This window comes from Dactylosporangium sp. NPDC051087 (assembly GCF_055586325.1).
This window is the reverse complement of the sequence record NZ_JBVJIJ010000010.1, coordinates 33159-89796: the sequence shown is the minus strand read 5'-3', so window position 1 is coordinate 89796 and position 56638 is coordinate 33159. Positions and strand designations below refer to the sequence as shown.

At 72.1% G+C, this 56638-nt stretch carries 53 protein-coding genes and 2 pseudogenes (1 of these 55 running past the window's edge); 26 read left to right on the top strand and 29 right to left on the bottom strand.

All coding sequences use genetic code 11. The features are described from left to right. Positions 1–3039, bottom strand: partial view of an Hsp70 family protein gene (locus tag ACZ6TV_RS20325; RefSeq protein ID WP_465298754.1) — the 5' portion only. Its footprint begins 126 nt before the window's first position; the window shows 3039 of its 3165 coding nt (coding positions 1–3039); its start codon is at positions 3037–3039; its stop codon lies beyond the left edge, outside the window. Positions 3040–3142: 103 nt separating this feature from the next. Between ACZ6TV_RS20325 and ACZ6TV_RS20320 the strand changes: the two genes are divergently transcribed. Next, on the top strand, positions 3143–4096 hold the full coding sequence (locus ACZ6TV_RS20320; protein WP_465298753.1) for a quinone oxidoreductase family protein: 954 nt from the start codon (positions 3143–3145) through the stop codon (positions 4094–4096). A 198-nt stretch (positions 4097–4294) separates the two neighbouring features. On the opposite strand, the gene ACZ6TV_RS20315 is transcribed toward ACZ6TV_RS20320, so the two are convergent. Beyond that, positions 4295–5191 (bottom strand): serine protein kinase RIO, encoded by an 897-nt coding sequence (locus ACZ6TV_RS20315; protein WP_465298752.1) that lies wholly within the window; start codon positions 5189–5191, stop codon positions 4295–4297. A gap of 138 nt (positions 5192–5329) precedes the next feature. Then, complete coding sequence (locus tag ACZ6TV_RS20310) at positions 5330–5977, bottom strand: HAD family hydrolase (RefSeq protein WP_465298751.1); 648 nt, start codon at positions 5975–5977, stop codon at positions 5330–5332. A 151-nt stretch (positions 5978–6128) separates the two neighbouring features. Between ACZ6TV_RS20310 and ACZ6TV_RS20305 the strand changes: the two genes are divergently transcribed. From ACZ6TV_RS20305 to ACZ6TV_RS20260, 10 genes and pseudogenes are all read left to right on the top strand, one after another. Next, positions 6129–6701, top strand: coding sequence for a TetR/AcrR family transcriptional regulator (locus tag ACZ6TV_RS20305; RefSeq protein WP_465298750.1), 573 nt, complete (start codon positions 6129–6131; stop codon positions 6699–6701). A 77-nt stretch (positions 6702–6778) separates the two neighbouring features. Then, a complete protein-coding gene (locus ACZ6TV_RS20300; RefSeq protein ID WP_465298749.1) occupies positions 6779–7726 on the top strand; it encodes a TIGR04222 domain-containing membrane protein in 948 nt (315 codons plus the stop codon). Next, a complete protein-coding gene (locus ACZ6TV_RS20295; protein WP_465298748.1) occupies positions 7723–8574 on the top strand; it encodes an MbnB/TglH/ChrH family RiPP precursor modification enzyme in 852 nt (283 codons plus the stop codon). Before ACZ6TV_RS20300 ends, ACZ6TV_RS20295 begins: the two co-directional genes overlap by 4 nt. Further along, positions 8571–8981 carry an SCO6045 C-terminal-like domain-containing protein gene (locus ACZ6TV_RS20290; RefSeq protein ID WP_465298747.1) on the top strand — a complete coding sequence of 137 codons (411 nt, stop codon included), beginning with the start codon at positions 8571–8573 and terminating at the stop codon, positions 8979–8981. Before ACZ6TV_RS20295 ends, ACZ6TV_RS20290 begins: the two co-directional genes overlap by 4 nt. Further along, positions 8962–9723 carry an SDR family oxidoreductase gene (locus tag ACZ6TV_RS20285; RefSeq protein WP_465298746.1) on the top strand — a complete coding sequence of 254 codons (762 nt, stop codon included), beginning with the start codon at positions 8962–8964 and terminating at the stop codon, positions 9721–9723. Before ACZ6TV_RS20290 ends, ACZ6TV_RS20285 begins: the two co-directional genes overlap by 20 nt. Before the next feature lie 115 nt (positions 9724–9838). After that, a complete protein-coding gene (locus tag ACZ6TV_RS20280; RefSeq protein ID WP_465298745.1) occupies positions 9839–11557 on the top strand; it encodes a S8 family serine peptidase in 1719 nt (572 codons plus the stop codon). Between the two features lie 7 nt (positions 11558–11564). Then, the gene (locus tag ACZ6TV_RS20275; RefSeq protein ID WP_465298744.1) at positions 11565–12062 is read left to right on the top strand and encodes a hypothetical protein; all 498 of its coding nucleotides are present in this window, start codon (positions 11565–11567) and stop codon (positions 12060–12062) included. A gap of 80 nt (positions 12063–12142) precedes the next feature. Continuing rightward, positions 12143–14836 (top strand): CHAT domain-containing protein, encoded by a 2694-nt coding sequence (locus ACZ6TV_RS20270; protein ID WP_465298743.1) that lies wholly within the window; start codon positions 12143–12145, stop codon positions 14834–14836. A 63-nt stretch (positions 14837–14899) separates the two neighbouring features. After that, entirely contained in the window at positions 14900–15673 is a 774-nt protein-coding gene (locus ACZ6TV_RS20265; RefSeq protein WP_465298742.1) for a caspase family protein, read from the top strand. Positions 15674–16715: 1042 nt separating this feature from the next. Further along, positions 16716–16944, top strand: a pseudogene (locus ACZ6TV_RS20260) (ABC transporter ATP-binding protein); the annotation flags it as partial. A 1171-nt stretch (positions 16945–18115) separates the two neighbouring features. On the opposite strand, the gene ACZ6TV_RS20255 reads toward ACZ6TV_RS20260, so the two are convergent. Genes ACZ6TV_RS20255 through ACZ6TV_RS20245 form a run of 3 tightly spaced genes read right to left on the bottom strand, consistent with a single transcriptional unit; the run spans position 18116 to position 21048 of the window. Further along, the gene (locus tag ACZ6TV_RS20255) at positions 18116–20029 is read right to left on the bottom strand and encodes an ABC transporter ATP-binding protein (RefSeq protein ID WP_465298741.1); all 1914 of its coding nucleotides are present in this window, start codon (positions 20027–20029) and stop codon (positions 18116–18118) included. Between the two features lie 57 nt (positions 20030–20086). Beyond that, the gene (locus ACZ6TV_RS20250; RefSeq protein WP_465298740.1) at positions 20087–20812 is read right to left on the bottom strand and encodes an enoyl-CoA hydratase/isomerase family protein; all 726 of its coding nucleotides are present in this window, start codon (positions 20810–20812) and stop codon (positions 20087–20089) included. A gap of 11 nt (positions 20813–20823) precedes the next feature. Continuing rightward, positions 20824–21048, bottom strand: a complete 225-nt coding sequence (locus ACZ6TV_RS20245) for a helix-turn-helix domain-containing protein (RefSeq protein ID WP_033359767.1) — start codon at positions 21046–21048, stop codon at positions 20824–20826. 714 nt (positions 21049–21762) lie between these two features. On the opposite strand from ACZ6TV_RS20245, the gene ACZ6TV_RS20240 reads away from it, so the two are divergent. Then, a complete protein-coding gene (locus ACZ6TV_RS20240; protein WP_465298739.1) occupies positions 21763–22512 on the top strand; it encodes a hypothetical protein in 750 nt (249 codons plus the stop codon). Positions 22513–22516: 4 nt separating this feature from the next. On the opposite strand, the gene ACZ6TV_RS20235 is transcribed toward ACZ6TV_RS20240, so the two are convergent. Beyond that, on the bottom strand, positions 22517–24115 hold the full coding sequence (locus ACZ6TV_RS20235) for an ABC-F family ATP-binding cassette domain-containing protein (RefSeq protein ID WP_465298738.1): 1599 nt from the start codon (positions 24113–24115) through the stop codon (positions 22517–22519). Positions 24116–24329: 214 nt separating this feature from the next. On the opposite strand from ACZ6TV_RS20235, the gene ypfJ reads away from it, so the two are divergent. From ypfJ to ACZ6TV_RS20210, 5 genes are all read left to right on the top strand, one after another. Then, complete coding sequence (ypfJ, locus tag ACZ6TV_RS20230; RefSeq protein WP_465298737.1) at positions 24330–25280, top strand: KPN_02809 family neutral zinc metallopeptidase; 951 nt, start codon at positions 24330–24332, stop codon at positions 25278–25280. Positions 25281–25282: 2 nt separating this feature from the next. Next, positions 25283–25942: a DNA alkylation repair protein gene (locus tag ACZ6TV_RS20225; protein ID WP_465298736.1), complete on the top strand. Its 660-nt coding sequence runs from the start codon at positions 25283–25285 to the stop codon at positions 25940–25942. A 103-nt stretch (positions 25943–26045) separates the two neighbouring features. After that, positions 26046–26669, top strand: coding sequence for a LysE family transporter (locus tag ACZ6TV_RS20220; RefSeq protein ID WP_465298735.1), 624 nt, complete (start codon positions 26046–26048; stop codon positions 26667–26669). Positions 26670–26699: 30 nt separating this feature from the next. Then, positions 26700–27188, top strand: coding sequence for an RNA polymerase sigma factor (locus ACZ6TV_RS20215; RefSeq protein WP_465298734.1), 489 nt, complete (start codon positions 26700–26702; stop codon positions 27186–27188). Then, a complete protein-coding gene (locus ACZ6TV_RS20210; protein WP_465298733.1) occupies positions 27185–27736 on the top strand; it encodes a permease-like cell division protein FtsX in 552 nt (183 codons plus the stop codon). Before ACZ6TV_RS20215 ends, ACZ6TV_RS20210 begins: the two co-directional genes overlap by 4 nt. Here ACZ6TV_RS20210 and ACZ6TV_RS20205 read toward each other — a convergent pair. The 8 genes from ACZ6TV_RS20205 to ACZ6TV_RS20170 form a co-directional block, all read right to left on the bottom strand. Next, complete coding sequence (locus tag ACZ6TV_RS20205; RefSeq protein ID WP_465298732.1) at positions 27733–28140, bottom strand: metal-sulfur cluster assembly factor; 408 nt, start codon at positions 28138–28140, stop codon at positions 27733–27735. The two genes, ACZ6TV_RS20210 and ACZ6TV_RS20205, sit on opposite strands and share 4 nt — an antisense overlap. After that, positions 28056–28517 (bottom strand): Fe-S cluster assembly sulfur transfer protein SufU, encoded by a 462-nt coding sequence (sufU, locus tag ACZ6TV_RS20200; protein WP_465298731.1) that lies wholly within the window; start codon positions 28515–28517, stop codon positions 28056–28058. The genes ACZ6TV_RS20205 and sufU overlap by 85 nt, the downstream gene beginning before the upstream one ends. Next, positions 28514–29761 carry a cysteine desulfurase gene (locus tag ACZ6TV_RS20195; protein WP_465298730.1) on the bottom strand — a complete coding sequence of 416 codons (1248 nt, stop codon included), beginning with the start codon at positions 29759–29761 and terminating at the stop codon, positions 28514–28516. Before ACZ6TV_RS20195 ends, sufU begins: the two co-directional genes overlap by 4 nt. A gap of 7 nt (positions 29762–29768) precedes the next feature. Then, positions 29769–30548 carry a Fe-S cluster assembly ATPase SufC gene (gene sufC / locus ACZ6TV_RS20190; protein WP_465298729.1) on the bottom strand — a complete coding sequence of 260 codons (780 nt, stop codon included), beginning with the start codon at positions 30546–30548 and terminating at the stop codon, positions 29769–29771. Continuing rightward, entirely contained in the window at positions 30545–30871 is a 327-nt protein-coding gene (locus ACZ6TV_RS20185) for a non-heme iron oxygenase ferredoxin subunit (RefSeq protein ID WP_465298728.1), read from the bottom strand. Before ACZ6TV_RS20185 ends, sufC begins: the two co-directional genes overlap by 4 nt. Next, the gene (gene sufD / locus ACZ6TV_RS20180; RefSeq protein WP_465298727.1) at positions 30868–32010 is read right to left on the bottom strand and encodes a Fe-S cluster assembly protein SufD; all 1143 of its coding nucleotides are present in this window, start codon (positions 32008–32010) and stop codon (positions 30868–30870) included. The genes ACZ6TV_RS20185 and sufD overlap by 4 nt, the downstream gene beginning before the upstream one ends. A gap of 82 nt (positions 32011–32092) precedes the next feature. Beyond that, on the bottom strand, positions 32093–33499 hold the full coding sequence (gene sufB / locus ACZ6TV_RS20175; protein WP_465298726.1) for a Fe-S cluster assembly protein SufB: 1407 nt from the start codon (positions 33497–33499) through the stop codon (positions 32093–32095). Next, positions 33496–34221 (bottom strand): helix-turn-helix transcriptional regulator, encoded by a 726-nt coding sequence (locus ACZ6TV_RS20170; RefSeq protein ID WP_465298725.1) that lies wholly within the window; start codon positions 34219–34221, stop codon positions 33496–33498. The genes sufB and ACZ6TV_RS20170 overlap by 4 nt, the downstream gene beginning before the upstream one ends. A gap of 133 nt (positions 34222–34354) precedes the next feature. Here ACZ6TV_RS20170 and ACZ6TV_RS20165 point away from each other — a divergent pair, with 133 nt between their 5' ends. After that, positions 34355–35299 carry a COX15/CtaA family protein gene (locus tag ACZ6TV_RS20165; RefSeq protein ID WP_465298971.1) on the top strand — a complete coding sequence of 315 codons (945 nt, stop codon included), beginning with the start codon at positions 34355–34357 and terminating at the stop codon, positions 35297–35299. 41 nt (positions 35300–35340) lie between these two features. On the opposite strand, the gene ACZ6TV_RS20160 is transcribed toward ACZ6TV_RS20165, so the two are convergent. The 3 genes from ACZ6TV_RS20160 to ACZ6TV_RS20150 all read right to left on the bottom strand — a co-directional run bounded on the left by ACZ6TV_RS20160 (position 35341) and on the right by ACZ6TV_RS20150 (position 36983). Further along, on the bottom strand, positions 35341–35874 hold the full coding sequence (locus ACZ6TV_RS20160) for a GNAT family N-acetyltransferase (RefSeq protein WP_465298724.1): 534 nt from the start codon (positions 35872–35874) through the stop codon (positions 35341–35343). Further along, entirely contained in the window at positions 35825–36538 is a 714-nt protein-coding gene (locus ACZ6TV_RS20155) for a DUF4184 family protein (protein WP_465298723.1), read from the bottom strand. The genes ACZ6TV_RS20160 and ACZ6TV_RS20155 overlap by 50 nt, the downstream gene beginning before the upstream one ends. A 64-nt stretch (positions 36539–36602) precedes the next feature. Continuing rightward, positions 36603–36983 (bottom strand): VOC family protein, encoded by a 381-nt coding sequence (locus ACZ6TV_RS20150; RefSeq protein ID WP_465298722.1) that lies wholly within the window; start codon positions 36981–36983, stop codon positions 36603–36605. 89 nt (positions 36984–37072) lie between these two features. Between ACZ6TV_RS20150 and ACZ6TV_RS20145 the strand changes: the two genes are divergently transcribed. Further along, a complete protein-coding gene (locus tag ACZ6TV_RS20145; protein ID WP_465298982.1) occupies positions 37073–37387 on the top strand; it encodes a hypothetical protein in 315 nt (104 codons plus the stop codon). Between the two features lie 294 nt (positions 37388–37681). Here the strand turns inward: ACZ6TV_RS20145 and ACZ6TV_RS20140 are convergent. Together ACZ6TV_RS20140 and ACZ6TV_RS20135 are read right to left on the bottom strand one after the other, a co-directional pair. Continuing rightward, positions 37682–37729: pseudogene (locus tag ACZ6TV_RS20140) on the bottom strand (hypothetical protein); the annotation flags it as partial. Then, the gene (locus ACZ6TV_RS20135; RefSeq protein WP_465298981.1) at positions 37726–37863 is read right to left on the bottom strand and encodes a hypothetical protein; all 138 of its coding nucleotides are present in this window, start codon (positions 37861–37863) and stop codon (positions 37726–37728) included. The gene ACZ6TV_RS20135 and the pseudogene ACZ6TV_RS20140, both read right to left, overlap by 4 nt. A 188-nt stretch (positions 37864–38051) precedes the next feature. Here ACZ6TV_RS20135 and ACZ6TV_RS20130 point away from each other — a divergent pair, with 188 nt between their 5' ends. After that, positions 38052–39215 (top strand): lyase family protein, encoded by a 1164-nt coding sequence (locus tag ACZ6TV_RS20130; protein WP_465298721.1) that lies wholly within the window; start codon positions 38052–38054, stop codon positions 39213–39215. Positions 39216–39319: 104 nt separating this feature from the next. On the opposite strand, the gene ACZ6TV_RS20125 is transcribed toward ACZ6TV_RS20130, so the two are convergent. The 6 genes from ACZ6TV_RS20125 to ACZ6TV_RS20100 form a co-directional block, all read right to left on the bottom strand. Further along, on the bottom strand, positions 39320–40066 hold the full coding sequence (locus ACZ6TV_RS20125) for a TIGR03089 family protein (RefSeq protein ID WP_465298720.1): 747 nt from the start codon (positions 40064–40066) through the stop codon (positions 39320–39322). A 26-nt stretch (positions 40067–40092) separates the two neighbouring features. Further along, a complete protein-coding gene (locus ACZ6TV_RS20120; RefSeq protein ID WP_465298719.1) occupies positions 40093–40713 on the bottom strand; it encodes a fibronectin type III domain-containing protein in 621 nt (206 codons plus the stop codon). A gap of 31 nt (positions 40714–40744) precedes the next feature. Continuing rightward, positions 40745–41581, bottom strand: coding sequence for an undecaprenyl-diphosphate phosphatase (locus ACZ6TV_RS20115; RefSeq protein WP_465298718.1), 837 nt, complete (start codon positions 41579–41581; stop codon positions 40745–40747). Next, positions 41578–42471 (bottom strand): ATP-grasp domain-containing protein, encoded by an 894-nt coding sequence (locus tag ACZ6TV_RS20110; protein ID WP_465298717.1) that lies wholly within the window; start codon positions 42469–42471, stop codon positions 41578–41580. The genes ACZ6TV_RS20115 and ACZ6TV_RS20110 overlap by 4 nt, the downstream gene beginning before the upstream one ends. A 19-nt stretch (positions 42472–42490) precedes the next feature. Then, positions 42491–42814 carry a hypothetical protein gene (locus ACZ6TV_RS20105; protein ID WP_344502999.1) on the bottom strand — a complete coding sequence of 108 codons (324 nt, stop codon included), beginning with the start codon at positions 42812–42814 and terminating at the stop codon, positions 42491–42493. Positions 42815–43104: 290 nt separating this feature from the next. Continuing rightward, on the bottom strand, positions 43105–44091 hold the full coding sequence (locus ACZ6TV_RS20100; protein WP_465298716.1) for a heme o synthase: 987 nt from the start codon (positions 44089–44091) through the stop codon (positions 43105–43107). Positions 44092–44623: 532 nt separating this feature from the next. Between ACZ6TV_RS20100 and tkt the strand changes: the two genes are divergently transcribed. The 6 genes from tkt to pgl are packed head-to-tail and all read left to right on the top strand — an operon-like array spanning position 44624 to position 52879. Then, complete coding sequence (gene tkt / locus ACZ6TV_RS20095; RefSeq protein WP_465298970.1) at positions 44624–46681, top strand: transketolase; 2058 nt, start codon at positions 44624–44626, stop codon at positions 46679–46681. A 26-nt stretch (positions 46682–46707) separates the two neighbouring features. Beyond that, on the top strand, positions 46708–47817 hold the full coding sequence (gene tal / locus ACZ6TV_RS20090) for a transaldolase (RefSeq protein ID WP_465298715.1): 1110 nt from the start codon (positions 46708–46710) through the stop codon (positions 47815–47817). Positions 47818–47870: 53 nt separating this feature from the next. Continuing rightward, positions 47871–49634, top strand: a complete 1764-nt coding sequence (locus tag ACZ6TV_RS20085) for a glucose-6-phosphate isomerase (protein WP_465298714.1) — start codon at positions 47871–47873, stop codon at positions 49632–49634. A gap of 5 nt (positions 49635–49639) precedes the next feature. Beyond that, positions 49640–51157, top strand: coding sequence for a glucose-6-phosphate dehydrogenase (gene zwf / locus ACZ6TV_RS20080; protein ID WP_465298713.1), 1518 nt, complete (start codon positions 49640–49642; stop codon positions 51155–51157). 10 nt (positions 51158–51167) lie between these two features. Then, entirely contained in the window at positions 51168–52181 is a 1014-nt protein-coding gene (locus tag ACZ6TV_RS20075) for a glucose-6-phosphate dehydrogenase assembly protein OpcA (protein ID WP_465298712.1), read from the top strand. Beyond that, positions 52178–52879 (top strand): 6-phosphogluconolactonase, encoded by a 702-nt coding sequence (gene pgl / locus ACZ6TV_RS20070; protein ID WP_465298711.1) that lies wholly within the window; start codon positions 52178–52180, stop codon positions 52877–52879. Before ACZ6TV_RS20075 ends, pgl begins: the two co-directional genes overlap by 4 nt. 1022 nt (positions 52880–53901) lie before the next feature. Here the strand turns inward: pgl and ACZ6TV_RS20065 are convergent. From ACZ6TV_RS20065 to ACZ6TV_RS20055, 3 genes are all read right to left on the bottom strand, one after another. Further along, positions 53902–54240: an RNA polymerase-binding protein RbpA gene (locus ACZ6TV_RS20065; RefSeq protein ID WP_465298710.1), complete on the bottom strand. Its 339-nt coding sequence runs from the start codon at positions 54238–54240 to the stop codon at positions 53902–53904. Positions 54241–54386: 146 nt separating this feature from the next. Then, positions 54387–54644: a preprotein translocase subunit SecG gene (gene secG / locus ACZ6TV_RS20060; protein ID WP_033359745.1), complete on the bottom strand. Its 258-nt coding sequence runs from the start codon at positions 54642–54644 to the stop codon at positions 54387–54389. Positions 54645–54712: 68 nt separating this feature from the next. Beyond that, positions 54713–56416 carry an ABC transporter substrate-binding protein gene (locus ACZ6TV_RS20055; RefSeq protein WP_465298709.1) on the bottom strand — a complete coding sequence of 568 codons (1704 nt, stop codon included), beginning with the start codon at positions 56414–56416 and terminating at the stop codon, positions 54713–54715. Positions 56417–56638 lie beyond the last annotated feature (222 nt).

Here is a 56638-nt window from a genome sequence, read left to right as displayed (position 1 = left end):
CACCTTGCCGGTGCCGAGGTCGGCGACCGACACCTGCCAGACCGTGAATCCGCCGGAGACCCGCAGCGTCCGCACGGCGACGCGGCCGTTGCCGGAGGCCATCGCCATCGGTGACGTCGCGGAGTCGGCGACGCCATACTTGACGTTGCCGTCCGCCGGGTCACGGATCGACGGCTTGCCCACGTCACCGAACGAGTCGTCGCCCAGCAGCAGCTTGCCGTCCAGGACATACCACCCGGGCTCGTCGCCGCCGTCGAGGGTCTTCGTCCAGGCCTGCTTGCCGTCGCCGACGTTGACCGCGATCACCGTGTAGTCCAGCGACTTCTGGGCCGCCAGGCAGACGAGCTTCTCCCCACACGGCCGGACGTCCTCGACGGTGACGCCCGGCGGGGCCTTGAACTCCCACGCCTTGCCGAGGTCGCGCAGGCTGTAGCCGACGACCGTGTTGGTCGCGCCGCCCGGGACCGACATCAGCATGCCGCCGTACACGGCGAAGAAGTCGTTGCGTGCGATCTTGATGGACCCGGACGCCTTGGTCTTGCCGTCGGCGACGTTGACGACCTCGACGGTCTCGCCGCTGACGACGTGGACGACCGCCGCCGGGTCCGCGCCCAGCGACTCGGCGAAGAACTGCGGCTCGGAGAACGACCGCTCATACGTGGGCACCACGAGATCGGCGGCGTCCGCCGGTCGCGTCCACGTGAGCGCGGCCTTCGCGCGGCGCTGGCTGTTGGCGAAGAACGTCTTCTCCCCCGGGTGGGTCCACCGGGCCGTGCCGGTCAGCAGGTCGATGCGCTGCACCGAGGACGGGTTGGAGCCGACCTCGGTGACGGAGTCGATGCCGTTGCCGTTGCGCACGTACTGCAGGTCGATCCGGCTGTCCCAGCCCGAGGTCCACTTCACGCCGCCGGTCGCGGCGTCGATGACGGACCGCGTGTCGTCGTTGTCGCGTTTGGTGTCGCTCTCGCCGTCGACGAGCAGCAGGCCGCCGACCAGGCGCAGGTGCAGCTCCGTCGGCGCCATCGGCACGCTCACCGCCCACGTCGCCTTGTCGCCGACCGTCGGATAGGCGGTGACCTTGGTGCTGTCGGCGGTCGACTCCGCCATGTAGATCATTCCGGCGCCGGCGACGGCGGCGAACGCCCCGGCGTTGGGGTCGACGGTGATCGGCTTGCCCACCGTCAGCCCGTCGGTCTTCGGGTCGGTGAGCTGGCCGTCGTCGCCGGTCGGGCTGTCGCCGGGGAAGCCGTCCTTGATGGACTCGAACTGGTTGCCGATCCAGCTGAAGACCTGGGTGCCGCCCCAGAGGCAGCCGCCGATCAGCGACAGGACGATGATCAGGGCGATCCACGGGCCGGTGCGGCGGCGCGGGCGGACGACGACCGGCGGGGGCGGGGTGAACGCGGGCTGGCCGCCCGGCGTGAACGGGGCACCGCCGAACCCGCCGGGTCCGCCCTGACCGCTGAAGCCTGCGGGTCCGCCCGGGCCACCAGGACCGCCTGGGGCACCCGGGGCGCCGATGCCGGCCGGGACGCCGGGGCGGGCGAGGTTGACAGGCGGAGGCTGCGTGCCGGGCCGGGTGAGGCTGACGGGTGGGGGCGGGGCGCCGAACGCCGCCGGGCCGCCATAACCGGGTCCGCCACCGCCCTGCATGCCGCCGCCGGGGCCGCCGGGAGTCGCCGGGCCGAAGCCGCCGCCAGGGCGGTTGGGGCCCCCACCGGGGACGTTCTGGTTGGGGATGTAGGCACCCGGGGAGACCGGAGGCGAGACGTTGTAGGTCTGCGCCGGGGCGCCGTGGGCCGCCGGCGAGATGGGTGACGTGACGCCGCCGCCGGTCGCGGCGAACGGGACCGAGACCGGATAGGAGGTGCCGCCGCTCGGCGAGACGGGGGTGCCGGAGACCGGGCGGGGGGCCGGGGCCTGGCCGCCGTCGAAGAGCTGCTGCGGCGGGGTGCCCACGGAGAGCATGCCGCCATAGGCAACGGGCAGCTCCGGCTGCTCGGGCACGACCGGGGCGACCCCGAAGCGGGCGTGCAGGCGGCTGGCGACGAGCGGGATGCGGGACGAGCCGCCGACGAGGAAGATGCCGGCGAGCTGGCGGACGTCGACGCCGGCGCGCTCCAGGACGCGGCGGGTCTCGTCGACGGCGCGGTCGATGAGAGGGCCGGCGACGCGCTCCAGCTCCTCGCGGGTGATGTGCAGCGCCTCTTCGGTGCCGGGGACGTGGATGGGGGCCGACGCGGTGCGGGACAGCATCTCCTTCGCGGCGCGGACCTCATTCCACAGGGCGCGGCGGTCGCGGTGCGCGGCGGTGCTGTCGGGACTGGCCAGGCGCTGCCAGATCTCGGGGTTGCGCAGGTTGATGAGCTGGCCGAGGTGGCCGACGAGGGCCGCGTCGATGTCGACGCCGCCGAGGTCGTCGAGGCCGCCGACGCCGAGGACGCGCAGGCCGCCGGCGCCGCCGGAGCCCGCCGGCTCCCGGCGGACGACGGACACGTCGAGGGTGCCGCCGCCGAAGTCGAACACGGCGAGGGACTGCAGGGGCGCGACCTGCTGGCCGAGGACGCGCAGGCAATAGGTCGCGGCGGCGATGGGCTCGTCGACGAGGACGACGGGGCCGAGGTTGGCGGCGCGGGCGGCCTCGAGCAGGACGCCGCGGCGCTGGCCGCCCCAGTCGGCCGGGCAGGTGAGGACGGTGGAGCCGACCGGGTTGACCCCGGCCTGCAGCGACTCGTCGGCGACCCGCTTGAGCAGGGCGGCGAGCATCTCCACGACGGTGACCTCGGAGTCGCCGAGCAGGACGGCGCCCGCGTCGACGCTGCGCTTCGGGAAGGGCTCGAAGCGGGACGGCGAGACCTGGGCGAGCCGCTCGGCGTCCCGGCCGACGGACAGCCTGCCGCTCTCGTCGGCATAGATGCCGGACGCCATGACGGGTGAGCCGTCGAACAGCAGCGCGCGCGGGGCGTCGTCGCCGCGGCGGACGACCGCGACGGTGTGGCAGGTGCCCAGATCGATCGCGAGACGATGGGTCGGCCCCACGTGCTCACCTCCAAAGACCCCGGGATCGTACGGCAGCGGTACGACATTTCCGATCGGTGGTTTGGGGTAGACAGGAAGCCGACACCATGAACAAGGGGGCTCGATGCGCGCGGTCATGTTCCAGGAGCACGGCGACCGGGAAGTTCTCCAGGTGCACGACGTCCAGAACCCGGAACCCGGACCGGGTGAGGTCCTGGTGCTGGTGGAGGCCAGCGGGGTGAATTTCATCGACGTGTACCAGCGCACCGGCACCTACCAGATGCGGCTGCCGAGCGCGCTGGGCAGCGAGGGCGCCGGCACCGTGCTCAGCTACGGCGCCGGGGTCGAGGGCCTGTCCCCCGGCGACCGGGTCGCGTGGACGGGCGTCCTGGGCAGCCACGCCGAGCAGGCGGTCGTCCCCGCCGACCGGCTCGTGCCGGTGCCGGACGGGATCAGCACCGAGCAGGCCGCCGCGGCGATGCTGCAGGGCCTGACCGCGCACTACCTGACGCACGACTCCTACCCGGTCCGGGCCGGCGACACCGTCCTCGTGCACGCCGCGGCCGGTGGCGTCGGCCGGCTGCTGACCAGGATCGTCACGCACCTCGGCGGCCGGGTCGTCGCCACCGCCGGCACGCCCGCGAAGCGGGAGATCGCCCTCGCCGACGGCGCGGTGCGGGCCGTCGCCTACGACCAGGCGCTGGAAGCGGTCAGGGAGGTCAGCGACGGCGTCGCGGCCGCATACGACGGCGTCGGCAAGGACACGTTCGACATCAGCCTGGAGGCGCTGCGCACCCGCGGCGCGATGGTGCTGTTCGGCGCGGCCAGCGGGAAGGTGCCGCCGTTCGACCCGCTGCGGCTGATGGCGGGGTCCTGCACGCTGACCCGCCCGACGCTCGGTCACTTCATCGCGAAACGGCACGAGCTGCTCGAACGCGCCGACACCCTGTTCGGGTGGATGGCCGGCGGCGTGGTCACGGTCGACGTCAGCAAGCGATACGGACTCGACGCCGTCCAGGACGCGTATGCCGACCTCGAGGGGCGCAAGTCGACCGGGAAGCTGCTCGTTATTCCGTGATCGTGATCTCAGGTGCCGGACCTGCGTGAAGCCCGGAAAACGTCCCCGACTAGACCTTTACTGGCCGGAGCAGGACGCCGGCCACATGGCTGAGCCGGGTTCGACACCCGGCACAGACGGAAGCGGCGGAAACGACCCTCCCCGCCGCTTTCCAACCGCGGCCCGCCCGGCCACGACACCGGGCGGGCCACGCGCTTGTCAGACCCGCATGCCCGCGTCGTGCAGCAGCTCCACGATCAGCGGCTCCGGGTCGACCGGGAAGCCCTTGCCCCGGAACCACTTCGCCATGTTGGCGACGTCGCGGGCCAGGAACTCCGGGCCCTTCGGGTTGATCACCACGTCGACGATCTGCGGCAGGTCGATGATGACCAGCCGCCCGTCGTGGACGAGGGTGTTGTACGGCGAAAGGTCCCCGTGCGCGACGCCGGCGCGGGCGAGCACCCGCAACGCGTCGACCAGCTGCCACCACAGGTCGGCGAGGAGGTCGGCGTCCGGCCGGGTCTGCGCCAGCCGGGGCGCGGCCGTGCCGTCGTCGTCACCGATAAACTGCAGCATGAGCTCGGTGCCGAGCAGCTGCACCGGGTACGGGACGCAGACGCCCAGCTCCCACAGCTGCGCGAGCGCGCCGAACTCGGCGATCGCCCACTGGCCCGCGATCGCCTCCCGGCCGAAGGCGGTGCGGCCCGCCATCGCCCGGGTGACCCGGGACTCGCGGACCCGGCGGCCCTCGAGATAGCCGGAGTCACGGTGGAAGAGGCGGTGCTCGGCGGCCCGGTAGCGCTTCGCGGCGAGCAGGACCCGCCGGTCGGTGCCGGGGACGGCGCGCTCCACCAGATGGACGTCGGCTTCCTTGCCGGTCTTGAGGATGCCGCGGTCGGTGTCCTTGGCGGCGTGTTCGGTGATCACCCAGTCGGGGATCGGGTCAGGTCCGTGCAGCACGCCGGGCGCGCTCCACGAGGACCAGCCGGTCTCCTCCTCCACGACGTCCCAGACGGGATCGGTGGACGGTGAGGAGCGCTTTACGAAGGTCGGTTCGTCGTCGTCGAACTTGCGACGGCGGCGGGTTGACGCACCAGAAGAGTCGTTGTCGCGCAACGCGAGGTCTCCAGAGCTGGAAGGAAAACGGGAGTCGGCATGATGAATCGCGCCGTGACGGCAGCCATGCGAACCAACCCCCTTCCAACTCGAAGTACTGACGCACCTTCTCCCACCGGTCGCAGCCGCGCAACCGATTTATCGCGCCGCCATGACCTCGGCGATCGCGGCGATCACCCCGTCGGCGGTGCGGGTCGGCGCGTAGCGGGGCTCGGACCAGCGCCGGCCCCGGTGCAGCCAGACACTGCGCATCCCGACCCCGGCCGCGCCGCCGATGTCGGCCTCGGGGCTGTCGCCGATGAGCCAGGCGCCGCCGAGGCGCATCCGCGCCCGCTCCGCCGCGATGGCGAAGATGCGCGGGTTGGGCTTGCGCACGCCGACGTCCTCGGAGATGACCCAGTCGGCGAGATACCGGTCGAGGCCGGTCTTGCGCAGCTTCTCCTCCTGCTGGCGGGTGTCGCCGTTGGTGACGACGACGGGCACCCAGCCGGCGTCCTCGGCGATCGCCAGGGCACAGGCGGTCAGCGGGTCGAGCCGGACCCTGGCCATCAGCTCGCCGCGGATCTCCTCGACCAGGTCGATCGCGGCCTCACGCATCCCGTACCGCTCGCGGATGCTCTCGGCGACGTCCCAGGTCGAACCCATCCCGTCGGCGTCGACGGACAGCAGCCAGTCCAGGTCATATTCGGGCGCGCCGATGCCGCGCAGGAAGTCGCTCGCCCATGCGCGGAACGCCCCGGCCCTGTCCAGCAGGGTGTCGTCCAGGGAGAGCAACAACAGGGGCACGCGGGCAGGTTACGTGAGCTGAATGACATACAACAGATCCCGAATTTTCCGCTGCCGCCCCGGGACCGTGAAACCGCCCAAACCGGGCCGAACCGCACCCCGTACATCGGAGGATGTGCCAAACCGTATGTACGGCTTGCATAATCAGTGCGTGCCCAGGGTGAGCCAGAACCAGCTCGACGCACGCCGGAAGGAGATCCTCACCGGCGCGCGGACCTGTTTCGCCCGCCACGGCTACGAGGGGGCGACTGTCCGGCGGCTCGAAGAGGAGATCGGCCTGTCCCGCGGCGCGATCTTCCACCACTTCCGCGACAAGGACTCGCTCTTCCTCGCCGTCGCCGAGGACGACGCCGCGACCATGGTAGCCACGGTCGCCGAGCACGGCCTCGTCCAGGTCATGCGGGACCTCCTGGAGCGGGCCGGCACCGAGGACGTCGCCGGCTGGCTCGGCAGCCAGCTGGAGGTGTCGCGGCGGCTGCGCACCGACCCCGAGTTCGCGAAGCGGTGGGCGGCCCGCTCCGAGGCCGTCGCCGAGGCGACCCGCGAGCGGCTGCAGCGCCAGCGGGAGGCGGGCGTGCTGCGCGCCGACGTGCCGATCGGGATCCTCGCCCAGTTCCTCGAGCTCGCCTACGACGGCCTGGTCCTGCACCTCGCGACCGGCCGCCCCGTGCAGGACCTCGAGGCCGTCCTCAACCTGGTCGAGGGCGCTGTCCGAAGGTCCTGATGATCTGGGTCACAAGGTTTGCTCAAGTGTCCTTGCGGCGACAGGCGCTTCTGGACAGCCGCACCCACACTGACCCCATGAGGACATCGATCGTGGCGGGACCCGGCGACACCTGGGGGATCGCCGGACCGGACTTCCTGTGGCTGTACGCCGGGCTCGCCGGGCTCGCGATCGTGATCGCGTTCGTCTGGCGGCGCACCTACCTGCGCGGGCCGTCCCTGCGCAAGGCGAAAGACCTGACCCCGACCCAGGCCGCGCTGCTCAACGGCGACCGGCGGCTGGCCGTCTACAGCTCCCTCGCCGCCCTGCGCGCGGCCGGCGCGATCAGCTCCGACAAGCGCGGCACGCTCAAGCAGGTCGCCGCCATGCCCGGTCTCACGGGCGACCTCGACCGGGCCGTGCTCGACGCCGCCCGCCGCACGCTCAAGGTCAAGAACGTCCTGAAGGACCGCGGCGTCGTCGCCGAGCTGGAGCGCACCGAGGAGCAGCTGACCCTGGCCGGCTGGCTGCTCGACCCGGACCGCCGGCGCGGCGTGAAGATGGCCGCGATCATCGTCTTCGCCGCCGTCGCGATCGGCGTCGCCCGCCTCGTCGCCGGCATCATCAACGGCAGATCCGTCGGCTACCTGGTGCTGATGGTCGTGGCCGTCTTCGTCATCGCGCTGCTGTTCCTGCGGGTGCCCCGGGTCAGCACCAACGGGCGGCGGCTGCTGACCCGGATGCGGATGGCGACCCAGCACCTCTCGCCGCGGCAGTCACCGTCCTGGTCGACCTACGGCCCGGAGGCCGCGGCGCTCAGCATCGGGCTCTTCGGCGCGGCCGCGTTCTTCGCCGCCGACCCGGCGTTCGCCGCCGAGGCCGAGCTGCAGCGGCACGTCGCCACCTCCGGCGGCGGCTTCAGCGACGGCGGCAGCTCCTGGAGCGGCAGCTCCGACTCCGGCTCGTCGTCCAGCAGCTGCTCGTCGGGCAGCTCCTGCGGCGGCGGCTCCAGCTGCGGAGGCGGCGGCGGAGGGTGCGGAGGATGACCGGTCCGGAGCACGGCGGAGCCGGCGGAGCCGGCGGACCGGCGGTCGGCATCGGCTGGCGGCCCGAGATCGCCGGCTACGTGGCCGGGCTGCCGGGGCTGCGCTTCACCGAGGTCGTCGCGGAGTCGGTACATCTGACGCATCCGCCGCAGATGCTCCTCGACCTGGTCGAGCGGGGTGTGCGGGTCGTGCCGCACGGCGTGAAGCTGTCCCTCGGCGGGGCCGAGCCCGTCGACGACGACCGCGCCGCGCACCTCTTCAAGTGCGCGGAGCTGCTGCGGTCGCCGCTGGTCAGCGAGCACATCGCGTTCGTGCGGGCGGGCGGCGTCGAGGCGGGGCACCTGCTGCCGGTGCCCCGGACCCGGGAGGCGGTCGACGCGGTCGTCGCCAACGTCCGGCGCACCCAGGCCGCGCTCGGCGGCGTCACCCTCGCCCTGGAGCCGATCGCCGCGCTGTTCGACTGGCCCGATCCCGAGCTCACGGAGGCGCAGTTCCTCACCGAGATCCTCGACCGGACCGGCTGCCCGCTCCTGCTCGACGTCGCGAACGTCTACGCCAACGCCCGCAACCGCGGCACCGACGGCGGCGACCCGCTCGAGGGCCTGCCGCTGGAGCGGATCGCGTACGTGCACGTCGCCGGCGGTGCCGAGCACGACGGCTTCTACCACGACACGCACACCGACGCGACGCCGCCGGAGGTCTTCGACCTGGTCAAGGAGCTGTGCGCGCGGGCCCGGCCGCCGGCGCTGATGCTCGAACGCGACGGCCGTTACCCGCCCGCCGCCGAGCTCACCGGCGAGCTCGACGCCCTCTGCGCCGCCGCGGGCGTTTCCCGGATCACGGCATGAGCACCGGGGGTTCCCTCGCGGACCGGCAGCGGGCCCTGGTGGAGGCGCTCGTCGCCGGTGGTGACGTCCCTCCGGGTTTCGCCGCGGCCGGTGTACGGGCGACGCGCATCGCCCTGCGCCGCAAACGCGCCGGCGAGGTGGCCCGGACGTGGCCCATGCTCGCCGCCTCGTTCGGGGACGACTGGACCGGCACGTTCGCCGCGTGGGCCGACGGGCGCCCGCCGCTGGGGTCGCTGCGCGACGGCTGGGACTTCGCCCGCGCCGCCGGGGACACCCTGCCGCCCCTGGCCCGCGAGGAGCTCGCCGGTCGCGAGGCCGCCTTCGCCTACGACGGCCGCACCGCGCCCGTCCCCCGCGGCCGGCTGGGCCGCCTTCTACGATCGCTGCATGGATCTCGGGCTTCGTGACCGCGTCTACGTCCTGACCGGCGCGTCCCGCGGGCTCGGCCGCGCCACCGCCGAGGCCCTCGTCCAGGACGGTGCGAAGGTCGTCGTCTCGGGCAGGACCGCCGCCACGGTCGACGCCGCCGTCGCGGCGCTCGGCCCGCAGCACGCCGCGGGTGTCGCCGGCGACCTCGGCGATCCCGGCACCGGGCCGCGGCTGGTCGAGACGGCCCTCGAACGCTTCGGGCGGCTCGACGGGGCGCTCATCTCCGTCGGCGGCCCGCCGCGCGGCACCGCGACCGGCACCGGCGAGGACGACTGGACGGCCGCGTTCCACACCATCTTCCTCGGCACCGTCCGGCTGGCCCGGCTCGTCGCGGAGACCGTCGGCGCCGTGCCCGAGGGCGAGGACGCCGCCATCGGCATCGTGCTGTCCACGTCGGTGCGGGTCCCGCTCGACGGGCTCGCGATCTCCAACGGGCTGCGCCCGGGGCTGGCCGGCTTCGCCAAGGACCTCGCCACCGAGCTCGGCCCGCGCGGCATCCGGGTCGTGTCGCTGCTGCCGGGCCGGCTCCTCACCGACCGCAACCGGGAGCTGCTGGCCGACCCCGGCGCGCGGGCCGCGGCCGCGGAGCTGATCCCGCTGCGCCGGCTCGGCGACCCCGCCGAGTTCGGCCGGGTCGCGGCGTTTCTGCTCTCCCCCGCCGCCGGCTACCTGACCGGCGTCGCCGTACCCGTCGACGGCGGGGTCATCAGCGCGTTCTGAAATTTTTGTATCAGGGCCGGCCTGTGCGCCCTCCAGTCAAGTGAGACGGCGCTGTCATCAGTCGGGTAGCGCCCCGCGGGGACGGAGAGCCACCATGCAGTTACGCTGCCGGCGGATGACGGGGGACGCGCCTGCCGACCTCGGCGACGACAACGACGCCCCACCGTCGACGCCCTGGCTGCCCTCCACCGCGGTCCTGCGCCGGCACGGCGCCCGCGTCCTGGAGCCCGGCGACGGCGCCTCCGCGCCGACCGTCTACCGCGCCGGCGTCCTGCTGTCGACGTCACCACCCGACGAGCCACCGGACGCGCTCTCGGACAGCCTGGAGCGCTGCAACCGGACCCTCGCCGGGACCGGCATGCGCCTCGCGGCGGACCTGGCCGGTCCCGACGGCCCCGACCAGGGCGGCCACGGGAAGGGCGGGCCTGACGGGCCGGTCCGGGAGCGGGCCGTGCGCCGGCGGGTGCGGGCCGTCCAGCTCGTCGCCGCACAGGGGGCCGACCCCGAAGCCGTCGACGCATGGGCCGCCCTGAAGGCGCTCCGGGCCAGTGGCCACGGGGGCCATCTGTCCCTGGATCACCTGCTCTTCGGCGCGTCCATCGGCGGCGTACCGATGACCGAGGGCTCGCCCATGACCGAAGGCTCCCCGATGACGGAGGGCTCGCCCATGACCGAGGGCTCCCCGATGACGGAGGGCTCGCCCATGACCGAGGGCTCCCCGATGACGGAGGGGTCCCCGATGACCGAGGGCAGTGCCTGGCGCTTCGCCGGGGACGCCGCCCGCCGGCCGGTCGACCTGGTCCTCGCCCCGCCGCGCCGGCGCACCACCGCCGAGCTCGGCGACCGGCGGCCCGTCGTCGCGATCCTCGACACCGGCATCGCCCCGCACGAGTGGCTCGACGTCCCCGCGGCCGGCTCGGCGCTGCCCGAGGACGGGTTCACCGCCGTCGACACCGAGCTGCAGGCCATGATCCTGGCCGCGCAGGACCAGCTCATCGCCGCCGGTCACCCGCTGCAGCGGCTCCGCGACGCGTGGGAGCGGCAGATCCGGACCGGCTCCGTCGCCGGGGAGCTCGGCAGCCACACCGGGCACGGCACGTTCATCGGCGGCCTCGTCCGCCAGGTCGCCCCCGACGCGACCGTGCTGCAGATCCGGGTCATGCACAGCGACGGCGTCGTCTACGAGAGCGACCTGCTCATCGCGCTGGACCGGCTCGCGGACCAGGTCGAAGCGGCACAGGCGGGCAACGGCGGGCACATGGTCGACGTCGTCTGCCTCTCGCTGGGGTACTACCTGGAGAGCGCGGCCGACAGTTCGTACACCATCCGCATCCAGGAACACGTGGACCGGCTCCTGGCCGCCGGGGTGGTCGTGGTCGCCGCCGCCGGGAACCACGCGACGTCCCGCGAGTTCTACCCGGCAGCGCTGACCTGCGACGGGGACCTGCCGGTGATGAGCGTCGGCGCCTTCCAGCCCAACGACGCGAAGGCCATGTTCAGCAACGACGGGCCCTGGGTCCGCTACTGGGCACCAGGTTCGGCGCTGGTCAGCACGTACCCGAAGATCCAGGGCAGCCGGGGCGCCGCCTACGCCACCCCGGCGGGCAACGCCGGAGGCCGCCCGGCCCGCCGCGAGACCCTCGACGCCGACGACTACACCCGCGGCTTCGCCTCCTGGAGCGGCAGCTCGTTCGCCGCCGGGCTGGGCGCCGCCGAGGTCGCCGCGCTGCTGCTCGCCAACGCCGCCGGCGACCCGCAGCTGCGCCTCGACCAGATCGACGCGAAGTCCACCACCCAGCGGGCGCTCCGGGCCCTCGACGGGTTCCCGGGGTAGGCCGGCGATGGACTCCTCAGCCCAGGACCTCCCCGGCGACGCCGCTCAGGACCGTGCCGACGACGCGCTGCTGGCCGACCTGCGCCGCGTCGCCGGCCGGGTCGACCCCGTCCCCGCCGACCTGCTCTTCTCCCTCAGCGTGACCGGCTTCAACATCGAGATCTGCCGGTACGTCCCGGAGCCCCCCGCCGGCGCCCTGGCGGGGGTGCGCGGCGACGAGGAGACGACCCGCGCCACGTTCGAGTCCGCCAGCCTCACGATCATGGTCGAGTGGACCGCCGGCACCAACGGCACCGTCCGCCTCGACGGCTGGCTCGCCCCGCCGTCGCCCTGCCGCATCGAGCTGCGCACCGTCGACGGCCCCCAGACGATGGACACCGACGAGGGCGGCCGCTTCGCCGCCCAGCGCGTCACCCGCGGCGAGGTGCAGATCCGCGTCCACCCCACGACCGACCAAGAGGCCGATGGCGCCCGGACGGTGGTGACGCCATCGTTCGTCGTATAGCCGAGAAACCACCCATTCCGGCCGACCCGCGCGAACCCGCGCGGGCCACACGCACGTCCGCGACCGACCCGGCGCGACTGGTGGCGCGGGTCGTGCGGCTGCACCGCTCCGCGGTCCGGGCCGGGGCCGCCGGGCACCCCGCGACCGCGGCACGGCGCGCCACCGAGGCCCTGCGGCTGCTCGGCTGGCCGGGCACCGAGCCGTCCACGCCCGGCCTCGCCGCCCGCCTCCTGCTGACGCTCGCGCACGCCGAGGCCGAGCAGGGCCGCACCGAGCGCGGCCTCGAGCTGCTCGACCGGGCCGAGACCCTCGCCGACCTGACCGACGTCGGCACGGTCCTGCAGCAGCGCGGCCTGCTCCTGCTCCGCGTCGGCGAGATCGACGCCGCGCTGAAGCTCCTCGACGTCGCCGTCCCCGTCCTGCAGGAGCACGGCGAGCCGGCCGTCCTCGCCCGCACCCTGCTCAACCGCGGCGTCGTGCACCTCACCGCCGGCCGGGTCCGGCTCGCCCGCGCCGACCTGCGCCAGTGCCGGGACCTCGCCGGCACCCACGGCCTCGACCTGCTCGCCGCTAAGGTCGAGCACAACCTCGGCTACTGCGCCCTCGCCGGCGGCGACGTCCCCGCGGCACTGCAGACCTTCGACACGGCCGCCGACGCCCTGCGCCGCCTCGGCGCCGACGGGTTCCTCGCCATCTCGGTGCTCGACCGCAGCCGCGCCCTGCTCGGCGCCGGCCTCGACACCACCGCCGCCGAAGAGCTCGACCACGCCATCGAGCTGCTCAAACGCCACCGCCTCAGCCAGGACCTCGGCGAGGCCGAGCTCGCCCGCGCCCAGGCCGCCCTCGGCAGCGGCGACCTGAAGGCCGCGGCCCTGTGGAGCGCCCGCGCCAGGGCCCGCTTCACCCGCCGCCGCAACCGCGCCTGGGCCGCCCTCGCCGCGCTGCTCCAGGTCCGCGTCGACCTGGCCACCGCCGGGTCCGGCGCGGTCGTCGTCGGCTCCACCGCCGGTCGCGACGATCCTGCCGCGACCGCTCGACCCGGTCCGGGTGCGGGCGATCGCGCCGGGGCCGGTCGGGGCGCAACGGCCGGCGGTGGCGGTGCGGCGGCCGGGGACGGGGGGCGGGCGGTGGTCGTACACCTGCCGCGAAAGGAAAATCGTCGGAGGCTGCTGGGCGTCGAGCGGCGGGCGGCGCGGCTGGCGGGGGCGTTGCGGGACCTCGGGCTGCGGCACGATGCGGGCAGTGCGGAGCTGCTGGCGTTGCGGGCCAGGGTCGCGGCCGGTGACCTCCCGTCGGGCGAGCAGCGGGCTCCCGCGCGGCGGCCGCTGCGTGCCGACGTCCCGCTCGACCTGCGGCTGCTGCACCGGCTCACCCGCGCCGAGCTGCACCGGGCCGATGGGCGGCTCCGGGCGGCGCTCGACGAGCTGCGGGAGGGACTCGCGACGCTGCAGGAGCACCGGCGGCGGTTCGGGAGCCTCGAGCTGCAGAGCAGCGTGGCGTCGCTGGGGGCCGACCTCGGCGCGTGCGGGCTGGACATCTCCTGGTCGCTCGGGCCGCCGAACCTCGTCTTCAACTGGTCGGAGCGGTCCCGGGCGCAGTCGTTCCGGATCCGGTCCGTCCTGCCGCCGCAGGACCCGCAGATCGCGGAGGCGCTCGCGGAGCTGCGGCAGCTGCGGCGGGCGGTCCGGCTCGCCGAGCTCGAAGGCCGGGCCGAGCCGCAGCTGCGGGCCCGGTGCGGCGAGCTCGAGCAGACCATCCGCCGGCAGGGCTGGTGGGCCGGCGACACCGAGGAGGGCCACGGCGCCGCCACCGACGCCGAGGTGACCGCCGAGCTCGCCCGCGCCGATCGCTGCATGGTCAGCTACCTGATCCGCCACGACCGGCTGCACGCGCTCGTCCTCGCCGGTGGGGCGGTCACGTCGGTGGAGCTCGGCGCGTACGCCCCGGTGGCCGAGGCCGTCCGCCGGCTCCTCAGCGACCTCGACACCGCCGCCGACCGGCGGCTGCCACCGAAACTCGCGGCGGTGGTCCGGGCCAGCGCCGACCGGCAGGCCGCGACCCTCGATCACGCTTTGATCGCTCCGGTACTGGCCGCGCTCGGCACCCGCGACGTCGTCATCGTGCCGACCAGACAGCTCGCCGTGCTGCCCTGGGGGCTCCTGCCCAGCCTGCGGGGGCGGCCCGTGACGGTGGCGCCGTCCGCCTCGGTGTGGCTCGCCGCCCGCGCAGCGTCCTCCGCGGGGTCTGCCGCGACGGGCGCGCCGCTGCTGGTGGCCGGCCCCGATCTCGTGCACGCCGACGCCGAGATCGCCGCGATCGCCGCCCTCTACCCGGACGGCCGGGTCCTGCGCGGCGCCGCCGCCACCGCGACCACCGTCCTGGCCGGGATGGACGGCGCGCCGGTCGTCCACGTCGCCGCGCACGGCCACCACGACACGCAGAACGTCCTGTTCTCCAGGCTGGAGCTCGGCGACGGGCCGTTGCTGGCGTACGAGCTGCAGCGCCTCGGCACCGCCCCCGGCCAGGTCGTCCTCTCCGCGTGCGACGTCGGCCGGGCGGTCGTCCGCGCCGGCGACGAGCTCGTCGGCTTCACCGCGGCGCTGCTGCACGCCGGGACCGCCAACGTCGTGGCAAGCGTCGCCCGCATCCCCGACGAGCTGGGCCCCGCGGTCATGGCGCACTACCACCGCGCCGTGGCGCTCGGGGTGTCCCCGGCCCGCGCCCTGGCCGACCTGCCGGAGGCGACGCCGTTCGTCTGCTTCGGCGCCGGCTGAACCTTTCCAGCGCTCCGTGACGCCTTCATCACAGAAGGCTTCATCGATTCACGGGGGTACATCATGAAACTCGCGCTCTGCGTCGGCATCAACGACTACCCGGGCGTCTCGAACGACCTCTACGGCTGCCGCAACGACGCCGCGGACTGGACGGCGGCGCTGGCCGCCCGCGGCTTCGAGGTCCGCACACTGCTCGACAGCGCCGCCTCGGGCCTCGCGATCCGCACCGGCATCACCGACCTGCTCAGCCGCACCTCGGCCGGCGACGCCGTGGTCATCACGTACTCGGGCCACGGCACCTGGGTCCCCGACCTCGACGGCGACGAACCCGACCACCGCGACGAGGCGATCTGCCCGCACGACATCGCCGCCAACGGCCCACTGCTCGACGACGAGCTCTTCACGCTGTTCACCACCGCCGCGCCGGGCGTACGCACCGTGCTCATCTCCGACTCGTGCCACTCGGGGACCCTGACCCGGCTGAGCCGCCCGCTGGGCGACGGCCGCTGCTCGAGCCGCTTCCTGGCGCCGTCGTCGTTCCTGCCGGCCGGGTCGCCCGGCGGTGCCGCCCGGTTCCGCGGCTCGCGTCCCCGCTCGTCCGCGCTGCTGCTGGCCGCGTGCCGGGACACCGAGTACTCGTACGACGCCACGTTCGCGGGCCGCCCCAACGGCGCGTTCACGTACGTGGCGCTGGCCGCCCTCGCCGGCCTGCCGCCCGGCGCCACGTACCGGGACTGGCTCAGGGCGATCAGGGCGCAGCTGCCGAGCCAGAACTACCCGCAGACCCCCGCCCTGCAGGCGAGCGCGGCACAGCACACCTGGCCGGTGCTCGCCTGACCGCTCCTTTCCGTCCAGCAAAGGCAGTGACGTACAACACATTCCCGAATACCATTCCGCCCGTTTGCCACCTTTGAGTGCGCATTGACCAGCGTCGACGTCCTGCGGTGTCGGCCAATCGCACGGGACACCGTTCCCGCACTCCTTCCCACTCCCTGGGCATGGAGCCTCCCGACGGCCGCCCGTCCCGGGTCCGGCTCGATAGGGGCCCCGGGACGACCATGACCCAGGGTTCGGGAAAGTCCGGACAACACCCGAAACGCGGAGAAAGCGAAATTTCGCACGGGCGGCAACATGCGGCGACGACCTCACTGAGCACCTACGGGACCGTGACTTTGCGGGCGTACCGCGACGACGCCCGACTACTGGATTGGTGTCCGCAACGGGCGCAGCGGTGTCCATGGCGGCCGGTGCTGTGACAGCGGTGCCCAGCCGCCCGCGGATCTCACGGCGGCAAGCGGAACCCGGCGGACCTGGCATGAGCGTCGGCACATCCGGCGGAGCCGGCGGCGGGCGTCGCTCGTCACTGGCGATACCGGACCACGGCAACACTTGCGGGCGGGCAGGGCAGCGCCTTCCTGGGCGGAGAGCCCCGGCGAGCCGCATCGGGCACCGAGGCCACGACGGGCCGAGGCGAGTCCGCGACCGGCCGAAGCCCGCGACCGACGAGGACGAGCCAGCAGACGACCAGAGCCGTAGGCGGGCGAACGCACGACCCACGACAGGTCCAGCAGCGCCGGCTACAAGCGCAGAGCGGATCACGCCGAGCGGCCGGAAGCAGCGCCGACGGCACGCCTGCCCGGACCCGGGGCGAAGTGGAGAATTCCCCGGCCACGGACAGCGTCAGCCGCGACCGGCAAGACGGGAATCTGGTCGAGCTGCTGGCCGTTCGGGCTCCGGTCCGGAGCCTGGCGACAGGCAGACCAAGGCGGTCGGCAGCCGGTCAGAGACGGAGGAAGGGGTGCGGGGCCGACCCCGCCCAGCGGGGACAGAGGTCCGAAGCACCCCTGACTCAGCCCATGACGGGCGACAAAGGCAGCCCACGGGCACCATCAGCGTCGCCGGTGCCCTGCTCGTCAAGCTGTTCGGCCGCCCCGAGACCGAGGCCGCCCGCTTCGCCGACCGGGCCGGCCGGGTCCGCGATGTACAGCCGCGTGTTCTTCGTCAGCATGCTCCTCGTCGCGTCCCTCGCCCAGGCACTGACCTACGGGCTCGGCGGCTGGTTCGCCGTCCACGGCCGCATCACCGCCCGGCGCGTTCCCCATCTCGCCGGCCGCCCACGGCTCCCCGACGCAGACGTGCAACGTCTCGCCTCCGGTCTCCCCGGGCGCCCACATTCCGACCAGAACGTCCCGGGCTCCAGCCGCCCCGGCGCCCCCGGCGTCGGCCCGGCGACCCCGGCGAACCCGGCGTCGGCCCGGCGACCCCGGCGAACCCGGCGGCGGCATGCAAGGCGGTGGCGGACCCGGTCACGCGGCCCGGCAGCATTCGACGCCCACCCCCGCCCGGCGGGCGCAGTCACGGCGGCCCGGCAGCATTCGGCGCTCCGCCCCGCACCGCCTCTCAGCTTCACCCGGCCACGGCTGCATCACCGACGGCACCGTCGTGACCCTCGCGCCCGCTGCTCACCAGGCTCTATGGCCCATCGGGAAGCACGGACCGGTCGGGCCGGACGGCACGAGGTCCATCGGAAGACACGAGGACCACCGGACGGCACGGTCTCACCGGACGCCACCAGGCCCCGACGTCACCGAACCCGGACGGCACCCGGCCCCGGACCGCACCAGGTCCACCGGACGATACGAGGTCCATCGAACTGCACGAAGCCCGCCGGAAGCCACACGGCCCACCCGACGGAACCAGGCCCACCGGACGGCACGGGCTCACCGGACACCACCAGCCCCGTCGTCACCAAGCCCACACGGCACCCAGCCCCGGACCGCACCAGGTCACCGGACGATACAAGGTTCATTGAATGGCACCAGACCCGCCGAGACGGCACCAGCCCCGCCGAGACGGCACCAGGCCCGCCCGGACGGCACCAGCCCCGACGAGACGGCACCAGGCCCGCCCGGACGGCACCAGCCCCGACGTCACTAAGCCCGGACGGCACCAGCCCCGGACCGCACCAGGTCCACCGGACGATACGAGGTTCATCGAACGGCACCAGACCCACCGAACGGCACCAGGCCCGCCGGAAGCCACACAGCCCATCGGACGGCACCAGGCCCCCGGACGGCACGGTCTCACCAGACGCCACCAGGCCCCGACGGCACCAGGCACGCACGACACCCAGCCCCCGGACCGCACCAGGTCCACCCAAAACGGCACCGGGCCCACCCAACCGGCGCGAGGTCCATCGGAAAAGGCATGAGGCTCGCCTGAAGGGGCCGCGAGGAGTGCCGGAGGCGGAGGCCGCGCGGAGAGACGGTGGCGGCGGGGTTACGGGATCGCGGTTGGCACGGGGTTGGCGGGTGGGGTGTCGGACAGGGCGAACTGGGTCCGGTACAGCTCCGCATACAGCCCGCCCGACGTGATCAGGGTGTCGTGGGTGCCTTGCTCGACGATGTGGCCGGCGTCGAGGACGAGGATCTGGTCGGCGGCGCGGATGGTGGAGAGGCGGTGGGCGATGACGAGGGCGGTGCGGCCGGTGAGCGCCTCGGCGAGTGCCCGCTGGACGGCGGCTTCGGACTCGGAGTCGAGGTGGGCGGTGGCCTCGTCGAGGATGACGATGGAGGGGGCGCGGAGCAGGAGGCGGGCGATGGCGATGCGTTGCTTCTCGCCGCCGGAGAAGCGGTAGCCGCGCTCGCCGACGACGGTCTCGAGGCCGTCGGGGAGGGACTCGACGAGAGTGGCGACCTGGGCGCGGCGCAGGGCGGTCCAGAGCTCGGCGTCGGTGGCGCCGGGCTTCGCGTAGCGCAGGTTGTCGGCGATGGTCTCGTGGAAGAGGTGCGAGTCCTGGGTGACGACGCCGATGGTGTCGCGCAGGGACTGCAGGGTGGCGGCGCGGACGTCGACGTCGCCGACGAGGACGGCGCCGCCGGTGGTGTCGTAGACGCGCGGGAGGAGCATGGCGGTGGTGGACTTGCCGGCGCCCGAGGGGCCGACGAGGGCGACCATCTGGCCCGGCTCGACGGTGAACGAGATGCCCTTGAGGACCTCGTCGGTGACGGTGCGGTCCAGCGACGAGACGTCTTCCAGGGACGCGAGGGAGACCTCGGCGGCGCTCGGGTAGCGGAAGCGGACGTCGCGGAACTCGACCTTCGCGGCGCCGGGCGGCAGGGGGCGGGCGTCGGGGCGCTCGGCGATGCCCGGAGCGAGGTCGAGGACCTCGAAGACGCGCTCGAAGGAGACGAGGGCGCTCATCACGTCGACCCGGACGTTGGACAGCGCGGTCAGCGGGCCATAGAGCCGGGTGAGCAGCAGCGCGAGGGTCACGACGGTGCCGGCGGTGATGCGGCCGTGGACGGCGAACCAGCCGCCGAGCCCGTAGGTCAGTGCCTGGGCGAGGGACGCGACGAGGAGCATGCTGACGAAGAACACGCGGCTGTACATCGCGGACTGGATGCCGATGTCGCGGACCCGGCCGGCCCGGTCGGCGAAGCGGGCCGCCTCGGTCTCGGGGCGGCCGAACAGCTTGACGAGCAGGGCACCGGCGACGCCGAAGCGCTCGGTCATCGTGGCATTCATGGTGGCGTCGAGCTGATAGGCCTCGCGGGTGATCGCGGCGAGCCGCCGGCCGACGCGGCGCGCCGGGAGGATGAAGACCGGCAGCATGACCAGCGACAGCAGGGTCACCTGCCAGGACAGGGTGAGCATCACGGCGGCGGTGAGGACGAGCTGGATGACGTTGCTGACGACGCCGGACAGGGTCGAGGTGAACGCGCGCTGGGCGCCCTGGACGTCGTTGTTGAGCCGGCTGACCAGCGCGCCGGTCTGGGTGCGGGTGAAGAACTGCAGCGGCATGTGCTGCACGTGACCGTAGACCTGGGTGCGCAGCGACAGGATGATGCCCTCGCCGATGCGGGCCGAATACCACCGCTGGACCAGCGACAGCAGCGCGTCGGCGACGGCGAGCGCGCCGATGAGCAGCGCGACCCGCACGACGGCCGTGCCGGCGTCGGGCCCGCCGGCGTTGATCTTGTTGATGACGTCGCCCGCGAGATATGGCGTGGCGACGCCGATGCCCGCGCCGAGCACGACGGTGACCAGGAAGACGCTGATGTCACCGCGATAGGGCCGGGCGAAGGCGAGGATCCGCTTGCCCGTGCCGCGGGCCAGGCGCTTGCCGGCCAGCTCGTCGGCCTTGCGCAGGGCGCGCAGCGTCTCCCAGCCCGCCATGCCGCTCGGCGTCATCGAAGCACCCCCCGGTCGGAAACCTGAAGCCCAAGCATGCCCGGGGGGTACGACAAGTTATTCGCCGAGGCCCGCCAGATCCTGGATCCGGCGCACCTGCGCGGCCCGCTCGACGGCCTCCTGCTCGGCGAAGGTGTGCCCACCGGCCGCCGCGATCAGGGCCTTGATCTCCACGACCGCGTCCCGGGAGCCGGCGAGCACCGCGGCCGTCAGGTCCGACACCGCGTCGGACAGCGACGCGGCCGGCACCACCACGTTGGCGAGGCCGATCTGCGACGCCTCCGCGGCGAGGACGCGCCGGCCGGTGACGCACAGCTCCAGTGCCCGCGCGTAACCGACCAGCTCGACGAGCCGCTTCGTGCCGCCGAGGTCCGGGACGAGCCCGAGCGAGACCTCGGCCATGCAGAACTTGACGTCCTCGGCCGCGACCCGGAAGTCGCAGGCGAGGGCGAGCTGGAAGCCGGCACCGATGGCGTGGCCGTGGACCGCCGCGATCGAGATGAGTGACGGCTGTCGCAGCCAGGCGAACGCCTCCTGGTACTGCGCGATCTGCGCTTCGGAGACGCCGCCGAGGATCGTCGCGGCGACCGAGGTGTCGAGCCCGGCTGAGAAGGCCCGACCGGAGCCGCGCACGACGACCACCCGCACGTCGCCCGGCAGTGACCGGCCGAACGTCCGGAGGTCGGCCCACAACGCGGGGGTCTGCGCGTTGAGGACCTCGGGCCGGTCCAACGTCACCGTCGCGACCGGCCCGTCGACGTCGAAACGCACTTCTCCCGACATGGGAGCGGCGTTCACGCCTTCTTGCGGCGCCGGGCACCGCCACGCTGACGAAGCTGAACGCCAGATTCGGTCAGCACCCGGTGCACGAATCCATAGGAACGACCGGTGGAAGCGGCGAGCGCGCGGATACTCTCACCGTTGGTGTACCGCTTCACGAGGTCCTTCGCCAGCGTCTGCCTTTCGGCGCCGACGATCCGGCGACCCTTCTCGGTGCTGGTGGTGGCGGTGGCTGCCATGCTGATCCCTCACGTCCCAGACAGAGCGGTTGGTGCGGTCCCACCTATTAGACCGCCTCGAACGATCATGCGCTAGATATCGACGGCACGCCAACCGACACGCACAGCATTGTCGCCTACCCGATACCGTGATGCGCCGTGATGAGCGAACCCCCCACCGGCCAACCCTGGACTGCGCATCGTGAGCGTCGCGATGCGCTCCGTTGGGTTGCCCTCGGCCTGCTAGGGCTCGCGCTCGCCGCGCTCGCGGTGCAGCTCGACGCCCGTCTGGGCACCGCGAGCGCCCCCTTCCTCGGCAGGTACAAGATCAGGGTCGGACCGGGCAGTGTGCTCGCCCCACTGGTCGCCGCGGCGGTACTGTGGTCTGCGTCACATGACGCCCTCCAGCGACGATCTTGGCGAAAAATTCAGCTATTCGGGTACACCGCCGGCCTCACGTGGGCTATCGCTTTGGCGCTTGTCGATGGCTGGTCGGGTCTTACGAAAGCCCTGGGTTCACCGGAGGAATATCTGGGTGACGTTAGGCGGGTCGGTGCCGATCCCCTCGCATACCTCAGACATTTCACGGCCGACGCGGCCAACCACTCGGTCGCCTCCAGGGGGCATCCGCCGGGCCCGGTGTTGTTTTTGTGGCTGGCCGACCGAATCGGTGTCGACAACCACGTGGTCCTCGGATTCCTGATCACCGCTCTATCGGCGCTGACGATTCCGTTGGTGCTGTCGGCGGTACGCGACTCGGTCGGCGAGGCGGCCGCACGGCGGTACCTGCCGGTGCTCGTCCTCGCCCCGTACGCGATCTGGGTGGCCGTGAGCCTCGACGGCCTGGTGGCGACCCTCGGCGCGGCCGCGATCGTGGCCGGCCTGCGGGCGAGCCGCACCAAGGTCCGGAAGAAGGCGGTGTGGGCGCTGGCGGCGGGCCTGCTCATCGGCGTCGCCGCCCTGTTCTCGTACTCCGCGCCGTGGCTGGGCCTGTCGATCGTGTTCATCTACTTCGCCAGGCGCAGGGCGTTCCTCAACGTCGTGACGGGCGTCGGCGCGCTCGTGCCCGTGCTCGGGGCGCAGCTGCTCGGCTTCGGCTGGGCCGACGGCCTGGTCGCCGCGGAGACCGACTACGCGAGCCGGGTCGCGCCCTACCGGTCGGTGCTGTGGTGGAGCGCGATCAGCGTCGTCGTGCTGCTCCTGGCGACCGGCCCGGCGATCGTCGCCAGCGCCCGCAAGGTGCGCAACACGGCCGCCTGGCCGTTCCTGGTCGGCGCGGGGGCGGCCGTGGTGTTCTCGATCGCGGCGGGCCTGGCCAGGGGCGGGGTCGAGCACGCCTGGCTGCCGTTCTTCCCCTGGCTCACGGTCGCCGCCGTCGCGCCCGAGAAGCCCGGCGGCGAGCTGCCCCCGACCCCGCTGCTGCTCACAGCGGTGGGGGCAGCCCTCGCGATCGTCATCGAAGCCTTGCTGATCACGCCCTGGTAGGACCTCAGGCGAGTTCCACGAGCTCCAGGAGGTCGTCGCTCCACGCGTCCTCCACGCCGTCCGGCAGGAGGATCGCGCGGTCCGGCTTGAGCGCGGTCACCGCACCCGGGTCGTGCGTGACCAGCACGATCGCCCCGGGGTAGCGGGCGATCGCGTCCAGGACCTGCTCGCGGCTGATCGGGTCGAGGTTGTTGGTCGGCTCGTCGAGCAGCAGCACGTTGGCGCCGGAGCAGACCAGGGTCGCCAGGGCGAGCCGGGTCTTCTCCCCGCCGGACAGGACCCCGGCGGGCTTGTCGACGTCGTCGCCGGTGAACAGGAACGCGCCGAGGATCTTGCGCAGCTCCGTGTCGTTCTGGTCCGGGGCGGCGGAGCGCATCAGCTCCAGGATCGTCCGGTCGACGTCGAGCTGCTCGTGCTCCTGGGCGTAATACCCGCGCTGCAGGCCGTGCCCGGCGTGCACCTCGCCGGTGTCGGGCTCCAGCTCGCCGGCGAGCATCCGCAGCAGCGTGGTCTTGCCGGCGCCGTTGAGCCCCAGGATCGCGACCCTGGAGCCGCGGTCGACGGCCACGTCGACGTCCACGAAGATCTCGAGCGACCCGTAGGTCTTCGACAGCCCCGACGCCGTCAGCGGGGTCTTGCCGCACGGCTTCGGGTTGGGGAAGCGGACCTTCGCCACCCTGTCGGAGACCCGGACCTCTTCGAGGTCACCGAGCATCCGCTCGGCGCGGCGGGCCATGTTCTGCGCGGCGACGGTCTTGGTGGCCTTGGCCCGCATCTTGTCGGCCTGCGCCATGAGCGCGCCGGCCTTCTTCTCCGCGTTGGCCCGCTCGCGCTTGCGGCGCTTCTCGTCGGTCTCGCGCTGCTGCTGGTACAGCTTCCAGCTCAGGTTGTAGAAGTCGATCGTGGCGCGGTTGGCGTCGAGATACCACACCTTGTTGACGATCGCGTCGAGCATCTCCACGTCGTGGGAGATCACGACCAGGCCGCCCTTGTGGCTGGACAGGAAGGTGCGCAGCCAGGCGATGGAGTCGGAGTCGAGGTGGTTGGTCGGCTCGTCGAGCAGCAGGATGCCGCCGCCGGTCGCCGCCGCGTCGCGGAACAGGATGCGGGCCAGCTCGATGCGGCGCCGCTGGCCGCCGGACAGGGTGCCGATGGTCTGCGCGAGGACCCGGTCGGGCAGGCCCAGGTTGGCGCAGATGCGGGCGGCCTCGGCCTCGGCCGCGTAACCGCCCAGGCCGGCGAACTGGTCCTCGAGCTGACCGTACCGCCGGATCAGCCGCTCGTCGTCGCCGAGCCGCTCCTCGAGGGCCTTCATCTCGGCATAGATGGTGTCCAGCCCGCGCGCGGAAAGGACGCGGTCGCGGGCGGTCACCTCCAGGTCGCCGGTGCGCGGGTCCTGCGGCAGGTAGCCGACCGGGCCGCGGCTGTCCACCGAGCCCGCGTGCGGGGTGCCTTCACCCGCGAGGACCTTGAGGGTGGTGGTCTTGCCCGCGCCGTTGCGGCCGACGAGACCGATGCGGTCGCCGGGCTGGATGCGCAGGTTGATGTCGCTGAGGAGGATGCGCGCGCCCGCGCGCAGCTCAAGACCCGTGGTCGTGATCACAGGAAGGACTCGCTCTCGCAATATTCAAGGGAAAGATGGACAGACTCCTGGTGCTGGACCGGGGGTCACTCCCTCTGAGTGCGAGGCGCGCAAGTCACCCGCATATCCTACCGTGCGCGCCGGCCGACACCGCCACACGATTACGTCACAAGATCATCGGGTACCGCTCGGAGCAGACACCGGTCGATCCCGCCCCCGTAAAAAGAGGTGTGCCATGGAGTTCAACGACGATGCCGATCTCGACACCAGCCAGGTCAACGACCGGCGCGGGTCGACCAGTGGTGGCGGCGGTGGCGGTGGCGGCCTCGGCGGCATCCCCATCCCGATCCCGGGCGGCGGTGGCGGCAAGATGGGCCTCATCATCACGCTGATCGTCCTGGCGCTGGTGGTCTGCGGCGGCGGTGGCCTCTTCGGCAGCGGCATGCTCGGCGGCGGTGGCGGCGGCGACCAGCAGGCCGACAACAGCGACATCGACAAGCGGTGCGACAAGTCCAACAAGGACCGCTTCAACGACGCCGACTGCCGCAACGTGCTCTACATCAACTCCGTCCAGGCGTACTGGAAGACCGCGCTGCCGGAGGTGTTCGGCAAGCAGTACCAGCAGGCCAAGACGAACTTCTTCAACGGTGCCGTCAACACCGGCTGCGGCCAGGCGGACTCCGGCGTCGGCCCGTTCTACTGCCCGGCGGACAGCCAGGTCTACATCGACCTCACGTTCTACAACGAGCTGTCCAGCCGCTTCGGCGCCAAGGGCGAGTTCGCCGCGCCGTATGTCATCGCCCACGAGTACGGCCACCACATCCAGAACCTGCTCGGCACCAACGCGAAGGTCCAGCAGGGCGACACCGGCCCCACCTCGGGTTCGGTGCGCCTGGAGCTGCAGGCCGACTGCTACGCCGGCGCCTGGGCGTTCCACGCGACGGAGACCAAGGACAAGGAGGGCGACGCCGTCCTCTTCACCTCGATCACGCAGCAGGACATCGACGAGGCCATCGAGGCGGCCGAGGCGATCGGCGACGACACGATCCAGAAGAAGTCCGGTGGCGGCGTCAACCCCGACGGCTTCACCCACGGCACGTCCGCGCAGCGCAGCAAGTGGTTCAAGGTAGGCTTCGACAAGGGCGACCCGAAGAACTGCGACACCTTCAGCACCAGCAATCTGTAGGGGTGACCCTGATCGACCACCTCGCCGCGGTCTACCGGGCCCACCAGGATCCCGGTAAGGCCGCGGCGATGCGCGCCTACATGCGCGACCAGTTCGACTTCCTCGGCATCCAGAGCACGGCCCGGCGGGAGCTGTCGAGGCCGTTCCTCGACGCGAGCGACCCGCTGCGCCTGGCGCGGCAGTGCTGGGCGCTGCCCGAGCGGGAGTTCCAGTACTTCGCCTGCGACCTGCTCGCCAGGCACGCCGGGAAGCTCGAGGACCCGCTGCCGGTCCTGCGCACCCTCGTCACCACCAGGTCCTGGTGGGACACCGTCGACGCCCTCGCCGCCAACGTCGTCGGGCCGGTCGTGCGCCACGACCAGACCCCGATGGACGCGTGGATCGAGGACCCCGACCTGTGGGTGGCGCGGACCGCGATCCTGCATCAGCTGCGCTACCGCGACGCGACCGACCCCGGCAGGCTCTTCTCGTACATCAGCAGACACCGCGACCACAAGGACTTCTTCATCCGCAAGGCCATCGGCTGGGCCCTGCGCGAGTATGCGAAGACCGACCCGGACGCCGTCCGCGCCTTCGTCGCGGCGAATCCGGACCTGTCGGGGCTGTCCAGGCGCGAGGCGCTGAAGAATATCGGTCGCGGCGAAGCGGCCCCGGACGCATGATGCACGCCATGAGCCGACACCTGATCCCAGTCCCCGCCGGAACCGGCGAAGGGACCATGCGACAGGCCGGCCCCCTGACGGAAGCGAGCCGCAAGCAGCAGCCGTGAGCGCGGTGGTCCTGGAGGGGCTGCTCGCCGGCTACGGGGTCGCGGTCCCGGTGGGCGCGATCGGCGCACTGATCGCCGGTCTCGCCGCCCGCACCGGCTGGCGCACCGGCGCCGCCGCCGCGATGGGGGTGGCCACCGCCGACGGGATCTACGCCGTCGTCGCGGTCCTCGGCGGCGCGGCCCTCGCGGGGCTCATCGCACCGATCGCCGCTCCCCTGCGTTGGATCGCCGCGGGTGTACTGGTGGTGCTCGCGCTCAAGACCGCCACCGACGCGCTGCGGCACCGCGACGACGCCGGGCGCGAGCGGGCCGCCGACGGCAGGATGACCCGCCCGGCCGGCGCGTATTTCGCGCTGCTCGGCCTGACCCTGCTCAACCCGGCGACGATCGTCTACTTCGGCGCGCTCGTCCTCGGCCGGCGCGCCGACGACGGGCTGTCCGCGGCCGGCGAGGTGGTCTGGGTCGCGGCGGCGTTCGTGGCGTCGGCGAGCTGGCAGCTGCTGATCGCCGGCGGCGGCACCCTGCTCGGCAAGGTCCTCACCGGCCCGCGCGGCAGGCTGTGGACGGCGCTGACCTCCAGCGCGGTGATCGCCGCCCTCGCCGTCGTTCTTGTCGTGTGACCTTCGCCTGGGTCCGCGCGTGATGTGTGCATGAGGGATGCCGATGGCTTCGCCGAGTGTTACGCGCTGCAGTTCCGGCAGATCGCCGCGCAGCTGAGCGTGTACCTCGGCGACCCGGACGAGGCGCGGGACCTGACCCAGGAGGCGTTCACGCGCGCCTGGCAACGCTGGGACCGGATCAGCCGCTACGAGGAGCCCGCCACCTGGATCCGCCGGGTGGCATGGAACCTCGCCACGTCGCGGCTGCGCCGGCTGCGGGTCGCGCTGCGGCACCAGCGCTCCACCAGGACGGAGGTGGTGCATGGCCCCAGCGAGCACGGCGTGGCGATCCGCGACGCGCTCGCCGCGCTTCCCGACGGTCAACGCCGGGCCGTGGTCCTGCACTACCTGGTGGGGTTGCCGGTGGCGGAGATCGCCGAGCTGTGCCGGGTCCGGGAGGGCACGGTGCGCACCTGGCTGTACCGGGCCCGGCAGTCCCTCGCGGGAACCCTGGACGACTTCCGAGAGGTACGCCGATGACACACGAACTGCGCGACGCGCTCCGCGCGGAGTACGAGATCGCCCATGACACCATCAGGCCCGAGGGGGTGGCCGCGGTCCGCGCCGGCGCGGCCCGCAAACGGCGCCGCAAGGTCCTCGCCGGAACGGCGGCCCTCGCGGTCGTCCTGGCCGGCGGCGCCGGCGCGTGGCGGCTGGCCCCGGGCGACGACCCGGCGCAGCAGGTGGCCGCCGGGGGTTGCGACCGGCCCGGCGCCGACGTGTCGGTCTTCTTCAAGGTCGACATCACGGCCGAGCAGGAGGAGCGGCTGGAGCGGGTGCTGCGCGACTCCCCCGAGGTCTACTGCCTGGTCTACCTGAGCAAGGACGCGTCCTGGGAGGAGTTCAAGAAGCGGTTCAGCGACGCGCCGGAGCTCGTCGCTGCGGTCCGCACGGACTCGATCACGGCGTCCTTCCGCTTCAGGGTCGCCGGGAAGGCCCAGTCCGACACCGTCGAGCAGCGGTTGCACGACGTCGAAGGAATCTCCGACTACATCTGCCAGATGCGGTGCCGGACCCAGTCCCGTTAGACGTTGAAGCCGAGGGCCCGTAGCTGGTCGCGGCCCTCGTCACTGATCTTGTCCGGGCCCCACGGCGGCAGCCACACCCAGTTGATCCGGATGTCGCTGACCAGTCCGCCGCCGGGTCCGGTGCACAGCGCCTGGCGGGTCTGGTCCTCGATGACGTCGGTCAGCGGGCAGGCCGCGGACGTCAGCGTCATGTCGAGGGTCGCGACGTTCTCCTCGTCGACGTGGATGCCGTACACGAGGCCCAGGTCGACGACGTTGATCCCCAGCTCGGGGTCGACGACGTCCTTCATCGCCTCTTCGATGTCGGCGAGCACCGCGGTCATGCCTTCTCCTCGTCCTGATCCTCGACAACGACGGCCCGGCTGAGCGCGTCCTTGTACGCCATCCACGGCAGCAACGCGCACTTCACCCGGGCCGGGTACTTCGCGACGCCGGCGAACGCGACCGCGTCCTCCAGCACCGCCTCGTCCGGCTCGACCTGGCCACGGCCGCCCATGAGCTCCGTGAACGCCTCGTGCCGGCGCAGCGACTCCTCCACGCTGCCGCCGGTGAGCAGCTCGTGCAGGATGCTCGCGGAGGCCTGGCTGATCGAGCAGCCGATGCCCTCGTAGGAGACGTCCTTGACGGTGCCGCCGTCGACCGACACCCGCAGCGTCACCTCGTCGCCGCAGGTCGGGTTGACGTGGTGCGCCTCCGCGTCGAACGGCTCGCGCAGGCCACGGCCGTGCGGCCGCTTGTAGTGATCCAGGATGATCTCCTGGTAGAGCTGGTCGAGCTTCACGCGAAGACCTTCCGCACCCGCTCCAGACCGCGGACCAGCGCGTCGATCTCGCCGGTCGTGGTGTACAGGTAGAACGACGCCCGCGTGGTCGCCGGCACGCCGAAGCGTACGCAGGTCGGCCGCGCGCAGTGGTGCCCGACGCGGACCTGCACGCCCTCGTCGTCGAGGATCTGCCCGACGTCGTGCGGGTGGATCCCCTCGACGGTGAAGGAGATCGTCGCGCCCCGGTCGGTGTTGTCGGCCGGGCCGATGACCCGCACGTCCGGCGTCGCCGCGAGGGCGTCGAGGGCATATGCGGTGAGCTGCTTCTCGTACGCCTGGATCGCGTCCATGCCGACGGCGCTCAGGTAGTCGACGGCCGCGCCGAGACCGACCGCCTCGGCGATCGGCGGGGTGCCGGCCTCGAAGCGGGCGGGCGGGGGCATGAACGTCGAGCCGGTCATCGCGACCGTCTCGATCATCGACCCGCCGCCGAGGAACGGGGGCATGGCGTCGAGCAGCTCAAAGCGGCCCCAGAGCCCGCCGATGCCGGTCGGGCCGAGCATCTTGTGGCCGGTGAACGCGACGAAGTCGGCGCCGAGCGCGGTCACGTCGACCGGGATGTGCGGCACCGACTGGGAGCCGTCCAGCAGCACCAGCGCGCCGACCTGCCGGGCCCGGGCGACGATGACGTCGACGGGGTTGATCGTGCCGAGGATGTTGGAGTAGTGCACCACCGAGACGAGCTTCGTGCGCTCGTTGATCAGCTCGTCCAGCCGGGACAGGTCGAGCCGGCCCTCGTCGGTGAGGCCGAACCAGCGCAGCGTCGCGCCGGTGCGCTGCGCGAGCAGCTGCCACGGCACGATGTTGGAGTGGTGCTCCATCTCGGTGATGACGATCTCGTCACCGGGCCCGATCCGCAGGCGCGGGTCGTCGGCGCGCGCCGTGAAGGCGTGCGCGACGAGGTTGATCGCCTCGGTCGAGTTCTTCGTGAAGACGATCTCGGCGGCGGTGCCGGCGCCGACGAACGCGGCGACCTTCTCGCGGGCACCCTCGAACGCCTCGGTCGCCTCGGTGCCGAGCGTGTGCACGGACCGGGCGACATTGGCGTTGTGCAGCTCATAGTGCTCCCGGACCGCGTCGATCACCTGGCGAGGCTTCTGCGACGTGTTCCCGGAGTCGAGGTAGACGAGAGGTTTGCCGTTGACTTCCCGATCGAGGATCGGGAAGTCCTTCCGTACGGCGTCGACATCCAGCGCGTTCATGATTCCCCTAAGCGTGGTGCGTCGCCGGTCCCGCACCGGCCAGGTAGCGCTCGTAGCCTTCGGCCTCGAGCTGCTCGGCGAGCTCCGGCCCGCCCTCTTCGACGATCCGCCCGCCGACGAACACGTGCACGAAGTCGGGCTTGATGTAGCGCAGGATCCGCGTGTAGTGCGTGATGAGCAGCAGCCCGGTGTCGCCGCTCTCGCGGACCCGGTTGACGCCCTCGCTGACGATGCGCAGGGCGTCGATGTCGAGGCCGGAGTCGGTCTCGTCGAGCACCGCGATCTTCGGCTTGAGCAGCTCCAGCTGCATGATCTCGTGGCGCTTCTTCTCACCGCCGGAGAAACCCTCGTTGACGTTGCGCTGGGCGAACGCCGGGTCCATCTGCAGCTTCTCCATGGCGCCGCGCAGCTCGCCGGCCCAGGTGCGCAGCTTCGGCGCCTCGCCGTCGATCGCGGTCTTCGCGGTGCGCAGGAAGTTGGCGACCGACACGCCCGGCACCTCGACCGGATACTGCATGGCGAGGAACAGCCCGGCACGGGCCCGCTCGTCGACCGTCATCGCCAGGACGTCCTGGCCGTCGAGGGTCACCGAGCCGCCGGTGACCTCGTAGCGCGGGTGGCCGGCGATGGAATACGCCAGGGTGGACTTGCCGGAGCCGTTGGGGCCCATGATGGCGTGGGTCTCCCCCGCCCGGACGGTCAGATCGACCCCGGCGAGGATCGGCTTCAGCTCACCGTCGGGCAGCTTCACCGACACCTGCAGGTTGCTGATCTCCAGCGTGCTCACTTCGTCACTCCGTTACTGGGATTCAAGTCGATGTAGACGTCGCCGTCGCGGATCTCGACGGGGTAGACCGGGACCGGCTCGGTCGCCGGCAGGCCGCTCGGCTCGCCGGTGCGCAGGTCGAAGCGCGAGCCGTGCAGCCAGCACTCCAGGGTGCAGCCGTCGACCTCGCCCTCCGACAGCGCGACCGCGGCGTGCGAGCACTCGTCGTAGACGGCGTAGAAGTTGTCGTCGTCGGCGTGGACGAGGGCGACCTCGGTGCCCTCCACGTCGAACTGCTGCACCGTCCCCTTGGCCACGTCCGCGGCCGCACACACCTTGATCACGCGCCGGCCGCCTCGAGACGCGCCTCGATGGCCTCGCCGAGCCGGTCACGCAGCGACTCGACCGGGATCTTGTGCAGCAGCTCGCCGAAGAAGCCCCGGACCACGAGCTTGCGCGCCTGGTCGTCCGGGATGCCCCGGGACATCAGGTAGAACAGCTGCTCGTCGTCGAAACGGCCGGTGGCGCTGGCGTGCCCGGCGCCGGCGACCTCGCCGGTCTCGATCTCCAGGTTGGGCACCGAGTCGGCGCGCGCCCCGTCGGTCAGCACCAGGTTGCGGTTGATCTCATACGTGTCGGTGCCGGTCGCCTCGGCGCGGATCAGCACGTCGCCGACCCACACCGTGTGCGAGTCCTGGCCCTGCAGCGCGCCACGGTACGCCACGTAGCTGCGGCAGTCCGGCACCGAGTGGTCGACCAGGAGGCGGTGCTCCAGGTGCTGCCCGGCGTCGGCGAAGTAGAGCCCGAACGCGTCGATCTCGCCGCCCCGGCCGGTGTAGTCGACGCTGGTGTACTGCCGCACGACGTCGCCGCCGAGGGTCACCTGGATGTGCGTGACCTTCGCGTCGCGGCCGAGCCGGAAGCGGACGTGCTGCGCCTGGACGGCGTCGGCGTCCCAGTCGGTGACGGTGACCAGCGTGAGCCGGGCCGCGTCGCCGACGATCACCTCGACGTTGTCGGCGAGGGTGACCGTGCCGACCTGCTCCAGCACGACGGTCGCCTCGGCGAGCCGGCCGACCTCGACGACGGTGTGGCCGAACGCCACCTCCGTGGTCGAGCCGACGAGCCGCACCACGGCGGCGGTCTCCGGCACGGCACTGGGCGCGACGGACACCAGCAGCGCCTCGGTCGCCGCGCCGGCCGCGAGGGCGCTGATCCGGTCGAACGGGGTCAGCGCCGAGCCGACCCGCGCGTCGCTGCGGTCGACGGTCGCGACGGTGACGCCCTCGGGCAGGTCACCGGCCTCGACCTTGGGCGCGGTGGCACCGGTCGTCGCGTCCTCGGTCGCGAGGCCGCGCAGCCGCTTGAGCGGGGTGAAGCGCCACTCCTCCTCCCGCCCGGTGAGGGCGGGGAAGTCGGCGACGTCGAACGAGCGGACCTGCTGCGCGCGGGTCTTCGGCGGAACCAGTACGGGAGCGCTCATTCCGCCACCTCCGCTGCGCTCCGGCGTCGGCCTGAGCCGAAACTGACACACGATGAGCGGCCCGAGCCGCTTCGCTGGCCGCTCATCCGACAGCGCCCTCCATCTGCAGCTCGATGAGCCGGTTGAGCTCCAACGCATACTCCATGGGAAGTTCCTTGGCGATCGGCTCGATGAAGCCGCGCACGATCATCGCCATCGCCTCGTCCTCGGTGAGGCCGCGGGACATCAGGTAGAACAGCTGGTCGTCGCTGATCTTCGAGACCGTCGCCTCGTGCCCCATCGACACGTCGTCCTCACGGATGTCGACGTACGGATACGTGTCGGAGCGGGAGATCGTGTCGACGAGCAGCGCGTCGCACTTCACCGTTGAGCGGGAGTGGTGCGAGCCCTCCATGACCTGGACCAGGCCCCGGTAGGAGGTGCGGCCGCCGCCACGGGCGATCGACTTCGACACGATGGTCGAGGAGGTGTGCGGCGCGGCGTGCACCATCTTGGCGCCCGCGTCCTGGTGCTGGCCCTCGCCGGCCATCGCGACCGAAAGGACCTCACCCTTGGCGTGCTCGCCGAGCATGTAGACCGCCGGGTACTTCATGGTGACCTTGGAGCCGAGGTTGCCGTCGATCCACTCCATGGTCGCGCCCTCGTGGCACACGGCGCGCTTGGTGACCAGGTTGTAGACGTTGGTCGACCAGTTCTGGATCGTGGTGTAGCGGCAGCGGGCGCCCTTCTTCACGACGATCTCCACGACCGCGGAGTGCAGCGAGTCGGAGGAGTAGATCGGCGCGGTGCAGCCCTCGACGTAGTGGACGTAGGCGTCCTCGTCGACGATGATCAGCGTCCGCTCGAACTGGCCCATGTTCTCGGTGTTGATCCGGAAGTAGGCCTGCAGCGGGATCTCCACCTTCACGCCCTTGGGCACGTAGATGAAGCTGCCACCGGACCACACCGAGGTGTTGAGCGCGGCGAACTTGTTGTCGCCGACCGGGATCACGGTGCCGAAATACTCCTTGAACACGTCCTCGTGCTCGCGCAGCGCGGTGTCCGTGTCCAGGAAGACGACGCCCTGCTCCTCGAGGTCCTCACGGATCTTGTGGTAGACGACCTCGGACTCGTACTGCGCGGCGACGCCGGCGACGAGGCGCTGCTTCTCCGCCTCGGGGATGCCGAGCTTGTCGTAGGTCGCCTTGATGTCGTCGGGAAGGTCTTCCCAGCTCGCCGCCTGCTTCTCGGTCGAGCGGACGAAATACTTGATGTTGTCGAAGTCGATGTGCGACAGGTCCGCGCCCCAGGCCGGCATCGGCTTGCGGTCGAACAGGCGCAGGCCCTTGAGACGAAGGTCGAGCATCCACTGGGGCTCGTTCTTCTTCGCCGAGATGTCGCGCACGACGTCCTCGTTGAGCCCTCGGCGCGCAGCCGCGCCCGCGCTGTCCGAGTCGGCCCAGCCGTACTCGTACCGGCCGAGGCCGGCCAGCTGATCGGCAGTGGTCATCTCACGTTCCTTTGCCTATCGGGACGAGCGCCGGAGATCGGCGCCGGAATGTGCGTGGTGCAGATGCCATCGCCGTTGGCGATGGTCGCGAGCCGCTGGACGTGCGTGCCGACCAGGCGCGAGATGACCTGGGTCTCGGCCTCGCACAGCTGGGAGAACTCGGCGGCGACGTGCGCCACCGGGCAGTGGTGCTGGCACAGCTGCCCGCCGGTGGCGATGGTCGTCGCGCCGGCAGCGTAGCCCTCGGCGGTCAGCGCCTTGGCGAGCGCCTCGGCCCTGGCCAGGGGGTCGTCGCCGGCCTCGGCCATGGCCGCCTTGCAGCGCTCCTCGAGCCCGGCGACCTGCGCCATCGCGAACGCGGCCACCGCGGACTCGCCGTGGTGCTCGGCGATCCACCGCAGCGCGGACGTGGCCAGGTCGTCATAGGTGTGCGGCAGCGTCTCGCGGGCCGCGGCGGTCAGCGTGAAGACCTTCGCCGGCCGTCCCCGGCCGCGCCTGCCCCGCTCGGGCCGCTCCCGGCTCTCCACCAGGCCCTCCGCCAGCATGGCGTCGAGGTGCCGGCGGATCCCGGCGGCACTCAGCCCGAGGGCGAGCCCCAGCTCGGTCGCTGTCGCGGACCCCTGCTGCAACAGCAGCTCCGTGACCCGGTCACGGGTGCGCACATCGAGCGGCGGGCACGCGTCAGCGACGGCAGAGCTCTGCGCCACCTCCGCGTTTTTCACAACACCAACGTTACGTAATTCACCTGTCGCAGGCAAACCGCCCTCCGGGTGATCCAACGCACGAAAGGTAAGCCTCTCCTTACTAAACCCACCGCCGGTGCCATATGTAGCCGCGCGTAGTATCTGCCGGGTGTTGGGGAAGCTGTCGTCGCTGCTCGATCGGCCCGTGGTGCTGCGCCGGGCGGCTCTCGCCTCGCTGGTCGCCAATGTCGGGATCGTGTGCACCGGAGGGCTCGTCCGGCTGACCGGGTCGGGCCTGGGCTGCCCGACGTGGCCGCGGTGCACCGAGGAGTCCTACGTGACGACCCAGGAGATGGGGCATCACGGGATCATCGAGTTCGGCAACCGGACGCTGACGTTCGTCCTCGGCCTCTTCGCGGTCGTCGCGCTGCTCGCCGCGTGGCGGCAGCGCCGGCGGGTCGCCGGACTCCTGCCGGCCGCCGTGTGGATGATGGCCGGCATCGCGTTCCAGGGCGTGCTCGGCGGCATCACGGTCCGGATGGCGCTCAACCCGTGGACGGTGATGGCGCACTTCCTCGCCTCGATGGTGCTGATCGCCCTGGCCTACGTGTTCTGGCACCGCACCCGCGAGGTGCCGCCGCGCTGGACCGCGCCGCGGGCGATCCGCACGGCCGGGATCGTGGTCACGGCCGTGTCGGCGGCGGTGCTGGTGCTGGGCACGGTCGTCACGGGAAGCGGGCCGCACTCCGGCGACACGAAGGCGGCCCGGACCGGCTTCGACCCCGCGACCGTCTCCCAGCTGCACGGCGACGCCGTGTTCGTGCTGGTCGGGCTGACCCTGGCGCTGTGGCTGGGCCTGCGCGCGCTGGGCGCGCCGCTGCGGGTGACCCGCGCCGCCGGGCTGCTGCTGCTGGTCGAGCTCGGGCAGGGCGTGGTGGGCTTCGTGCAGTACTTCACCGGACTGCCCTGGCCGGTCGTGCTGCTGCACATGCTCGGCGCCTGCCTGGTGTGGACGGCGACGATGGGGCTGCTGCTGGCCGTGTCACCCCGCCGGGAGCCGGAAGCGGAGCCCGTGCAGGAGATCCACGACGCCCGCTCGGACGCGAGCACCGCGTAGCGAGGACCGCGCCACCCGGCGAAGGATCGCGCCACCTGGCTTTACGAGGCCCACTCCGAGGCGAGCACCGCGTAGAGCAGGTCGTCGGTCCACTCGCCCTTCCAGTAGCTGGCGCGCACGAGCAGGCCCTCCCGGCGGAAGCCGAGCCGCTCCAGCAGCCGGGCGGAGCGCTCGTTGCGCGCGTCGAGCGACGCGTGCACCCGGTGCAGGCCCTCCTCGACGAGCAGGTGCCGCACGACCCGCCCGACGGCCTCGGTCGCATAGCCCTGGCCCTGGAAGGCGGGCGCGAACGTGAAGCCGATCTCCGCCTGCCGGCCGCCGTCGCCGCGGTTGACCCCGACGTCGCCGAGGAGCAGCCCGTTGTCGCGGCCCTCCACCGCGTACTGGAACCAGCCCTCCCGCTCCGGGTCCAGGTGCGCGGTCTCGGTGACGAACGCGAGCGCGTCGCCGAGCGGATAGGGCGCGTCCCACGACTGATACCGGGCGACGTCCGGATCCGAACGGTAGGCGGCGAGGGCGGCGGCGTCACCCGCGTGGAACCGCCGCAGCGACAACCGGTCTGTCTCCAGGAGCACGCACGCAGTGTAGTGCCAGACAGGCCACCAGCAGAGCGATCATCGCCGATACGATGAGCCGCACGACGAACACGTGCGGGCCGCCGTAGCTCAGCGCGCCGGTGACGAACGCTCCCGCCGCGAACACCTCGACGGCGACCGACCAGAACAGCAGCGGACGGCGCTCGACGACCGGTGCGGCCCCGTGCCATTCACGGACGAGGTGGCGGCGCGCCACGTACATGAGGAAGAGCGGCAACAGCAGCAGCGCGGCGTAGTCGCTGACGTCGCGGACCAGGCGCCACGAGCCGATGACGCCGACGGGGTGGGTGACCAGGTCCCACAGCAGGTGGCTGGCGTCGCCGAGCAGCGCCGAGCCGGCCGTGACCCACCACCGGTGCCGGACCTTCCGCAGCACGCCGTATTCGCGCAGCGCTCCCGGCAGGTGCGCGGCGACGGTGGGCGCGCCGAGCCGGATCAGCCACGCGACGAGCACGGTGACCGGCAGCCCCCACCAGAACGCCGCCGCGACGGTGTGGCTGCGGATGACCGCGAGATCGCCGGCGGCGTAGGCGATGTCGGGGGCGGTGGCGCCGACGGCGAGGGCGACGCCGTCGAACCAGCGCGGCCGCCACAGCTTCAGCGGCAGGACGGCCAGGGGATGCGTGGGAAGCGTCGCGGGCACACGGCCGACCCTGCCGCACCGCCACCCGGATCGGGCCGGTCTGCACCAGACCTGCCCGAAACGTTCACACCGGGTGGCGTTCGGCCGCCGAGCGGGTCACGCAGAACTCGTTGCCGGCCGGGTCGTGCAGCACCGCCCAGCCGGAGCCGCCGGGCTCGCGGTGGTCGGCGGCGACGGTGGCGCCGAGCGCGAGGAGCCGGTCGATCTCGGCGTCGCGGCCGCGGTCGCCGGGCTCGAGACACACGTGGACCCGGTTCTTCAGCGTCTTGGGCTCCGGGACGGCCTGGAAATACAGCCGGACCGCGCCGGGCGGCTCGATGACGACCTCGGCGTCGCCGGGCGCGCACTCCGGGTGGACGGGGTGGCCGATCACCTCGGCCCAGAAGGTGGCGAGGGCGAACGGGTCGGCGCAGTCGAACGCCACATTGCGGAGGAACGACACCATCCGCAACACCTTAGCCGCGTCTATTGCCGGGCTGTAAATTCATCTGCACGTTCTTTGGCGGCAGTTCTTCCATGTGCAACTCTTCTGCAATGGGTCAACCGGAACCGCTCATCATGCAGATCTACTGCCGCCTGGAGGTCGCGGTCAACGACCCCGACGTGATCGCCAAGCTGGCCGGACAGCAGCTCCGCGAGGCCGATATCGACTGGTCACGCAAGGATGAGAATCTTGAGGAAGCGATCCATCAGCTCGAATCAGACCTGCAAGAGGCATTGGCCTGCGTCGTTGAACAGCAGCGTATGACCGAGCATCTTCCCGGGGTCGAGCCACGCGGCGGGCTGGTGTTCACCACGATCGGCGCCCCGGACGACCGCTTCCGTCCGGGTTTCACCGACTTCCTGTGAGCCGGCCCCGGAAAGGGGGCGGACCTCAGAACGGCTAGGGGGCGATCGTGTCGCGGACCGTGATCCACCGCAGGTCGGTGCAGGCGTCCGCGTTCGGTCCGCCCCCGCCCGTGCTCCGTTGCCGGAGTCGCGGACCCCGCCGGACGGCGCGACCGCCTCGTCGTTGACGGTCTGGTCGTTGACGTGCACGATCCCGCCGGGATCCGCTCGGCGAGCGCGAGGCCCCGCGGCGGGTCGCCGGTGAGGATGCCGAGCGACCGCCCGGACGGCGAGGATCAGCGGGAAGTTGAACGGGGCGATGACGCCGACGACCCCGACCGGCGACCGCCGGGCGAGGCTCAGCCGGGGCAGGGCGCTGAGCGCGACGCCGCCGGGCGGCCGGACGCGAGCGCGGCGGCCTCGTGGCGCTCCTGGGCGGCGGCGTGCGTCTCGACCGCGGGCACCGAGCCGGCCTCCCGGACCAGCCATTCGTGCACGCCGGCCGCGCGGGTCCCGAACAGCGCGCGCCGCGGCCGGGTGGGACCTGGCCGTCGCGCCGGTGCCGGCGCGCACCCCGCCGCCGACCCGCCACGAGCTCGCCACCCAGCGCGCGCTGCCGCAAACGACGACATCACCGCAGGCCACGCCGATAGAGTCGACACCAGACCAGTGACCGGAGGCGGCCATGAGACCCAGCGCTTCCAGCCTGTTCGACGGCGTCCTGGCCCGTGGCGAGGTCGCCGCCGCCGTCGGCGACGACGCGTGGCTGACCGCGATGCTCCAGGTCGAGGCGGCGCTCGCGCAGGTGCAGGCGTTCAGCGGGCTGATCCCGCAGGCGCACGCCGACACGATCGCCGGCTGCGCCAAGCCCGAGCGCTTCGCCGCCGCCGATCTCGGCGCCCGCGCCGCCGCCAGCGGCAACCCCGTCGTGCCGCTCGTGGAGACGCTGCGCGCCCTCGCCGCGGACGCCGGGCCGTCCGTGCACCTCGGCGCCACCAGCCAGGACATCCTCGACACCGCCGGGATGCTGGTCGCGTCGCAGGCGCTGCGGCCGCTGCTGCGCGACCTCGCCGGCTGCGCCGAGCAGGCCGCCCGGCTGGCCCGCGAGCACCGCGACACCCGCATGATCGGCCGCACGCTGCTGCGCCAGGCGGTGCCGACCACGTTCGGGCTGAAGGCCGCCGGCTGGCTCGGCGGGCTCGACGCGGCCCGCCGGCGCCTGGAGCAGGTGCGGCGGGAGCGCCTCGCGGTGCAGTTCGGCGGCGCCGCGGGGACCCTCGCCCCGTTCGGCGAGGACGGCCCCGACGTCGTCGAGGGCCTCGCCACCCTGCTCGGTCTCGCCGAGCCGGTCCTGCCCTGGCACACGGAGCGTACCCGCGTCGCCGACCTCGCCGGGGCGCTCGGCTCCGCCGCCGGGGTCGTGGCGAAGATCGCCCGGGACCTGACGCTGCTGGCTCAGGACGAGGTCGACGAGGTCTCCGCCGCCGCTCCCGGCGGCTCGGCGGCGATGCCGCACAAGCGCGACCCCGTCGCCGCCGTCTGCGCCCTCGGCAGCGCCGCGTCCGCGCCGGGACTGGTCGCCAGCGTCCTCGCCGCGATGGCCCACGAGCACGAGCGCGCCGCCGGCGCCTGGCACGCGGAGTGGCGGCCCCTGCGCGAGCTGCTCGTCTGCACCGGCTCCGCCGCGTCGTGGCTGCGCGCCGCCCTGGAGCCGCTGCTCGTGCACCCCGACGTGATGCGTGCCAACCTGGCCCGCGCCACCGCCGCGGCAGGAGCGGCCGACGGATCCTTGGATGCCGCTGGTGTACTGGTCGACCGCGCACTCCAGGCTCACGCGAAAGGCCTCTGACGGAACCCGGTTCGGAGCGCGGGCTCTCCGTCATCCGGGCCTTCTCATGATCCTGAAGAGTCTGTGCGCCCATGGCTGCACGAAGTCTTCCGGATCATGGGGGGTCAGGGGCGGCCGAAGATCTTCGTCGCCCGCTCGGTGGTGGAGATCTCGTCGAGGCGGGCGGGGTCGGTGCACAGGATGATCGAGGCGCCCACCGACAGCGGGGCCAGGAGCCACTTCACCGGATGCTCGTGCTCGGCGGCGTCGACCACGACCCGGTCGCCGGCGCGCAGGTCCTGCCGGTCGGCCAGCTCACGGGCGATGCTGCCCCACTGCCCATACGTGGTGCCGTCGCCGCTCGCCGCCGACCCCGTGCGGACCAGGGCGGGCGCGGGGACGCCGGCCGGATAGGCGGCGACGGCCGTCTCGAAGTCGCGGTAGCCGAGCAGGTCGCGCGGATCGCCGGTGCCCGGGCCGAACACGAACCGGTGCGGGGCGTCCGGGATGTCCTCCAGCCACGAGCCGGCCCGCTCCCCCGCCACGAACACCACGTCGAACGGCACGCCCGCGTCCGGACCGGCGGCGGGCAGGCCCGCGGTCGCGGCCAGGTGGAACGACACCGTGACGCCGAGCGACCACGCGCCGAGCAGGGCGCCGGCGGTGCGCCAGTGCGGCGGGAGCAGGGCCGCGGCGCGGCTGCCGGAGCCGAGCCCGCAGTCGTGCAGCAGGCCGGCGGTCCGCGCCGCCAGGCCGCCGAGCTGCGCCGCGGTCAGCGCGGTGCGCCGGCCGGCCGGGTCGTAGTGGGTGAGCAGCGGCACGTCGAGCCCGTCGACGGCGGCGGGCCGCACCAGCTGCGGGGCGTCGGTCACCGCCCCCACGATAGCCGCCGCCGGGGTCACAGCATCCGCACGGACTCGGAGCGGGCGATCTCGGGCGCCGTGGGCGGCAGCGACTCGTACTTCTTCAGCAGCGCGTGCACGACGAAGACGTACGGGGTCTGCGAGATCAGGCCGGTGACCGTCGCCGTGACCCGGGTGCAGCCCTTGTCGGGCGGGACCGTCTGCCACGTCCAGCCCGGCTGCGGCCCGATGAGCAGCTCCTGCGACATCGCGGTCAGCTTGTACTCGACGATGTTGGGGTCGCCGATGTTCCACCAGCTGACGACGGCGGAGGCGGTGCCGGGGACGACCTCGGCGCCGTTGACGACGCCCTGCCGGACGACGCCGGTGCATTCGGTGGGGCTCATGCTCGGCGTGGGGTAGCTGCGGCTGACCTTGGGCAGCGGCGAGATCGACGCGATGGGGCCGCGGACCGGGGCGCCGGTGGTCATGCCGGCGGACGGGTCGACGGCGTCGCCCTTCGAGTAGACCGTCTTCTGCGGCAGGTCCAGGACCTTGCCGTCCTGCTTCTTCTTGGCGCCGCCGCCGGAGCCGAGGCCGGGCAGGACGCCGCAGCCCGTGACGCAGGCGAGCAGTGCCGAGGTCAGGACGAGCGCCGCACCGAGCCGCCGTTTCACTATCGGTACATCGGCGGCCCGGAGCGGGAGCTTAGGTCGCTTCGATCGTCCCGGTGCCGACCAGGACGAGCAGGAGGGTGCCGAGGCAGACCCGGTACACGATGAAGATCGTGTACGTGTGCCGCGCGACGAACTTCAGCAGCCACGCGACGGCCAGGTAGCCCACGATGCCGCTGACGAGGGTGGCGGTGATCGTCGCGGGCCAGCCGACGCCGGTGGCGATGTTGTCGTGCTCGTCGGCGATCTGCAGCACGCCGGCGGCGAGCAGGGCGGGGATGGACAGGAAGAACGACAGCCGGGTGACGGTGACCCGGTCGAAGTCGCGCAGCAGGCCCGCCGACATCGTCGCGCCGGAGCGGGAGACGCCGGGGATGAGGGCGAGCGCCTGGGCGGTGCCGATGATGAGCGTGTCCTTCCACGTCACGTCGGCCTCGTGGCGCTGCTGGGTGGCGGCGCGGTCGGCGAACCACATGACGCCGGAGAAGGCGATGAGGGCGCCGCCGACGAACCAGAGGCTGCGCAGGGTGGTCTCGATCTGGTCCTTGAAGAGCAGGCCGATGACCGCGACCGGGATCGAGCCGAGGATCACCGACCAGCCGAAGCGGTAGTCGGCGTTGTCCCGCCTGGTCTTGTCGAACAGGCCGCGGAAGAACGCGGGGACGATCCGGGCGATGTCGCGGCGCAGGTAGATCGCGGTGGCGAGGACGGCGCCGGTCTGGATGATCGCCGTGAACGCGGTGATGTCGGGGTCGTCGATCGAGTAGCCGAGGAGTTTCTCCAGGATGGTGAGGTGGCCGGTGCTGGAGATCGGCAGGAACTCGGTCAGGCCCTCGACGAAGCCGAGGAGGACCGCCTCGAAGATGTTCACAGGCGGCCGGCGATCGCTCGGGCGAGCCGGTCGGGAGCGCCGTCGGCGGTGGTCAGGAACAGCGACGGCTCGGTGAGCTCGACCTCGATGACGACGGGATCGCCGGACGGGGTCGGCAGCAGGTCGACGCGGGCATAGAGCAGGCCGGACCGGTCGAACGGCAGCGCCGTCAGGACCCGTTCGGCGAGGGCGTGCTCGGCCGGCGACGGCGTTCGCGGTGTGATGGATTCCTCCTGGTAGAGCGTGTCGACGCCCACGTCGGGGCCGGTGAGGATCGGGCCTTTGCGGATCGCGTGGCTGAACTGGCCGGCGACGAACAGCAGCGCGGTCTCCCCCGCGGTGTCGACGTCGGCGAGGTACGGCTGGACCATGACCGTGCGTCCGGCCTCCTGCAGGCGCCGGACGTGCGCGACGGCGAGGTCCGTCTGCTCGGGGAGCCGGTAGCGGCCGGTGTCGACGCTGCCGACGCTCACGGCCGGCTTGACCACGATCTCTTCGCCGGTGCCGAACTCCACGGCGTCCCCGGGGTCGATCCAGGTGGTGGGGACGATCGGGATGCCGGCTTCCTCGAGCTCGCGCAGGTAGCGCTTGTCGGTGTTCCAGGCGATGACGTCGGGGGCGTTGGCGAGGTGCGGCACGGAGCCCGCCCAGGCGGTGAACTCGGCGCGGCGCTTCGGGTAGTCCCAGGTGTTGCGCACGACGGCGAGGTCGAACGCCGCCCAGTCCACGTCCGCGTCGTCCCAGACGGCGGGGACGGCGGTCACGCCGACCGCGGCGAGCGCCGGGATGAGGCTCTGGTCGTCGGCGTCGAGGTCTGGCAGTTCGGCGCAGGTAACGAGAGCGACCCGGGCGCGGGCCCGGGTCGCGGAATATGACTGTTCGGTGATCACTCAGCGAAGATAGGCGACCCTAGCGGGACAGGACACGCCGCCCCATGGAGCGCCAGAGGTCGTTGCTGGGCCGCATCTGCTCGAGCAGCTCGCGCTCCCAGGCGTTCTCGATCTTGACTCCGGCCTGCGCGCAGGCGGAACGCGCGATGTCGGTGCCCTCGGCCATCTGGTCGCCCCAGACGCCGTCCTCCCCGACGAGCACGATGCGAGCACCGCGCCGGCCGACGTACTCGATGACTGCCTTGGCGCCGCCGTGGTCGTCCGCGAAGGACTTGATGCCGGAGATCAGGCTGCCCGGCACCGGGCGGCTCAGGGTCATCGTCGTATCGGAACCATCTGCCATGACGGCCACACTAAAGGGGGCGCCCGCCACTTGTGGTTGAACTGCGGTACTGATGTGATCGTAGTTACTGACAGGTTTCGTTCATGGCACGTTCGCTTTGCCCTGACAGAACCGGTTAAAAGCGGATATTCAGGTCCTCGTTTTGGCGACTGAACGAGAGACATGCATCACGTCACGTAGAGCGGCGCGAGGTGTGCCAAAAATTCGGGCGTTTCCGGGGTAAGTCCGCGCTTAGCTCGACAATTGACTGCGGTGTCCCCGGCAACAATGCGGCGCGGGGTGCAACGAAATCACTGGATGAAGACGTCTACCCCGACCGCCACGCACAGCAGCGTCAGGTAGGTCACCGACCAGTGGAACAGCCGCATCGGCTTGAGCGGCTCGCCCCGGCGCGCCCGGCCGTCCAGCCGGTGGGCCTCCACCAGCAGCAACGCGCCCACGACGACGGCGACGACCCCATACAGGGGGGTCATGCCGAACGGCCACAGCGCGATCGAGGCGGCGACCGTCAGCCAGCTGTAGACGACGGTCTCCAGGCCGACCCGGCGCATGCTCGCCACGACGGGCAGCATCGGGATGCCGGCGCGGGCGTAGTCGTCCTTGAACTTGATGGCGAGGGCGTAGAAGTGCGGCGGCTGCCACAGGAACACCACGGCGAACATGACCCATGCCGGCCAGGCGAGCGAGCCGGTGACCGCGGCCCAGCCGATCAGCACCGGCGCCGCGCCGCACGCGCCGCCCCACACCGTGTTCTGCGGCGTCGTGCGCTTCAGCCACAGCGTGTAGACGAGGTCGTAGTAGGCGATCGCGCCGACGGTCAGCAGCGTGGCGAGCAGGTTGGTGAACACGGCCATCAGCATCGTGGACAGCGCCGCCAGGATCAGCCCGAAGACGAGCACGGCCCGTGGCGTGATGCTGTGCGTGGCGAGCGGGCGGCGTGACGTCCGCTTCATCAGCGGGTCGATGTCACGGTCGATGTAGCAGTTGAGCGCGTTGGCCGCGCCGGCCGCGAGCGAGCCGCCGACGAGCACCACGGCCATCAGCCACAGCGAGGGCACGCCACGGTCGGCGAGGAGCATCGCGGGGACGGTCGTGATGAGCAGCAGCTCGACGATCCGCGGCTTGGTCAGCGAGACATAGGCCTTGACGACGGCGCCGAAGCCAGCCCTGCGGCTCGCTGCCTGCTGCTGCTGTGCCCGGGCCAATGCCGCTGCCGTCGTGGGGCGGACCGGCTCGGACGCGCCCTGGGAGACCGCACGGTCGACGAGCTGCGTCACGTCTGGATAGCCACCTTCCGGCATCGGCCGCACCCGGGGTCCGCCTGCCGCAGAGGCCCGGCCGGAGGACGGCACGGAACTGGCACGGTGGCACCGAGGGTCCGCCGAGACCGGCGGGCTCTCGCATCCTAGAACAGGATCAACGCAGGCCAGACCGGGACCCCACCACCTCCCCCGGCACATCGGCGCGCGCCTTCGTCCGGGGGCGCCGCCGGTGCCGCGCCAGCAAAAGTTTCGCGCAGGGCTGAATCGATACAGGTTTACCGCCGGGAGCGGGCATCGTCGCAGTCGCGCGGCGGTCGGGCGCGCGGCGGGCATCGACTACCGTTGCCGCAGGCAGTGTCGCCGATGTCCGAAACATGGTCGACTGCGCGTGGGGCTACCCGTTCGTGGGTAGGGTCGATCTGAACAGCCCTGCTATCCCTCGTTCGACAGGAGCAGCACAGCCGTGAGCGCTGAAGAGGTCAAGGGTCCCGAGCTTTCCTGGTCCGACATCGACCGCCGGGCGGTCGACACGGTGCGGGTCCTCGCCATGGACGCCGTCGAGAAGGCCGGCAACGGCCATCCCGGCACCGCGATGAGCCTGGCGCCCGCGGCATACATGCTGTTCCAGAAGGTCATGAAGCACGACCCGACCGACCCCAACTGGCTCGGCCGCGACCGCTTCGTGCTCTCCTGTGGACACTCGAGCCTGACTCTATACATCCAGCTGTATCTCTCGGGCTATGGCCTGAGCCTCGACGACCTCAGGTCGCTGCGGCAGTGGGGCTCGCTGACCCCCGGCCACCCCGAGCACGGCCACACCGCCGGCGTGGAGACCACCACCGGCCCGCTCGGCCAGGGCCTCGGCAACGCCGTCGGCATGGCGATGGCGGCCCGCCGCGAGCGCGGTCTCTTCGACCCCGAGCCGGCGACCGGTGAGAGCCTGTTCGACCACCATGTCTATGTGCTGTGCTCCGACGGCGACATCGAAGAGGGCATCAGCCACGAGGCCAGCGCGATCGCCGGCCACCAGAAGCTCGGCAACCTCGTCGTCATCTACGACGACAACGAGATCTCGATCGAGGACGACACCAAGGTCGCCAAGAGCGAGGACGTCGCCGCCCGCTACGAGGCGTATGGCTTCCACGTGCAGACGGTCGACTGGCGCGCCGGGCACGACGCCGGCGACGGCGTCTACACCGAGGACGTCGAGGCGCTGTGGGCCGCGCTCCAGGCCGCGAAGGCCGAGACGAGCCGCCCGTCGTTCATCGCGCTGCGCACGATCATCGGCTGGCCCGCCCCGAAGAAGCAGAACACCGGCAAGATCCACGGCTCGGCGCTCGGCGCCGACGAGATCACCGCCACCAAGCAGGTCCTGGGCTTCGACCCGGCGCTGACCTTCGAGGTGTCCGACGACGTCCTCACGCACTCCCGCGGCGCCATCGAGCGCGGCCGCGACCTGCACGCCAGGTGGGACAAGGAGTTCGAGGCGTGGCGCGCCGGCGCCGGTGACCGCGCCGCGCTGCTCGACCGGCTCCTCGCCGGCCGCCTGCCCGAGGGCTGGGCGAAGGCGCTGCCGGAGTTCCCCGCGAACGAGAAGGGCATCGCGACCCGCAAGGCGTCCGGCGACGTCCTCGGCGCGCTCGCCCCGGTGCTGCCCGAGCTGTGGGGCGGCTCCGCCGACCTGGCCGAGAGCAACAACACCACGATGGAGGGCGAGCCCTCGTTCCTGCCGGCCGAGTTCGCCACGAAGGCGTTCCCCGGCAACGAGTATGGCCGCACGCTGCACTTCGGCATCCGCGAGCACGGCATGGGCGCGATCCTCAACGGCATCAAGCTGCACGGCCCGACCCGGCCCTACGGCGGCACGTTCCTCGTCTTCTCCGACTACATGCGGCCCGCGGTGCGTCTCGCGGCCCTCATGAAGCTGCCGGTCGTCTACGTGTGGACGCACGACTCGATCGGTCTCGGCGAGGACGGCCCGACGCACCAGCCGGTCGAGCACCTCACCGCGCTGCGCGCGATCCCCGGCCTGTCCGTGGTCCGCCCCGCCGACGCCAACGAGACCGCGTGGGCCTGGCGCCGCGCCCTGGAGGTCACCGACCACCCGGTCGCCCTGGCGCTGAGCCGGCAGAACCTGCCGACCCTGGACCGCACCGAGTATGCGTCCGCGGAGGGCACCGCCAAGGGCGGCTATGTCCTCAAGGACGCCTCCGACGGCCAGCCGCAGGTCATCATCGTGGCCACCGGCTCCGAGGTGCAGCTCGCGGTCGCCGCGCAGAAGCGGCTCGAGGAGGAGGGCACCCCGACCCGCGTCGTGTCGATGCCCTGCCAGGAGTGGTTCATGGAGCAGGACCTGGCCTACCGCCAGCAGGTCCTCCCGACCGGCGTCAAGGCCCGGGTCACCGTCGAGGCCGGCATCGCCATGTCGTGGCAGCACATCCTCGGCGACCACGGCGTGGCCGTCAGCATCGAGCACTACGGCGCGAGCGCCCCCCACACGGTGCTGTTCGAGCAGTTCGGCTTCACCCCCGACAAGGTCGTCGCGGCGGCGCACGCCTCGCTCGCCAAGGTCGGCGAGATCACCGGCACCACCACCGGCAACTGAGTCTCTATTCCCTGAGGAGCATTGCGATGAGTTCCGATCGGCTGGCCGAGCTCTCCGCCGCTGGTGTGGCGGTCTGGCTCGACGACCTCTCCCGCGCACGGCTGAGCGGCGGCGGCCTCGACAAGCTGCGCCGTGAGCAGCACGTCGTGGGCGTCACCACCAACCCCACCATTTTCGCCAAGGCGCTGACCTCGGCCGAGGACTACGCCGGCGCGGTCAAGGACCTCGCCCTGCGCGACGCGCAGGTCAACGAGGCGATGCGCGCGCTCATGACCTATGACGTGCGCTGGGCCTGCGACGTCATGAAACCCGCCGCCGACGCCAGCAAGGGCATCGACGGCCGGGTGTCCATCGAGGTCGACCCGGGCCTCGCCGCCGACACCGCACGCACCGTCGCCGAGGCGAAGGCGCTGTGGTGGCTGGTCGACCGCGACAACCTGTTCATCAAGATCCCCGCGACCAAGGAAGGCCTGCCGGCGATCACCGCCGTGCTCGCCGAGGGCATCAGCGTCAACGTGACGCTGATCTTCTCCCTGGAGCGCTACGAGGCCGTCATGAACGCGTTCTTCACCGGCCTGGAGCAGGCGAAGGCCAACGGCCACGACCTGTCGAAGATCGGGTCGGTCGCGTCGTTCTTCGTGTCGCGCGTCGACACCGAATACGACAAGCGCCTCGACAAGATCGGCACCGAGGAGGCGAAGGCGCTCAAGGGCAAGGCCGCGATCGCCAACGCCAAGCTCGCGTACAAGAAGTACGAGGAGCTGTTCTCCTCCGAGCGCTGGCAGGCCCTCGCCGACGCGGGCGCCCAGCCGCAGCGGCCGCTGTGGGCGTCCACCTCGACGAAGAACCCCGAGTACCGCGACGTGATCTACGTCGAGGAGCTCGTCGCCCCCGGCACCGTCAACACGATGCCCGAGGCGGTCATCCACGCGTTCGCCGACCACGGCGAGGTCCGCCTCGACGCGATCACCGGCTCCTACGCGGAGGCGCAGCAGGTCATGGACGCCCTCGCCGCCGCCGGCATCGACTACGACGACGTCGTGCAGGTGCTGGAGCGCGAAGGCGTCGAGAAGTTCAGCGTCAGCGGCAACGAGATGATCGAGACCGTGCGGTCGGCCCTCGAAGCCGCCAAGTAGGCCTCGCGTTTTCAGTAGGCTGAAGGCCTGCTGGTCATCTGTGGAGGGTGCGGGTGCCTGATCTTCTCGACGACGTCACCGCGGCGGCCGGACTCACGGTGTTCGGCGCCGCGGCCGTCGCCGGTGCGATCTCCGCCCGCACCCCTTCCACTCCCCTGCCCGGACCTCCGGACTGGTCCCCCGACTACGACGTGGTGCCCAGGGTCACGATGCTCCGCACGGAGCTGCGGGCCCTCGGGCTCGACCGGGTCGTGCTCGCCGGTGACAGCGTCACGGCCCGCGCCGCCGACGCGATCGCCCGCACGCTCGGCGTGCCGCTGACCGTCCTGAACGGCACCGACCCGCACAGCATCGCCGCCGCCGTCGGCGACCGGCTGCAGCGCACCGTGGTCGTGCTGACCTCCTCGTCGCCGACGTCGGTGCCGCTGGCCGTCGACAGCCACCGCCGGGCGTTCCTGCAGGCGTTCGAGGACCACGGGATCCACGACCTCGGGCGCCGCTTCGTCTTCGTCACCCGGCCCGGTTCGCCACTGGCGACGACGGCGCTGGAGATGGGCGCGCAGCTGTTCCTCGCGCAGCCCGTGCCGCTGTCGGCCTATTCGCTGGTGCCGGCCGGGCTCGCCGGAGCGGACGTCAACGAGCTGGTGGAGCAGGCGTTCGCCCTGGCCGCCCCGCCGCGGCACACGTCGGCGGCCGGCTTCTCGCTGCCGTCGCAGAGCGCCGCCCCCACCGGCTTCCCGGCGGTCGCCGCCGCGGCTGCCGGCTCTCCTACTGCTGCTTCCGCTTCCTCCACTTCCGCTGCGTCCTCCACTTCCGCTGTTTCCTCCGCTTCCGCTGTTTCCTCCGCCGGGTCCTCGGCGCGGTTCGCGCATCCTGCCGTCGCGCTCGGCGCGGCGCTCGCCGCCGCCGTGGCCGCCGGGCGGGACAAGATCGCGCTGGCGCCCGACGGCAGCGGGATCGTCGGGATCGGCGAATGGGTCGCGGCCCTGCTCGCCACGGGCGGGTCCCGGGCGGTGCCGGTCGTCCTCGAGACGCCGAGCAGCTGGGGGCACGAAGGACCCGACGTGCTCAGCGTGACCACCGGCGGCGCGCTGGTCCCCGGGATCATGCCCGGTGGCGGCATCGCGCCCGACCTCGCCGTCAACGGACCGCTCGGCGCGCAGCTGCTCGCCTGGGAGCAGGCACTCACCATCGCCGGCCTCATCGGCAACGGACAACCCGCCACCGGGCCCTCCGGCGGCGCCGCCGGCTTCGGATCCGCCGACCTCCCCGTCAACGGCGCGGGACAGGGCGACCCGTCGTCGCAGGAAGGCGTGCTGCGGGTCCTCGACACCGGGTTGCCGCCGCAGGCGCCCGCGTTCGTCGACGGCGCCGTCGAGGTGCACGGGGCCGTCACGGCGACGACGCTCATCGGGGCGATCGACGAGTTCGCGCGGGCGGTCCCGCCGGGTGGGGCGATCGTCGTCCAGGCGCACCTCGACCGGACCGCCGACGCCGCTGCCCTCGGCGTGCGGACCGGGCTTGCCGGACGGGTCGACCGGGCCGTGAGCTTCGCCTGGGGCGGTGGACCGGTCCAGGCCGTTACGGGCGTCGGAGGCGCCGGCGGTACACCTGAATCCTCCGCAATCCAGATCACCGGCGCGGTCTTCGGGGACCTCGGCGTCCCCGGGCGACCGTATACGTTCGGCGAGCTGCAGGCCGCCGAAGCCGCCGACGATCGGCAGGTCCTGACCGACCAGGGCCGGCCACTGCTGCGACTGCATCTGACCGACCGGAATTCCGGTATCGACCAATTGTTGGCCGCCCTCGGAGGGTGAGTGTGATGACCAATCCCTTGCGGGACCCGCAGGACCGGCGACTGCCTCGGATTCCCGAGCCGTGCGCGCTGGTCATCTTCGGTGTCACCGGTGACCTGGCCCGCAAGAAACTCATCCCGGCGGTCTACGACCTGGCCAACCGGGGACTGCTGCCGCCGAGCTTCGCGGTGCTCGGCTTCGCCCGGCGCGACTGGGGCGACGGCGACTTCGAGGATCTTGCCCGCAAGGCCGCCCAGAACGGCGCGCGGACCACGTGGCGGGAGGAGGTGTGGTCGCGCCTGGCGGGCAACATCAAGTTCGTGCCCGGGTCGTTCGAGGACGACGCCGCGTTCGACCACCTCGCGCAGACCCTCGACGACCTGCACGACGAGGGCGGCATCCCGGGCAACGCGGCGTTCTACCTGTCGATCCCGCCGTCGGCGTTCCCGGTCGTGCTCAAGCAGCTCGAGCGCACCGGCATGTCCGACAACGCGAAGTCCGGCGGCTGGCGCCGCGTCGTGGTCGAGAAGCCGTTCGGCTACGACCTGGCCTCCGCCCGGCAGCTCAACGACCTCGTCGACGACGCGTTCACCGCGCAGGACGTGTTCCGCATCGACCACTACCTGGGCAAGGAGACGGTCCAGAACATCCTGGCGCTGCGCTTCGCGAACAACCTGTTCGAGCCGGTGTGGAACTCCAACTACGTCGACTCGGTGCAGATCACGATGGCCGAGGACGTCGGCATCGGCACCCGCGCCGGGTTCTACGACACCGTCGGCACCGCCCGCGACGTCGTGCAGAACCATCTGATGCAGCTCCTCGCGCTGGTCGCGATGGAGGAGCCGACCGCGTTCGACGCGACCGCGATCCGCACCGAGAAGCTCAAAGTGCTCAACGCGATCACCGTGCCGACCGACGTGTTCACCAACACGGTCCGCGGGCAGTACCTGACCGGCTGGGTCGCGGGCGAGCGCGTCGCCGGCTACCTGGAGGAGAAGGACGTCCCCGCGGAGTCCAAGACGGAGACGTACGTGGCGATCCGCCTCGGCGTGCAGAACCGCCGCTGGGCCGGGGTGCCGTTCTACGTCCGCGCCGGCAAGCGCATGCCGCGCCGGGTCACCGAGCTCGCCATCTCGTTCAAGAAGGCGCCGCACCTGCCGTTCCACCAGACGGACGTGGAGATGCTGGGCCACAACCAGCTGGTCATCCGCGTCCAGCCCGACGAGGGCGTGATGCTGAAGTTCGGCTCGAAGGTGCCCGGCACGACGATGGAGGTCCGCGACATCGCGATGGACTTCCAGTACGGCGAGGCGTTCACCGACGCCAGCCCCGAGGCGTACGAGCGGCTCATCCTCGACGTCCTCGTCGGCGACAAGACCCTGTTCCCCGACTCGGCCGAGGTCGAGGCGAGCTGGAACGTCATCGACCCCCTGGAGGAGGCGTGGGCGGGTTCGACGCCCGAGCCGTACCGCGCGGGCGAATGGGGCCCGCGAGCAGCTGACGAGATGCTGGCCCGCGAGGGCCGCGCCTGGCGCCGGGCTTAGGAGTCTTTTCATGATCGGACTTTGGGACACCACAGGCATCGAGGTCGTCAAGGCTCTGGCCAACGAGCGTCGCAGCGCCGGCGGCCTGACCAGCGGCCTCGCCCTCACCCTCGTCGCCGTCGTCGACGAGCGGCAGGTCCGGGAGGCGGAGGCGGCCGCGACGATCGCCGCGTCCGCGCACCCGTGCCGGCTGCTCATCATCGTGCGCGCCGACGTCACCCAGCAGCGGTCCCGCCTCGACGCGGAGATCGTCGTCGGTGGCCGCCTCGGGCCGTGCGAGGCCGTCGTCATGCGCATGCAGGGCCGCCTCGCCCTGCACGCCGAGTCGGTCGTCATGCCGCTGCTCGCCCCGGACGTGCCGGTGGTGACGTGGTGGCAGTGCGACCCGCCGGAGCGGATCGCCTACGACCCGCTCGGCGTCGTCGCGGACCGCCGCATCACCGACAGCTCCCAGGCCGCGGACCCCGTCGGCAACCTGCGCACCCGCGCCGACGACTACGTGCCCGGCGACACCGACCTGGCCTGGTCGCGGATCACCCCGTGGCGCACGCTCCTCGCGGGCGCGTTCGACGCCACCACCGTCGGCGTCAAGACCGTCGAGATCGTCGCCCCCGACACCGACCCGACCGGCCCGCTGCTCGGCGGCTGGCTCGAGGCCCGGCTCGGCGTGCACCCGACCCGCCGCAGCGGCACCGGCAAGATCATGGAAGCGGTCAACCTGGAGCTCGCCGACGGCAGCACCATGAGCCTCAACCGCGACCTGAACGCCGGCATCGCCACCCTGCGGCGCACCGGCCAGCCCGACCGGATCCTGCCGCTGAGCCGCCGGCCGCTCGGCGAGGAGCTCGCCGAGGAGCTGCGCCGCCTCGACCCGGACCAGCCGTACGCGGCGGCCCTGGCCGCGGCCACCGGCAAGCGCAGCCTGGACGAGCGGGTCGCGCCGCGGGTGCACATCTGGAAGGACCCGGCGCTCGCCGAGCGCCCGGAAGCCTCCTCCCCCACTCTGGAGACCGTCTCTTCATGACCGTCGTCGTGCACGGTGACCCGAAACTGCTCGCCGAGGCGACCGCCGCCCGCCTGATCGTCCGGCTCACGGACGCGCAGGCGGAGCGGGGCGCCGCCGCGCTCGTCCTCACCGGCGGGCGCATCGCCGCGCAGATCTACGCCGCGGTCCACACCAACCCGGCCCGCGACGCCGTCGACTGGTCACGGGTCGACTTCTGGTGGGGCGACGAGCGTTTCCTGCCGTCCGGCGACCCCGACCGCAACGAGACCCAGGCCCGCGAGGCCTTCCTGTCGGCCCTGCCCGTCGACCCGGCCTGCGTCCACCCGATGCCCGCCGCCGACGGCACGGACCCTGCGGCGGCCGCCGCCGCGTACGAGCGCGAGATCGCCGGGACCCAGTTCGACCTGGTGCTGCTCGGCGTCGGCGAGGACGGGCACGTCGCGTCGGTCTTCCCCGGCCACCCGGTCGGCGACGACCCGCGCCCGGTGGCGGACGTGCACAACAGCCCGAAACCCCCACCGGTGCGCATCACCCTGACCCTGCCGACCCTCAACACGGCCGCCGAGGTCTGGCTGCTCGCGTCCGGCGCCGGCAAGGCGGACGCGGTCCGGGACGCCTTCGCGGCCGGGTCGTCGCTGCCTGCGGCACGGGTGCACGGCCGGGACCGCACACTGTGGCTCGTCGACACCGACGCCGCCCAGTCCCTGCGCTCGTAGCCGTTTCGCCGCTGTACTCCACCCGCCGCGCCCGCCCGGACGGTTGTCTCGGGCGGGTCGGCTCGGACGGGTCGGCCCGGCTCGTCCGGACGGCTCAGACGGCTCGGGCGGCTCTCACTCGGCCCGGGTCGCTCGGCCCGGGTCGCTCGGGCGGCTCTCGCTCGGTTCGGGTCGCTCGGTTCGGGTCGCTCGGTTCGGGTCGCTCGGTTCGGGTCGCTCGGTTCGGGTCGCTCGGTTCGGGTCGCTCGGTTCGGACGGCTTCCGCTCGGTTCGGGTCGCTCGGCCGGGTGGTGAAAGCGGAAGCGCAAGGTGAGCAGGAGCGGGCCACCAGCGACCGAGAGCGCCCCGCCAGTCGTGCTGCGGACGGTGGACGCGCCGGTCATCGGCCAGGCACGCCGCTGGTCCGGGCGGTGCCGCACCCAGCGCCTACGGCACCGGCGGGTTCGCGGACGGGCTGATGCCGTTCGGGGACGTTCGCACGGTCTTGACGGTCTCCGGTGACCTTCAACGACAGCGTCACCTCCGGGCGGGCTGCCGTCTGACGCGCCGAGCACGACGACAGCGCGCACGACGACGGTCATCGCGGGGCGGGGCCCCACCTCACTCGAGCCGTCGCCCGACGGACCCGGCACGACGAAAGTTACGCGCGCCGACGGTCATCACAGCGCCCAGACCCATGTCCGGGCTCTCGTCCGACGGGCCGCGCACGACGACAGCACCCACGCCGACAGTCGCTCGCGGGCCGCCCGACACACAGCGAAGGAACCCGCCGGGCCGGCATCCGCGACGTCCGCAACCAGGGCGTCCTCATGCGCGGCGGCAACGCCACCGCCGCCGTGGCGCACCCGGGCGACGACGACAACGGCGCCTGGGTGAGGCGGTCGGCCGCGAACAGCCCGCTGCCCTCGCGAACAGCCACGAAACAGGACAACCCGGGCGCCCACCACCGCCCAGCGCCGCGGGAAGCGGCACCGGGGCCGGGCGGGTCGCTGGTGCAGAGACGAAACAGAATGCCGGGTGGGTCAGCCGCGGCGCTGGCGGAGGCGGGCCAAGGCCTCGGCCAGGATGGCCTCGCCGTCCTCTTCGGTGCGGCGTTCCTTCACGTAGGCCAGGTGGGTCTTGTACGGCTCGGTGCGCGGGCGCTCCGGCGGGGCCTGCTCGTCCTGACCCGCCGGGAGGCCGCACCGCGGGCAGTCCCACGTGGCCGGGGGCGTGATCTCGGCGGCGAAGGCGGGCTCGGTCATGTGCCCGTTGGCGCACCAGTAGGTGATGCTGCGGCGGGGGGCCTGTTCACCGCGCTCGGACCAGCGCATGGGTCCGGAACCGACCCGGGTCCCGCGGATGGCGTTACCAGCTGCCACGGCTGCTCGCTCCTGTTCGTCGGGGGGTGCGACGTCGTGCGGAGGCAGGAGTGTGGGCGAAACACCTGCGAAAAGCACCTGCTAAAAACACCTGCGCGCGGCCCGCCGAACGGACCGCGCGCATGAGTCTAGGACCCGGAGCGTGCTCAGGCACCACCGTTTTCGACAATTTTCAGCCAGAGGCCAAGACCAACGATGCAGGCGAACCAGATGATGCCGACCAGCAGCGTGTAGCGGTCGAGGTTCTTCTCGGCGACCGACGAGCCGGCGAGGCTGGACGAGACGCCGCCGCCGAACATGCTCGACAGGCCACCGCCCTTGCCGCGGTGCAGCAGCACGAGCATGGTGAGCAGCACGCTCGTGATGAGGAGCAGCACGATCAGGGTGTAGGCGAACGCCGTCATGGCGCGGTCGTCCTCTCGATGGGCGGTCAAGTCTGCAAAACAGACGCCAGCTTACTGGACCGGGCTCGTCAGGCGAGCCCCAGGGCACACAGGTCCGGCTGGCCGAACTGCGGGTGGATGAAGCCGCCCCTGACCTTGGTCCCGGACATCCGCAGCGCCTTCATGTAGATGATCGGGATGGCGACGGCCTTGCTCGCGATCTTCTCGTCCAGCTCGCCCCAGAGGAGGTACTGCCGCTCCGGTACCGACTCCTCCAACGCCGACGTGATGTCGTTGTTGATCTCAGGGTCGTTGAGGAGGGCGTAGTTCTGGTTGTTGGTCGCGTTCGCCTTCGTCGGGATGAGGCGGCCGTCGAAGAGCGGCGGGATGACGGCCGAGCCGTTGGCCCAGTCGGGGATCCAGCCGGCCCACAGCAGGTCGTTGGTGTTGGCGGGGTTGCCGATGACGTCGAAGTACGTCTCCGGGTCGATGCCGTTGACCTTGATCTGGATGCCGATCTGCTGGTACGTCTCGACCATGGTGGTGGCCAGGCGCCGGATGTCCTTCTGCTCCGGGATCGCCAGGGTCAGCGTCGTGGCGCACGGCTTGCCCTTGTTGCGCTGGTCGTCCATCAGCTTCGTCGCGACGTCGGGCTTGCCCTCGACGTTGGCGCTGCTGTCGTACAGGTCGAAGTCCTTGTGGGCCTTCAGCTGCGGGGCGATGATCGTGTTCGCGTAGTCGCCGAAGACCGAGCCGCCGAGCGCCGCGCGGAACTTGCGCTTGTTGAAGGCGAACACGAGGGCCCGCCGGCAGTCCAGCTCCGGGATGCGCTTGGTGTTGAGCGACAGGTACCGGATGCCGCCGTAGCTGCCCTGCACGGCCCTGGAGGACAGGGCGGCGTCGTTGACCACCTGCTGGACGAAGTTCGGCGCGACGTTCTTGTCCAGGTCGATGGTCTCGGCCCAGTCGCCCTCGCTCTGGATCAGGTTGGACGTGACGGTCGGCAGGTCGCCGTTCGCCTCGATGACGATCTTGTCCGGGTAGGCCTTGCGGACGCTGTCGGTCTTGCGGTCCCAGTACTGGTTGCGCACGTAGACGAGCTGCTGGTCGGTGTTCTCCTGCAGCTTGTACGGGCCGGAGGAGAACGGCTTCTTGTCGTACTCGGCCTTGGTGTCCTGCTTGGCGAGGACCGGCGCGAACACGGTCATCGCGACGGTGTAGCCGAAGTCGCCGACGGGCTGGGACAGCGTGAACTTGATGTTGCGGTTGTCGACGCACTGCACGGACTGCAGGCCCTTGCCGTTGTTGTTGCCGCCGACGAACGGCCCGGCGTAGTTGTCGGTGCCCGCGAGGTACGTCTTCGCGTACGGCTGGGCGACCGAGTACAGGCTGGAGAAGCTGCGCTCCACGCCGTACTTCACGTCGGCGCAGGTGATCGGGGAGCCGTCCTCCCAGCGGATGTCGTCCTTGAGCTGGAAGTCCCAGACGCGGTTGCCCTCGCTGGGCCGGCCGGCGTCGGTGGCGAGGTCACCGACGATCTCGCTGGCGGCCGCGCCGGGCTCGGAGCGGAACGTGGTGAGGGTCCGCGTGGTGAGGCGGCTGACGTTGGCCTCGGTGGCGGTCGCGATGCGCTGCGGGTCCAGGTGGGCCGGTTTGGCGCTGACGACGACGTGGAGGGTCCCGCCGGTCTTCGGCGGCTGCGGGCGGTTCTCGGCGCCCGCGTCGCTGCAGGCCGCCGCGCTCACGAGCAGGGACAGACCGGCCATGGACGCCACGATGTGCTGTCTGAGCATGCTCGATCCCCACTCGTCATGGTCGCACCCGTTCGTGGCGGGCGGGCCCTGGCATTGTTGTCCCGCTGACCCCGTGTCAGGGCGCGGACCAGGCCACTTTAGGCGTCGTTCATGCCGTGCGGAACAAGGGGTGGGATACAAAACAGCGTGGGGGGGGGGGGGGGGGGGGGGGGGGGGGAGGGGGGGGGGGGGGGGGGGGGGGTGGGGGTGGGAGGGGAGAAG

What these genes read in the sequence shown, in the direction of transcription:
- ACZ6TV_RS20320 (WP_465298753.1), top strand. Translation starts at nt 3,143, where the DNA reads ATGCGCGCGGTCATGTTCCAGGAGCACGGCGACCGGGAAGTTCTCCAG.
- ACZ6TV_RS20300 (WP_465298749.1), top strand. Translation starts at nt 6,779, where the DNA reads ATGAGGACATCGATCGTGGCGGGACCCGGCGACACCTGGGGGATCGCC.
- ACZ6TV_RS20295 (WP_465298748.1), top strand. Translation starts at nt 7,723, where the DNA reads ATGACCGGTCCGGAGCACGGCGGAGCCGGCGGAGCCGGCGGACCGGCG.
- ACZ6TV_RS20290 (WP_465298747.1), top strand. Translation starts at nt 8,571, where the DNA reads ATGAGCACCGGGGGTTCCCTCGCGGACCGGCAGCGGGCCCTGGTGGAG.
- ACZ6TV_RS20285 (WP_465298746.1), top strand. Translation starts at nt 8,962, where the DNA reads ATGGATCTCGGGCTTCGTGACCGCGTCTACGTCCTGACCGGCGCGTCC.
- ACZ6TV_RS20280 (WP_465298745.1), top strand. Translation starts at nt 9,839, where the DNA reads ATGACGGGGGACGCGCCTGCCGACCTCGGCGACGACAACGACGCCCCA.
- ACZ6TV_RS20275 (WP_465298744.1), top strand. Translation starts at nt 11,565, where the DNA reads ATGGACTCCTCAGCCCAGGACCTCCCCGGCGACGCCGCTCAGGACCGT.
- ACZ6TV_RS20265 (WP_465298742.1), top strand. Translation starts at nt 14,900, where the DNA reads ATGAAACTCGCGCTCTGCGTCGGCATCAACGACTACCCGGGCGTCTCG.
- ACZ6TV_RS20255 (WP_465298741.1), bottom strand. Translation starts at nt 20,029, where the DNA reads ATGACGCCGAGCGGCATGGCGGGCTGGGAGACGCTGCGCGCCCTGCGC.
- ACZ6TV_RS20250 (WP_465298740.1), bottom strand. Translation starts at nt 20,812, where the DNA reads ATGTCGGGAGAAGTGCGTTTCGACGTCGACGGGCCGGTCGCGACGGTG.
- ACZ6TV_RS20245 (WP_033359767.1), bottom strand. Translation starts at nt 21,048, where the DNA reads ATGGCAGCCACCGCCACCACCAGCACCGAGAAGGGTCGCCGGATCGTC.
- ypfJ (WP_465298737.1), top strand. Translation starts at nt 24,330, where the DNA reads ATGGAGTTCAACGACGATGCCGATCTCGACACCAGCCAGGTCAACGAC.
- ACZ6TV_RS20215 (WP_465298734.1), top strand. Translation starts at nt 26,700, where the DNA reads ATGAGGGATGCCGATGGCTTCGCCGAGTGTTACGCGCTGCAGTTCCGG.
- ACZ6TV_RS20210 (WP_465298733.1), top strand. Translation starts at nt 27,185, where the DNA reads ATGACACACGAACTGCGCGACGCGCTCCGCGCGGAGTACGAGATCGCC.
- ACZ6TV_RS20195 (WP_465298730.1), bottom strand. Translation starts at nt 29,761, where the DNA reads ATGAACGCGCTGGATGTCGACGCCGTACGGAAGGACTTCCCGATCCTC.
- sufD (WP_465298727.1), bottom strand. Translation starts at nt 32,010, where the DNA reads ATGAGCGCTCCCGTACTGGTTCCGCCGAAGACCCGCGCGCAGCAGGTC.
- sufB (WP_465298726.1), bottom strand. Translation starts at nt 33,499, where the DNA reads ATGACCACTGCCGATCAGCTGGCCGGCCTCGGCCGGTACGAGTACGGC.
- ACZ6TV_RS20150 (WP_465298722.1), bottom strand. Translation starts at nt 36,983, where the DNA reads ATGGTGTCGTTCCTCCGCAATGTGGCGTTCGACTGCGCCGACCCGTTC.
- ACZ6TV_RS20145 (WP_465298982.1), top strand. Translation starts at nt 37,073, where the DNA reads ATGGGTCAACCGGAACCGCTCATCATGCAGATCTACTGCCGCCTGGAG.
- ACZ6TV_RS20130 (WP_465298721.1), top strand. Translation starts at nt 38,052, where the DNA reads ATGAGACCCAGCGCTTCCAGCCTGTTCGACGGCGTCCTGGCCCGTGGC.
- ACZ6TV_RS20105 (WP_344502999.1), bottom strand. Translation starts at nt 42,814, where the DNA reads ATGGCAGATGGTTCCGATACGACGATGACCCTGAGCCGCCCGGTGCCG.
- tkt (WP_465298970.1), top strand. Translation starts at nt 44,624, where the DNA reads ATGGACGCCGTCGAGAAGGCCGGCAACGGCCATCCCGGCACCGCGATG.
- tal (WP_465298715.1), top strand. Translation starts at nt 46,708, where the DNA reads ATGAGTTCCGATCGGCTGGCCGAGCTCTCCGCCGCTGGTGTGGCGGTC.
- zwf (WP_465298713.1), top strand. Translation starts at nt 49,640, where the DNA reads ATGACCAATCCCTTGCGGGACCCGCAGGACCGGCGACTGCCTCGGATT.
- ACZ6TV_RS20075 (WP_465298712.1), top strand. Translation starts at nt 51,168, where the DNA reads ATGATCGGACTTTGGGACACCACAGGCATCGAGGTCGTCAAGGCTCTG.
- pgl (WP_465298711.1), top strand. Translation starts at nt 52,178, where the DNA reads ATGACCGTCGTCGTGCACGGTGACCCGAAACTGCTCGCCGAGGCGACC.
- secG (WP_033359745.1), bottom strand. Translation starts at nt 54,644, where the DNA reads ATGACGGCGTTCGCCTACACCCTGATCGTGCTGCTCCTCATCACGAGC.
- ACZ6TV_RS20055 (WP_465298709.1), bottom strand. Translation starts at nt 56,416, where the DNA reads ATGCTCAGACAGCACATCGTGGCGTCCATGGCCGGTCTGTCCCTGCTC.